The organism is Nocardia otitidiscaviarum, assembly GCF_007362295.1.
GTDB classification, from domain to species: Bacteria; Actinomycetota; Actinomycetes; order Mycobacteriales; family Mycobacteriaceae; genus Nocardia; species Nocardia otitidiscaviarum.
This window is the reverse complement of the sequence record NZ_CP041695.1, coordinates 6,183,244-6,240,914: the sequence shown is the minus strand read 5'-3', so window position 1 is coordinate 6,240,914 and position 57,671 is coordinate 6,183,244. Positions and strand designations below refer to the sequence as shown.

49 protein-coding genes and 2 pseudogenes (2 of these 51 only partly in view) are annotated in these 57,671 nt (G+C 70.2%); 20 read left to right on the top strand and 31 right to left on the bottom strand.

Translation table 11 applies throughout. From position 1 onward, the window contains the following. Positions 1 to 736 carry the 3' portion of a salicylate synthase gene (locus tag FOH10_RS27925; RefSeq protein WP_039809351.1) on the top strand. It extends 620 nt beyond the left edge of the window, so the window shows 736 of its 1,356 coding nt (coding positions 621-1,356); its start codon lies off the left edge, out of view; its stop codon occupies positions 734 to 736. Positions 737 to 1,180: 444 nt separating this feature from the next. Here FOH10_RS27925 and FOH10_RS27920 read toward each other — a convergent pair whose 3' ends face one another. Beyond that, positions 1,181 to 2,800, bottom strand: coding sequence for a (2,3-dihydroxybenzoyl)adenylate synthase (locus FOH10_RS27920; RefSeq protein ID WP_143982931.1), 1,620 nt, complete (start codon positions 2,798 to 2,800; stop codon positions 1,181 to 1,183). Positions 2,801 to 2,947: 147 nt separating this feature from the next. Between FOH10_RS27920 and FOH10_RS36390 the strand changes: the two are divergent. Together FOH10_RS36390 and FOH10_RS35895 are read left to right on the top strand one after the other, a co-directional pair. Then, positions 2,948 to 3,136: pseudogene (locus FOH10_RS36390) on the top strand (phosphopantetheine-binding protein); the annotation flags it as partial. Between the two features lie 714 nt (positions 3,137 to 3,850). Next, positions 3,851 to 7,666, top strand: a complete 3,816-nt coding sequence (locus FOH10_RS35895) for a non-ribosomal peptide synthetase (protein ID WP_483406964.1) — start codon at positions 3,851 to 3,853, stop codon at positions 7,664 to 7,666. Positions 7,667 to 7,726: 60 nt separating this feature from the next. On the opposite strand, the gene FOH10_RS27900 is transcribed toward FOH10_RS35895, so the two are convergent. Both FOH10_RS27900 and FOH10_RS35035 read right to left on the bottom strand, forming a co-directional pair. After that, positions 7,727 to 8,386: a disulfide bond formation protein B gene (locus FOH10_RS27900; RefSeq protein WP_051036815.1), complete on the bottom strand. Its 660-nt coding sequence runs from the start codon at positions 8,384 to 8,386 to the stop codon at positions 7,727 to 7,729. Beyond that, complete coding sequence (locus tag FOH10_RS35035; RefSeq protein ID WP_158453185.1) at positions 8,380 to 8,544, bottom strand: DUF5993 family protein; 165 nt, start codon at positions 8,542 to 8,544, stop codon at positions 8,380 to 8,382. The genes FOH10_RS27900 and FOH10_RS35035 overlap by 7 nt, the downstream gene beginning before the upstream one ends. 158 nt (positions 8,545 to 8,702) lie before the next feature. Between FOH10_RS35035 and FOH10_RS27895 the strand changes: the two genes are divergently transcribed. The 3 genes from FOH10_RS27895 (at position 8,703) to FOH10_RS27885 (ending at position 12,492) form a co-directional block, all read left to right on the top strand. Next, positions 8,703 to 9,584, top strand: a complete 882-nt coding sequence (locus FOH10_RS27895; protein ID WP_143982930.1) for an oxidoreductase — start codon at positions 8,703 to 8,705, stop codon at positions 9,582 to 9,584. A gap of 156 nt (positions 9,585 to 9,740) precedes the next feature. After that, positions 9,741 to 11,051: an FAD-binding oxidoreductase gene (locus FOH10_RS27890; RefSeq protein WP_143982929.1), complete on the top strand. Its 1,311-nt coding sequence runs from the start codon at positions 9,741 to 9,743 to the stop codon at positions 11,049 to 11,051. Between the two features lie 352 nt (positions 11,052 to 11,403). Next, entirely contained in the window at positions 11,404 to 12,492 is a 1,089-nt protein-coding gene (locus FOH10_RS27885) for a 3-deoxy-7-phosphoheptulonate synthase (protein WP_143982928.1), read from the top strand. 60 nt (positions 12,493 to 12,552) lie between these two features. On the opposite strand, the gene FOH10_RS27880 is transcribed toward FOH10_RS27885, so the two are convergent. The 4 genes from FOH10_RS27880 to FOH10_RS27865 all read right to left on the bottom strand — a co-directional run bounded on the left by FOH10_RS27880 (position 12,553) and on the right by FOH10_RS27865 (position 15,558). Further along, entirely contained in the window at positions 12,553 to 13,086 is a 534-nt protein-coding gene (locus tag FOH10_RS27880; RefSeq protein WP_143982927.1) for a class I SAM-dependent methyltransferase, read from the bottom strand. 169 nt (positions 13,087 to 13,255) lie between these two features. Beyond that, a complete protein-coding gene (locus FOH10_RS27875) occupies positions 13,256 to 13,480 on the bottom strand; it encodes a ribbon-helix-helix domain-containing protein (protein ID WP_143982926.1) in 225 nt (74 codons plus the stop codon). Between the two features lie 54 nt (positions 13,481 to 13,534). Further along, positions 13,535 to 14,860 carry a hypothetical protein gene (locus FOH10_RS36340; protein ID WP_143982925.1) on the bottom strand — a complete coding sequence of 442 codons (1,326 nt, stop codon included), beginning with the start codon at positions 14,858 to 14,860 and terminating at the stop codon, positions 13,535 to 13,537. A gap of 110 nt (positions 14,861 to 14,970) precedes the next feature. After that, positions 14,971 to 15,558 (bottom strand): GNAT family N-acetyltransferase, encoded by a 588-nt coding sequence (locus tag FOH10_RS27865; RefSeq protein WP_143982924.1) that lies wholly within the window; start codon positions 15,556 to 15,558, stop codon positions 14,971 to 14,973. 28 nt (positions 15,559 to 15,586) lie between these two features. On the opposite strand from FOH10_RS27865, the gene sigJ reads away from it, so the two are divergent. Next, positions 15,587 to 16,513 carry an RNA polymerase sigma factor SigJ gene (gene sigJ / locus FOH10_RS27860; protein WP_143982923.1) on the top strand — a complete coding sequence of 309 codons (927 nt, stop codon included), beginning with the start codon at positions 15,587 to 15,589 and terminating at the stop codon, positions 16,511 to 16,513. A 145-nt stretch (positions 16,514 to 16,658) separates the two neighbouring features. Here the strand turns inward: sigJ and FOH10_RS27855 are convergent, their stop codons facing one another. Further along, positions 16,659 to 16,925, bottom strand: a complete 267-nt coding sequence (locus FOH10_RS27855; RefSeq protein WP_039809360.1) for a hypothetical protein — start codon at positions 16,923 to 16,925, stop codon at positions 16,659 to 16,661. Positions 16,926 to 17,099: 174 nt separating this feature from the next. Here FOH10_RS27855 and FOH10_RS27850 point away from each other — a divergent pair, with 174 nt between their 5' ends. After that, entirely contained in the window at positions 17,100 to 18,275 is a 1,176-nt protein-coding gene (locus tag FOH10_RS27850) for a pyridoxal phosphate-dependent aminotransferase (RefSeq protein WP_143982922.1), read from the top strand. Positions 18,276 to 18,388: 113 nt separating this feature from the next. Here FOH10_RS27850 and FOH10_RS27845 read toward each other — a convergent pair whose 3' ends face one another. The 5 genes from FOH10_RS27845 to FOH10_RS27825 form a co-directional block, all read right to left on the bottom strand. Then, positions 18,389 to 19,033 (bottom strand): LysE family translocator, encoded by a 645-nt coding sequence (locus FOH10_RS27845; protein ID WP_143982921.1) that lies wholly within the window; start codon positions 19,031 to 19,033, stop codon positions 18,389 to 18,391. A 67-nt stretch (positions 19,034 to 19,100) separates the two neighbouring features. Continuing rightward, the gene (locus FOH10_RS27840) at positions 19,101 to 20,510 is read right to left on the bottom strand and encodes a M1 family metallopeptidase (RefSeq protein ID WP_342355910.1); all 1,410 of its coding nucleotides are present in this window, start codon (positions 20,508 to 20,510) and stop codon (positions 19,101 to 19,103) included. A 55-nt stretch (positions 20,511 to 20,565) separates the two neighbouring features. Beyond that, the gene (locus tag FOH10_RS27835; protein WP_029930910.1) at positions 20,566 to 21,204 is read right to left on the bottom strand and encodes a LysE family translocator; all 639 of its coding nucleotides are present in this window, start codon (positions 21,202 to 21,204) and stop codon (positions 20,566 to 20,568) included. A 44-nt stretch (positions 21,205 to 21,248) separates the two neighbouring features. Further along, the gene (locus FOH10_RS27830) at positions 21,249 to 21,923 is read right to left on the bottom strand and encodes a DUF3239 domain-containing protein (protein WP_186000612.1); all 675 of its coding nucleotides are present in this window, start codon (positions 21,921 to 21,923) and stop codon (positions 21,249 to 21,251) included. Positions 21,924 to 21,966: 43 nt separating this feature from the next. Beyond that, complete coding sequence (locus tag FOH10_RS27825) at positions 21,967 to 23,625, bottom strand: DNA repair helicase XPB (protein WP_143982919.1); 1,659 nt, start codon at positions 23,623 to 23,625, stop codon at positions 21,967 to 21,969. 245 nt (positions 23,626 to 23,870) lie between these two features. Here FOH10_RS27825 and FOH10_RS27820 point away from each other — a divergent pair, with 245 nt between their 5' ends. Together FOH10_RS27820 and FOH10_RS27815 are read left to right on the top strand one after the other, a co-directional pair. After that, positions 23,871 to 25,478, top strand: coding sequence for an endoglycoceramidase I (locus tag FOH10_RS27820; protein ID WP_143982918.1), 1,608 nt, complete (start codon positions 23,871 to 23,873; stop codon positions 25,476 to 25,478). Between the two features lie 322 nt (positions 25,479 to 25,800). Further along, positions 25,801 to 26,316 carry an LppU/SCO3897 family protein gene (locus FOH10_RS27815; RefSeq protein ID WP_029930914.1) on the top strand — a complete coding sequence of 172 codons (516 nt, stop codon included), beginning with the start codon at positions 25,801 to 25,803 and terminating at the stop codon, positions 26,314 to 26,316. Between the two features lie 92 nt (positions 26,317 to 26,408). Here FOH10_RS27815 and FOH10_RS27810 read toward each other — a convergent pair whose 3' ends face one another. The 4 genes from FOH10_RS27810 to FOH10_RS27795 all read right to left on the bottom strand — a co-directional run bounded on the left by FOH10_RS27810 (position 26,409) and on the right by FOH10_RS27795 (position 30,918). Then, positions 26,409 to 28,682: a helicase-associated domain-containing protein gene (locus FOH10_RS27810; protein ID WP_244962127.1), complete on the bottom strand. Its 2,274-nt coding sequence runs from the start codon at positions 28,680 to 28,682 to the stop codon at positions 26,409 to 26,411. Positions 28,683 to 29,249: 567 nt separating this feature from the next. After that, positions 29,250 to 29,438, bottom strand: a complete 189-nt coding sequence (locus tag FOH10_RS27805) for a hypothetical protein (protein ID WP_029930916.1) — start codon at positions 29,436 to 29,438, stop codon at positions 29,250 to 29,252. Positions 29,439 to 29,642: 204 nt separating this feature from the next. Next, complete coding sequence (locus FOH10_RS27800; protein WP_143982917.1) at positions 29,643 to 30,266, bottom strand: transglycosylase family protein; 624 nt, start codon at positions 30,264 to 30,266, stop codon at positions 29,643 to 29,645. Positions 30,267 to 30,687: 421 nt separating this feature from the next. Continuing rightward, positions 30,688 to 30,918 carry a hypothetical protein gene (locus tag FOH10_RS27795; protein ID WP_029930918.1) on the bottom strand — a complete coding sequence of 77 codons (231 nt, stop codon included), beginning with the start codon at positions 30,916 to 30,918 and terminating at the stop codon, positions 30,688 to 30,690. 179 nt (positions 30,919 to 31,097) lie between these two features. On the opposite strand from FOH10_RS27795, the gene FOH10_RS27790 reads away from it, so the two are divergent. Continuing rightward, positions 31,098 to 31,517, top strand: a complete 420-nt coding sequence (locus tag FOH10_RS27790; RefSeq protein ID WP_029930919.1) for a cold-shock protein — start codon at positions 31,098 to 31,100, stop codon at positions 31,515 to 31,517. A gap of 77 nt (positions 31,518 to 31,594) precedes the next feature. On the opposite strand, the gene FOH10_RS27785 is transcribed toward FOH10_RS27790, so the two are convergent. The 3 genes from FOH10_RS27785 to FOH10_RS27775 all read right to left on the bottom strand — a co-directional run bounded on the left by FOH10_RS27785 (position 31,595) and on the right by FOH10_RS27775 (position 34,968). Further along, positions 31,595 to 32,170, bottom strand: coding sequence for a DUF2771 domain-containing protein (locus FOH10_RS27785; protein WP_143982916.1), 576 nt, complete (start codon positions 32,168 to 32,170; stop codon positions 31,595 to 31,597). A 16-nt stretch (positions 32,171 to 32,186) separates the two neighbouring features. Then, entirely contained in the window at positions 32,187 to 34,064 is a 1,878-nt protein-coding gene (locus FOH10_RS27780; RefSeq protein ID WP_425326105.1) for an MFS transporter, read from the bottom strand. Between the two features lie 88 nt (positions 34,065 to 34,152). Next, on the bottom strand, positions 34,153 to 34,968 hold the full coding sequence (locus FOH10_RS27775) for a glutaminyl-peptide cyclotransferase (protein ID WP_143982914.1): 816 nt from the start codon (positions 34,966 to 34,968) through the stop codon (positions 34,153 to 34,155). A gap of 47 nt (positions 34,969 to 35,015) precedes the next feature. Between FOH10_RS27775 and FOH10_RS36155 the strand changes: the two are divergent. Next, positions 35,016 to 35,810, top strand: a pseudogene (locus FOH10_RS36155) (DUF3027 domain-containing protein); the annotation flags it as partial. Between the two features lie 936 nt (positions 35,811 to 36,746). Beyond that, positions 36,747 to 39,824 carry a sacsin N-terminal ATP-binding-like domain-containing protein gene (locus tag FOH10_RS27765; RefSeq protein WP_244961403.1) on the top strand — a complete coding sequence of 1,026 codons (3,078 nt, stop codon included), beginning with the start codon at positions 36,747 to 36,749 and terminating at the stop codon, positions 39,822 to 39,824. 87 nt (positions 39,825 to 39,911) lie between these two features. On the opposite strand, the gene FOH10_RS27760 is transcribed toward FOH10_RS27765, so the two are convergent. Further along, positions 39,912 to 40,526 (bottom strand): TetR/AcrR family transcriptional regulator, encoded by a 615-nt coding sequence (locus FOH10_RS27760; protein WP_228807462.1) that lies wholly within the window; start codon positions 40,524 to 40,526, stop codon positions 39,912 to 39,914. A 128-nt stretch (positions 40,527 to 40,654) separates the two neighbouring features. Between FOH10_RS27760 and FOH10_RS27755 the strand changes: the two genes are divergently transcribed. Next, positions 40,655 to 42,694, top strand: coding sequence for a neutral/alkaline ceramidase (locus FOH10_RS27755; RefSeq protein WP_143982913.1), 2,040 nt, complete (start codon positions 40,655 to 40,657; stop codon positions 42,692 to 42,694). Between the two features lie 33 nt (positions 42,695 to 42,727). Here the strand turns inward: FOH10_RS27755 and FOH10_RS27750 are convergent, their stop codons facing one another. Then, complete coding sequence (locus FOH10_RS27750; protein ID WP_029930927.1) at positions 42,728 to 42,967, bottom strand: DUF2530 domain-containing protein; 240 nt, start codon at positions 42,965 to 42,967, stop codon at positions 42,728 to 42,730. A 450-nt stretch (positions 42,968 to 43,417) separates the two neighbouring features. Here FOH10_RS27750 and FOH10_RS27745 point away from each other — a divergent pair, with 450 nt between their 5' ends. Next, positions 43,418 to 43,855, top strand: coding sequence for an Rv0880 family HTH-type transcriptional regulator (locus tag FOH10_RS27745; protein ID WP_029930928.1), 438 nt, complete (start codon positions 43,418 to 43,420; stop codon positions 43,853 to 43,855). Between the two features lie 6 nt (positions 43,856 to 43,861). On the opposite strand, the gene FOH10_RS27740 is transcribed toward FOH10_RS27745, so the two are convergent. The 5 genes from FOH10_RS27740 to pdxH all read right to left on the bottom strand — a co-directional run bounded on the left by FOH10_RS27740 (position 43,862) and on the right by pdxH (position 49,504). Further along, positions 43,862 to 44,218 (bottom strand): YccF domain-containing protein, encoded by a 357-nt coding sequence (locus FOH10_RS27740; RefSeq protein ID WP_228807614.1) that lies wholly within the window; start codon positions 44,216 to 44,218, stop codon positions 43,862 to 43,864. 198 nt (positions 44,219 to 44,416) lie between these two features. Beyond that, positions 44,417 to 45,625 carry a GNAT family N-acetyltransferase gene (locus FOH10_RS27735; RefSeq protein ID WP_143982912.1) on the bottom strand — a complete coding sequence of 403 codons (1,209 nt, stop codon included), beginning with the start codon at positions 45,623 to 45,625 and terminating at the stop codon, positions 44,417 to 44,419. Between the two features lie 246 nt (positions 45,626 to 45,871). After that, the gene (locus FOH10_RS27730) at positions 45,872 to 47,185 is read right to left on the bottom strand and encodes a citrate synthase (RefSeq protein WP_143982911.1); all 1,314 of its coding nucleotides are present in this window, start codon (positions 47,183 to 47,185) and stop codon (positions 45,872 to 45,874) included. 195 nt (positions 47,186 to 47,380) lie between these two features. Then, positions 47,381 to 48,670 carry an MFS transporter gene (locus FOH10_RS27725; RefSeq protein WP_143982910.1) on the bottom strand — a complete coding sequence of 430 codons (1,290 nt, stop codon included), beginning with the start codon at positions 48,668 to 48,670 and terminating at the stop codon, positions 47,381 to 47,383. 108 nt (positions 48,671 to 48,778) lie between these two features. Then, on the bottom strand, positions 48,779 to 49,504 hold the full coding sequence (pdxH, locus tag FOH10_RS27720; RefSeq protein ID WP_186000611.1) for a pyridoxamine 5'-phosphate oxidase: 726 nt from the start codon (positions 49,502 to 49,504) through the stop codon (positions 48,779 to 48,781). A 100-nt stretch (positions 49,505 to 49,604) separates the two neighbouring features. Here pdxH and FOH10_RS27715 point away from each other — a divergent pair, with 100 nt between their 5' ends. Beyond that, positions 49,605 to 50,747 (top strand): citrate synthase 2, encoded by a 1,143-nt coding sequence (locus FOH10_RS27715; protein WP_029930934.1) that lies wholly within the window; start codon positions 49,605 to 49,607, stop codon positions 50,745 to 50,747. A 113-nt stretch (positions 50,748 to 50,860) separates the two neighbouring features. Here the strand turns inward: FOH10_RS27715 and FOH10_RS27710 are convergent, their stop codons facing one another. After that, positions 50,861 to 51,556 carry an RDD family protein gene (locus FOH10_RS27710; protein ID WP_143982909.1) on the bottom strand — a complete coding sequence of 232 codons (696 nt, stop codon included), beginning with the start codon at positions 51,554 to 51,556 and terminating at the stop codon, positions 50,861 to 50,863. 423 nt (positions 51,557 to 51,979) lie between these two features. Between FOH10_RS27710 and FOH10_RS27705 the strand changes: the two genes are divergently transcribed. Next, positions 51,980 to 52,327: a DoxX family protein gene (locus FOH10_RS27705; RefSeq protein WP_143982908.1), complete on the top strand. Its 348-nt coding sequence runs from the start codon at positions 51,980 to 51,982 to the stop codon at positions 52,325 to 52,327. 79 nt (positions 52,328 to 52,406) lie between these two features. Here FOH10_RS27705 and FOH10_RS27700 read toward each other — a convergent pair whose 3' ends face one another. Then, positions 52,407 to 53,108: a hypothetical protein gene (locus FOH10_RS27700; protein ID WP_244961402.1), complete on the bottom strand. Its 702-nt coding sequence runs from the start codon at positions 53,106 to 53,108 to the stop codon at positions 52,407 to 52,409. A gap of 134 nt (positions 53,109 to 53,242) precedes the next feature. On the opposite strand from FOH10_RS27700, the gene serC reads away from it, so the two are divergent. The 3 genes from serC (at position 53,243) to FOH10_RS27685 (ending at position 57,058) form a co-directional block, all read left to right on the top strand. After that, entirely contained in the window at positions 53,243 to 54,367 is a 1,125-nt protein-coding gene (serC, locus tag FOH10_RS27695) for a phosphoserine transaminase (protein ID WP_029930938.1), read from the top strand. A gap of 216 nt (positions 54,368 to 54,583) precedes the next feature. Then, the gene (sepH, locus tag FOH10_RS27690; RefSeq protein WP_143982907.1) at positions 54,584 to 55,591 is read left to right on the top strand and encodes a septation protein SepH; all 1,008 of its coding nucleotides are present in this window, start codon (positions 54,584 to 54,586) and stop codon (positions 55,589 to 55,591) included. Between the two features lie 690 nt (positions 55,592 to 56,281). Next, entirely contained in the window at positions 56,282 to 57,058 is a 777-nt protein-coding gene (locus tag FOH10_RS27685; protein ID WP_029930940.1) for a DUF6928 family protein, read from the top strand. A gap of 168 nt (positions 57,059 to 57,226) precedes the next feature. Here FOH10_RS27685 and FOH10_RS27680 read toward each other — a convergent pair whose 3' ends face one another. After that, positions 57,227 to 57,523: a DUF2537 domain-containing protein gene (locus FOH10_RS27680; RefSeq protein WP_029930941.1), complete on the bottom strand. Its 297-nt coding sequence runs from the start codon at positions 57,521 to 57,523 to the stop codon at positions 57,227 to 57,229. Next, positions 57,520 to 57,671 carry the final stretch of a TrmH family RNA methyltransferase gene (locus FOH10_RS27675; protein ID WP_143982906.1) on the bottom strand. It continues 652 nt past the right edge of the window, so the window shows 152 of its 804 coding nt (coding positions 653-804); the start codon falls outside the window, past its right edge — the gene reads right to left on this strand; its stop codon occupies positions 57,520 to 57,522. The genes FOH10_RS27680 and FOH10_RS27675 overlap by 4 nt, the downstream gene beginning before the upstream one ends.

Below are 57,671 nucleotides of genomic sequence, written 5' to 3'. Positions count from 1 at the left end.
GTCGCGGAAGGTGGAGCTGCCCTTCGCCGTCGACATTCCGTCCACCTACCGGCTGGGCCGGGCCAACAACACCCCGGCGCGATCCTTCCTGCTGCGCTTGGGTGCGCTGGAGGCCGCCGGGTTCAGCCCGGAGCTGGTCGCCGCGGTGGACGGCGATCGGGTGGTCACCACCGAACCACTCGCCGGGACACGCGCTTTCGGCCGCGGCGCGGAGGCCGACACCGCCGCGCGCGCCGATCTGCTCAGCGATCCCAAGGAGATCGTCGAGCACGCGCTGTCGGTGCAGACCTCCTTCGCCGAGATCGCGACCGTGGCCGAACCCGACACCACCGTCGTCGCCGACTACATGGCGGTGCGCGAGCGCGGCAGCGTGCAGCATCTGGCCTCCACCGTGCGCGGCACCCTGGCCGCCGACCGCAGCCCGTGGGACGCGCTGGAGGTGCTGTTCCCGTCGGTGACCGCCTCCGGTATCCCGAAGGCGGGCGGCGTGGACGCGGTCTTCCGCCTGGACCACGATGAGCGCGGCTTGTATTCGGGTGCTGTGGTGACGGTCTCGCCCGACGGCGCGCTGGAGGCCACCCTGGTGCTGCGCGCGGTCTACCAGACCGGTGAGGGCGCGTGGCTGCGCGCCGGTGCGGGTGTGGTGGGCCAGTCGCGGCCGGAGCGCGAATTCGAGGAGACCTGCGAGAAATTGGGCAGCGTCGCTCCGTATGTGGTGCGCGCGCAACAGCACTGAGGCCCTGCGACCTCGGCCGAACGCCCGGACCGGACTCCTCGACCGGACTCCTCGGCACGACAGTGCGGCGCGCTAACGCGGCCGAACACCTTCGCGCGGAGATCGAATCGTCCCCTCGCGGACAGCCGGTCTCCGGTGGACCGTGTGGCCCCCGGCTCCGGCAGGGGCCACACGCGTTTCGGGCGCAGTGCCACGGTGTTCCGCGAGCTCGCGCCCATCCCTTCGAACGCCGACGAGTACGGCAGCGGGTGCGCGCGCACGGGAAAGCGTTCGAGGCCGGTGCACCGGTGGCCTGCGCGCGCCCGGGTTGACGCGCCGCACGGGCAGCTCGGACACGGGTGGCAGCTTGCACACGGGTCCGGGTCGTGGCCGCCACACCGGTTGCGCGCCACAGGGACTGGGTGCGCCAGGTGCCGGCGGCCTGCCGGGCGGGCAGCCGTGGGCTCAGTCCGCCGCGCGCAGCGCCTTCTTGTCGATCTTGCCGACCGCCGTGATGGGCAGGGTGTCGGCCTGGCGCAGCACATCGGGCAGCTTGTAGGTGGCCAGGCCGCGGTCGGTGAGGAAGCGCTTGATCTCGGCGAGGCTGGGCAGCTCGCCCTCGACCACCAGGACGGCGCAGACCTTTTCGCCGAGGGCGGCGTCGGGCAGGCCGACGGCGGCGGCGTGCCGCACGGAGGGATGTGCGAGCAGGTGCTCCTCGAGTTCGTCGCAGGACACGTTCTCCCCGCCGCGGTTGATCACGTCCTTGATGCGCCCGGAGACGATGAGATGCCCGCTGGGCAGGCGGCGCACCAGATCGCCGCTGCGGTAGAAGCCGTCCGGGGTGAACGAGCGCGCATTGTGTTCCGGCGCACGGTAATAGCCGCGCAGGGTGTAGGGCCCGCGGGTGAGCAGCTCACCCTCCTCGCCCTCGGGCACGTCATTGCCCTCCCCGTCCACGATGCGCAGTTCGTCGTGCGGGGACAGCGGGCGGCCCTGGGTGGTGCAGACGATCTCGTCGGAGTCGTCCAGCCGGGTGTAGTTGAGCAGGCCCTCCGCCATGCCGAACACCTGCTGGAGTCGCGCGCCGAGGGCGGGGGCGACCTCGCGCGCATTGACCTCCGCCAGGCGCGCGCCGCCGACCTGGAGCAGGCGCAGCGAAGAGAGGTCGGCCTCCTCCCAGTCGGTGGCCGCGCACCACAGCTGCGCCAGCGGCGGCACCACGGCGGTCACGGTGACCCGATGCCGTTCGATGGCGGCGAAAGCGCTCTCCGGGCTGGGGTCGGTGACGAAGGCGAGCGCGCCGCCGGTGGCCACGGTGCCCAGGATGCCGGGGCAGGCCAGTGGGAAGTTGTGCGCGGCGGGCAGCGTCGCGAGATAGACGTCCTCGGGTCCGAGTTCGCACACCGCGGCGCTGGCCGTGGCGTTGTAGGCGTAGTCGTCGTGGGTGCGTGCGATGAGCTTGGGCAGCCCGGTGGTGCCGCCGGAGACCAGCATCAGCGCGATATCGGCGGCGTCGATCTCGGGCAGCGAATCGCCTTCGCCGGAAATGGAATTCAGATCGGTGAAGGTGCCCGGATCGCCGAGCACCAGCACGTGGCGCAGGGTCGGAACGGCGGCGGCGACCTCGGTGGCGAGCACGCGGTAGTCGAAATCGCCCAGCCGGTCGGCGATCAGGTAGGCGACCGCGCCCGAGAGCCGGGTGAGGTGCTCGATCTCGGCGCGGCGGTGCGCGGGCAGGGTGAGCACCGGAATGATCCCGGCGCGCAGCAGGCCGAAGAGGATGCGCGGGAAGTCGGGGACGTTGGGCAGCTGCACCACCACGCGGTCGCCGGGGCGCAGGCCGAGCTTCAGGAAACCGTGGGCGGTGCGGTCGGCGGCGGCGTCGAGTTCGGCGTAGGTCAGGGTGGCGTCGTCGGATAGCAGGGCCGGGCGGTCGGGCCGGGTGCGGGCCGTTTCGCGCAGCAGGCGGTCGAGCGGGCGGCCGGTCCAGTAGCCCGCGCGACGGTATTCGGCGGCGAGGTCGGCGGGGAAGGGAACGAAGCCGTCGCGGTGGTCCTGGGCGGCTGGGGCTGGGATTGTCACGTCGTGCCTCTTACTCACGCTATGGGGGTCTTGGTCACGCTACCGAATGGCGCTACATAGGTTAGGCAACCCTATCTCAATGGGTTAGGCTGCTCGTGAAGGAGTCCGGGCGAATCCCGGCGGCACGGCACGAGGAGTGACAGCGGCATGGAGTCAGCGCAGAGCGGCAGCGACGCGACCGGCGCGGCGATCGGCAAGGACGAGATCCGCACCGCCATAGCCACCCACCTCGGCCTCGATCCCGCCGATATCGCCGACGGCGACGACCTCATCCAACTCGGCCTCGACTCCATCCGCACCATGAAGCTCGCGGGCGGCTGGCGCAAACGCGGCATCGCCGTGAACTTCGCCCAACTCGCCGCCGAACCGACCGTCGCCGACTGGTACCGCCTGCTCGGCGGCGACCCGGCCGCGCCGGAACCGGACGCTGGCGCGGGCGCACGTCGCGCCTCCACCGAAATCGCCGGTGCGGCGGCCGATGGTGCCGCAGCGGCGGTGAACCATGCCGACAGCGCGGCGGGCCGATACGGCGCGGCCGCCCATGGTGCGAACGGCGTCGCGGGCGATGCCGATGCTCAGTCGGACGGTGGCGCGAAGGACGGTGCCGCGAGTGGGCGCGCGTCGGCGCGTGGGACCGTGACCGCAGCGGGTGGGTCCGAGCCCGCGGCGGTGCCCGACCCCGCGGCGGCGGGTGGGTCCGGTGCTGTCGCGAGTGGTGCGGACGGTGCCGGTACCCGGCCGGACCGCGCTGCCGTTCGGCCGCAAGGGCGCTCGGGCGCACCGGTCGGTGCGGATGGCGCGGCTGGCGGTGCGGATCGTGCGGCTGGCGGTGCGGATCGTGCGGCTGGCGGTGCGGATGGCGCGGCTGGCGGTGCGGATGGCGCGGCTGGCGGTGCGGATCGTGCGGCTGGCGGTGCGGATGGCGCGGCTGGCGGTGCGGATGGCGCGGCTGGCGGTGCGAATCGTGCGGCTGGCGGTGCGAATCGTGCGGCTGGCGGTGCGGAGCGCGCGGCTGGCGGTGCGGATGGCGCGGCTGGCGATGCGGACGCTGTGGTCGGCGGTGCCTACAGCACCGGCGGCGGCGAGTCCTTGGGAGCGCTGGTGGCGGACGCGGACGAGGCGGGTGAAACGGTGCGCGCGGCGCGACCCTCGGCCGCGGGTTCTTCGCCGACGGCCGAGACGGTCGACGGCGCCGTGCGTCCCGACGACGGTTCCCCGTTTCCGCTCGCGCCCATGCAGCACGCCTACTGGATCGGGCGGTCCGAGGGGCAGCAGTTGGGGGCGGTCGCGGCGCATCTGTATGTCGAATTCGACGGTGGGGATGTCGATCCCGAGCGTCTGGAGCGGGCGGCCGAGCTGCTGGTGGCGCGGCATCCCATGCTGCGCACGCGGTTCCTGCCCGACGGCACGCAGCAGACCATGGAGCGTCCGGGGCGGCCGGTGTGGAGCGTGACCGATCTGCGGGATCGGGACGCCGCCGAGGTCGAGCGGGTGCTGGAGTCGCTGCGGGAGCGTAAGACCCACCAGCTCATGGCGGTGGAGGACGGGCAGGTCATCGATATCGCCCTCACCCTGCTGCCGGGCGGCCGCACCCGCCTGCACCTCGATGTGGACATGCTCGCCGCCGACGCCATGAGCTACCGCATCCTGGTCGGCGATCTGGCGCGGCTCTACCACGGCGAGGAGCTGCCGCCGCAGACCTACACCTTCCGCGAGTACCTGGCGGGCCAGGCCGCGCCGGGACCGGACCACGCACGCGACCGCGACTGGTGGCAGCGCCGCCTGCCGGAGCTGCCCGGTGCACCGGAACTTCCCCGCGCCTCGGAGCTGGCCCACGCGACGGCACCCGCGCCAGACACGGCCGTCGCCGACGCGGGCAACTCGGCCGAGATGCGGACCGTGCGCTTCCACCGCTGGCTGTCCCCGACCGCGAAGGCGCGCATGTTCGCGGCCGCGCACAGCCGGGGCATCACCCCCGCCATGGCCTTGGCGTCGGTATTCGCCGAGACCATCGGCGGCTGGTCGGCGCAGCGGCGGTTCCTGCTGAATCTGCCGCTGTTCCACCGGGAGCCGGTGCATCCGCAGGTCGATGGTGTGGTGGGCGACTTCACCTCCTCGGTGCTGCTGGAGGTCGATGTGACCGAACCGGCCACCGTCACCGAGCGCGCCCAGGCCCTGCAGCGCGAATTGCACGCCGCCGGTGCGCATTCGGCCTATTCGGGGCTGGAGGTGCTGCGCGATCTGGGCCGCCTGCGCGGTGAGCCGGTACTCGCCCCGATCGTCTACACCAGCGCCATCAATCTCGGTGAACTCTTCGCCGAGCACGTCACCGACACCTTCGGCGACCCGGCCTGGATCATCTCCCAGGGCCCGCAGGTGTTGCTGGACGCCCAGGTCACCGAGGTTCGCGGCGGCCTCCTGCTGAACTGGGACGTCCGCGCCTCCGCCTTCCCCGCGGGCATGGTCGAGGCCATGTTCGCCCGCTACATCGACGCCATCCTCCGCCTGGCGGGCATCACCGACAGCTCCGAGGCCAGCGAAATCATCGGCGGGGCGGGGACATCGGCGCGAGCGGCCACCGGCGCAGCCGTGGGCGCGACGGAAGCCGCCGGGGCACCGTCGCGGGCTGGCGCGGATCTGGCCGCTCAGGTCGGCGCGATGGAGGAGGCCGTGGCTGCCGCGCTGTCGGCGACGCGGCCGGTGGACAACACCGAGACCGGCTGGGATGCCGAGGCAACGGTGCGGATTCCGCTGGAGCAGGCCGTCGTCCGGTCGCGGGTGAACGCCACTTCGGGACCGGTGAGCGGGCGGACGCTGCATGCCGGACTGTTCCAGCACGCGGCCGTGAATCCCGACGCGCCCGCCGTGATCTGGGAGACCGACGCCGAACCAGGGAGCGGCGCAACCGAATTCGCCGAGACGGTGGCCGGGCGGGGATTCGATCCCGCCGCCGGTACGGTGGCCGCACAGGCGGGTGCTCGCCGTGGCGTCGCCGGGAGCGAGCAGGAGCAGGCTCACATCCAAGGTGAGCGTGCGGCGCGGACCGACGGTGGTCCCGACGGCCAGGATGATGTGCGGGCCGACGATCGCGCCCACGGTGAGCGTGCGGCGCGGGCGCACACGCTCACCTACGGGGAGCTCGCCGCGCAGGCGCTCGCGGTGGCGGGTGCGCTGCGGGCGGCCGGGGTGCGGCCCGGGGATGCGGTGGCCGTGCAGCTGCCGAAGGGGCCGGATCAGATCGTCGCCACCGCCGGTGTGCTGGCGGCCGGTGGCGTGTATGTGCCGATCGGCTTCGATCAGCCCGCCGCGCGCCGGGCGGAGATCATCCGCACCGGTGCCGTGGTGGCCGCGCTGACCGCCGGGGCCGAGGTGCCGGAGGTGCGCACACTGGCGCTCGCCGGTGCCCGGGTGTTCGCCGAACCGCTTGCCGAGCCGGTGTTCCCGGATCCGGAGGCCATCGCCTACGTGCTGTTCACCTCCGGCTCCACCGGCAAGCCCAAGGGCGTCGAGGTGCCGCACCGCGCGGCCATGAACACCATCGACGATCTCGACGACCGCTTCGACATCGGCCCCGCGGACCGCGCACTGGCCCTGTCCGCCTTGGAGTTCGACCTGTCGGTGTACGACATCTTCGGTCTCTTCGCCGTCGGCGGCGCGGTGCTGGCCGTGGACGAGTCCCAGCGCGCCGAACCGGCCCGCTGGCTGGAACTCGTCGAGCGCCACCGGGTTTCGGTGCTCAACTGCGTGCCCAGCCTGCTCGACATGCTGCTCTCCGCGGCGTCCGGTCGTCGCTTGGACAGCCTGCGCATGGTCATCCTGGGCGGTGACTGGGTGGACGTGGCGCTGCCGGGCCGCTTGCGGCAGGTCGCGCCGGACTGCCGCTTCGCCGGTCTGGGCGGGGCGACCGAGACCGCCATCCACTCCACCATCTGCGAGGTGGTCGACGCCCGCGTTCCCGCGGAATGGTCGGCGGTGCCCTACGGCACGCCGCTGCGGAACGTGCGCTGCCGCGTGGTCGGCCCGGCCGGCCACGACTGCCCGGATTGGGTGACCGGGGAACTGTGGATCGGCGGCGACGGGGTGGCGGCCGGTTACCGCAACGACCCCGACCGCACCGCCGACCGCTTCGTCACCCACGAGGGCCTGCGCTGGTACCGCACCGGCGATCTGGCGCGCTACCTGCCCGACGGCACCCTGGAATTCCTGGGCCGCGCCGACCACCAGGTCAAGATTCGCGGTTACCGGGTGGAGTTGGGCGAGGTGGAGAGCGCGCTGCGCGCCCTGCCCGGCGTGCGCCATGCCATCGCCGCGGTGATCGGTTCGGCCGCACCGAAACTGGCCGCCGTGGTGGTCGGGGTCGAGGGCGCGGAGCTGCGGGTGGAGACGCTGCTGGCGCAGGCGGCGGACCTGTTGCCCGCCTACATGATTCCCACGCGCGTCGAACTGCTGGCGGAGCTGCCGTTCACGGCCAACGGCAAACCGGACCGCAAGGCGATCGCCACGCTGCTGGCCGCCGGTGAGCGGGTGAGCGAATTCGTCGCCCCGCGTACGGATCTGGAGCGTGCCCTGGCCGATATCGTCGCCGCCGTGCTCGGCCGGGATCGCGTCGGTGCGACCGACGACTTCTTCGCCCTCGGTGGTGATTCGGTGCTCGCCACCGCGGTGGTCGCGCGGGTGCGGGAATGGCTGGATTCCCCCGACACCGTGGTGGCCGACTTCTTCGCCGCCCGCACCGTCGCCGGACTGGCGCAGCGGCTACTGGAGCGTGAGCAGCGCACCGCCAACCCAGGCCGCCTGGCCACGGTGGCGGCGATGTACCTGGAGGTCGCCGCCCTGTCCGACGAAGAGGTACTGGCACAGCGCTGAGTTCCCGATATCCGCCGCCCCGCACCGGAACCGGTGCGGGGCAGCGGCATTCGGAGCGGCCTACTCGATGACCGGGCAGGTTCCGTCGATGACCCCGATGTCGTGGAAGAACTGGTAGCACGACGGATTGTCGGGCAGGAACCAGTGCAGGCCCTCCAGCAGGAACACCGCCACCAGGTTGATCACGATGACCAGCCCGCAGAACCACAGCGCGAGCCTGCCGATGCGCGCGGCGACGCCGCCGGTGGGAATCGTCTCGCCCGCGGTCGCGTGGGCGAAGGACAGCACCACGCCGATGGTGGCGATGGCGGCGACGAACAGGATCAACGCCCACACGTACAGGTGCAGTCCGAGTACCGTGCCGCCGTAACCCGGATCGCCCGGCAGGATGTGCAGCATGGTCTGCCGCCAGGCCGCGAAGCCGCCGCCGAAACAGCCGACGATGGCCAGCCCCCAGCCGGTCATGTAGTCGCGCCGGGTGATGGTTCCGCGCAACCCCTTGGCCACGATGTAGGCGCCGCCCAGCGCGGCGAGGGTCATGAAGTTGCGCTGCACCATGCACAGCGGGCACGGATAGTCCCAGGTGCCGAACTGCACGGCCAGGCCGCCGCACACCACACCCGTCCAGCCGACCACGAAGACGACCGCGAGCCAGTACTGCACCCGGCCGAGCCGGGTGTGCTCGGTGGTGCCGGTGCCGAGCGTCGTGGGCGTCACCATGTCAGCCCCAGACCGAGTCCGCTGGTGATGTGGTGCTTCAACAGGAGGCCGGTCGCCAGGAACGCGATCCACCAGGCCGCCAGCACCAGGCGGCGGGATCGCTGTTGACAGATCATGACCAATACGACCAGCAAACCGGCCCAGAGGATCGTGTCCATGTGCCGGACGCTACTGCTCCACCTGCTGGGATCCGATCGATCGGCGCTCTGACACGCCGCGCGATCCGCGGTGTGATCGCCGTTCGGCGAATGGACGGCATCCGAGTGCGTTCGCCGACACTCCGCGCCGACGCGCCCACCCACCTAGACTCGTGCGGGTGAGTGGTTGGGACATCGGCGACATCCCCGATCTGACCGGGCGGACCTACATCGTCACCGGCGCGAACAGCGGCCTGGGCGCCGCGACCACGCGGGCGCTGACGGGCGCGGGCGCACGGGTGATCATGGCCTGCCGCAACGAGGTCAAGGCACATGCCGTCGCCGCCGAGATGGGGGAGCGCGCGCAGGTGCGCCGCCTCGATCTCGCCGACCTGGCCTCGGTGCGCGATTTCGTCGACGGCATCGAATCCGCCGATGTGCTGATCAACAATGCCGGGATCATGGCGGTGCCGCTGCGTCGCACCGCCGACGGCTTCGAAATGCAGATCGGCACCAACCATCTCGGCCACTTCGCGCTCACCGGGCTGCTGCTGGACAAGATCCGCGAGCGAGTGGTCACCGTCTCCAGCGGCGCGCATGCCATCGGGCGCATCGACCTGGCGGATCTGAACTGGGAGCGCCGCCGCTACCAGCGCTGGGCCGCCTACGGGCAGTCCAAGCTGGCCAACCTCATGTTCGCCTACGAGCTGCAACGCCGGCTCGCCGCCGCCGGCTCCCCGAAGCTGTCGCTGGCCGCCCACCCCGGTTACGCCGCGACGGAACTTCAGTCGCACACCGAATCCTTCCAGGACTTCATGATGTCCGTCGGCAATCGGCTGTTCGCGCAGAGCGCCGAGATGGGTGCGCTGCCGACGCTGTACGCCGCCACCGCCGAGGTGGAACCGGGCGCGTTCTACGGCCCCGGTGGTCTGCGCGGCCTGCGTGGTCATCCGGTGCGCTCCGGATCGTCGTCGGCCTCCCGCGACGAGATGACCGCCCGTCGCCTCTGGGAGCTGTCCGAACAGCTCACCAAGGTCACCTACCCGTTCGGGCGGAAGTAGCGAGCGGATCGACTTCGACGGGCCGTGTCCACCGGGACGCGGCCCGAGTCGTGTGATCACCGCCACTCGAAGTCACACTTCCCGAGCCGGTTCCGTCATCCCTGTGAACGCGAAAAGCGGCGGAAGACATCCTGTGGTGGAAAGTGGGTAGTGGCAATGACTTTCGAGAATCTGCGGCAGTCGGTCCGGGGCGAGGTGCTGTTGCCCGGTGACGCCGACTTCGACACGGCGGCCCAGCCGTGGAACCTCGCCGTCACCCAGCGGGTGGGTGCGGTGGTCACCGTCGCCGACGCCGACGACATCGCCGCGGCGCTGGCCGCGGCGCGTGCCGCGGGGGTGCCGGTGGTGACCCAGCCGACCGGGCACGGCGCGACCGGCGATATCGACGGGGCCGTCCTGGTGCGCACCGGCCGCTTCGACGGTATCGAGATCGACGCCGAGGCGCGCATCGCCCGGGTCGGATCGGGGGCGCGGTGGGGCGCGATCCAGAAAGCCGCTGCCGCGCACGGCCTCACGGGGCTGGCGGGCAGCAATCCGGTGGTGGGCGTGACCGGGTACACGCTGGGCGGCGGCGCGGGCTGGTTCGCCCGCAGGTACGGCTGGGCCTCGGATGCGGTGCGCGCCTTCGAGATCGTCGCCGCCGACGGTCGCCCGGCCCGGGTCACCGCGGACAGCGATCCGGAACTGTTCTGGGCACTGCGCGGGGGCGGCGGCGATTTCGCGGTGGTGACCGGAATCGAATTCGAGCTGTTCCCCATGCCTTCGGTGTACGGCGGCCGGGTGCTGTTCCCGGCCGAGCGCGCCGAGCAGGTGTGGGAGACCTTCCAGGAGCTCACCGCCGACGCCCCCGCCGAACTGTCGGTGTGGTTCCAGCGGGTGCAGATCCCGAACTCGCCGGAGCTGGTCGGCCTGGACCTCGCCTATCTGGGCGCGGTCGAGCAGGGGCGGGAGCTGGTGGCCGCCATCGACCGGCTGGGCGGTGCCGTGTCCGACAACCGTGGACCGCTCTCGGTGGACCGCATCGGGGAGATCACCGCCGAGCCCACCGACCCCAGCCCGGCGCTCTCGCATGCCGAACTGCTCACCGATCTCGGTGCCGAGGTCACCAAGATCCTGGTGCGCGAACCGGTGGCGCCGCTGCTGAACATCCAGGTGCGCCACCTCGGCGGTGCGCTCGCCACCGCGAATCCGGCCGGGGGAGCCCGGGGCCCGGTAGCCGAGCCGTACCTGCTCTACCTGCTGGGGCTGGGCCTGCCGCAGCTGCGTGCGGCCGTGTCGGAGAAGCTGCGTGCGGTGGTGGACGCGCTCGGCGAGCACGCGCCCGGCCGCAAGCCCTACACCTTCCTCGGCGCGGCCGACACCGCGGCGGCGGCCTTCGACGACGCCGCCCTGGCGCGGCTGCGGGCGGTCAAGCGGGAACGTGATCCGCACGGTGTGATCCGTGCCAATTTCCCGGTGCTCGGTTGATCCGGATCATCGTTTCGGCCCGGTGCGGAACTGTTCCGCACCGGGCCGTTTCACGTTCGCGCGGCGTTCGCGGACGCTCGCTAGGCTGGTTCGGACAATGGAACGTCATCCCGAATAGTGAGATGCTTATCGTGAATGTGTCAGCGGCCACACGCATTTTCCGTGGCTTCTGGTACTGTCGCCGCCATGCAGCGCGTGTATTTCTGGTTTAGCCAGCCGGCCCCGGGTGGGCCGAGCGGCGTGAACCTGCGCTGACCTCCTCCCACCCCGAGCCGGATGAACACAGACCGGCTCCGAGGGAATCTCATCGCGAATCTCCGTGGGTCGGCCTGAGAAAAGGAACCCACGAATCATGACTCTCGCCGCCGCCATCGACTCCAGGCATGCCGATCTGGACGATCAGCGCACCCTCAGCGTGAGCCCCCTTCGCTCGCCCGCCGACATCCGTCGCACCCACCCCATCGACGACGCGCTCGCCGATACCGTGCGTGCGGGCCGCAAGGCCACCGTCGACGTGCTCAATGGCGTCGACGACCGCCTGATGGTCATCGTCGGCCCGTGTTCGGTGCACGATCCCGACGCCGCCCTCGACTACGCACGCCGGTTGGCGGCCAAGGCCGCCGAACTCGGGGACCGGCTGCACATCGTGATGCGCGTCTACTTCGAGAAGCCGCGCACCACCCTGGGCTGGAAGGGCCTGATCAACGACCCGCACCTGGACGGCACCTTCGACATCAACACCGGGCTGGATCTGGGCCGTCGCCTGCTGGTCGACATCACCGCGCTCGGGCTCCCGGTGGCCTGCGAATTCCTCGACCCCATCACTCCGCAGTACATCGCCGACCTGGTCGCCTACGGCGCGATCGGCGCGCGCACCGCGGCCAGCCAGGTGCACCGCCAGCTCTCCAGCGCGCTGTCCATGCCGGTCGGCATCAAGAACGGCACCGACGGCGACGTGCAGGTGGCCGTGGACGGTGTGCGGGCCGCCGCCGCCAGCCACGTATTCCCCGGCACCGATCTGGAGGGGCGTTCGGCGCTCATCCGCACCGCGGGCAACCCGGACTGCCACGTGATCCTGCGCGGCGGCAGCAACGGCACCAACTACGACGCGGCCTCCGTGGCCGAGGCATGCCTGCGCCTGGAGAAGTCGTCGCTGCCGCAGCGCGTGGTGATCGACGCCAGCCACGGCAACAGCAACAAGGACCACAACCGGCAGGTCGACGTGGTCACCGATATCGCCGCGCGCATCGCGGCGGGGGAGACCAGCACGGTCGGCGTCATGATGGAGAGCTTCCTGCTCGCCGGTCGCCAGGACCTCACCCTCGGCCGCGCCGACGACCTGGCCTACGGACAGTCCATCACCGACGCCTGCCTGGACTGGGACACCACCGCCGCGCAGCTCGACCGGCTGGCCGAGGCCGTCGCCGCACGACGCGGCTGAGTTGTTGCAGCCGCACGGAGTGGCGGAGTTGTTGCAGCCGCACGACACGGCTGAATTCGCTCACGCCGGGGTGGCGACAATACCGAGGAGATCGCCTGAGGCGCGGGTTCGGACCTCGAAACCCGCGCCCCTCAGGTGCTCGGACAGCTTGCCCGGCAACGGTTTCGGGCTGCGCGAGGTGCCCGCTCCGGGTTCGCCGTAGCCGTACACCAGGTACAGGGCACCGCCCGGGTTCAGCAGCTCACGGATGAGGGTGAGCTCCGGGGTCGGATCCCGGGTCCAGAAGAGATTCACGTTGACCGCGAGCACCTTGTCGAAACCGGTGTCGCCGTCCCGGACATCCTCGGGGCGCAGTTCCTCCAAGGCCAGGTGAAGTAGCCGCACCCGGCCCGCATCGACCAGTGCGGCATGCTTTTTCCTGGATCGTGCGATGGCGGTGGCGGACCGGTCGATGGCGACGACCTGCCCCGTCGTCAACGGCTCCGCCAGATAGGCGACCGACGCGCTCGAACCCGCGCCCACCTCCAGAATCCGGTCGCTCGCGCGGATGCCCATCGTCTCGACAACCCATTCGAACCGCGCCGTGCCCGCCATATCCGCAATCTACGCCCGAGCCCGCGATCCGCGCCCCGGGTTCACGCCAGCGCAGGCCACAACATGGCCGATCCCGCCAGCAGATCGATGAGTCCGCGGAATTCCGACCACTGCCGCGGTACCGCCGTGCGCACGTAGGGTGCGGACGCAAACCGGAGACAGCCGTCGATCACTTGGCCCACCAGCGTGTTCGCGACCCATCTCCCGCCGCCGTCCGCGATCGGCCGCTGTGGGAAACCGGCAGTGGGGCATCGTGTTTAGGCCCGGTCGATGCTTCCAGGAGCATGGTGATGCCCCGGCGGATGAGCTCGGCTTTGCTGAGCCCGGTGGCTGCGGCCTCGGCGTCGAGCCACAGTGCGAGGTCGTCCGGCGGGTGCACGGTGGTCTTCACCATGCCGAATATGGTGCCAGCCGGATTGGCGGTGGTCCGATCGAGGTTGCGATGAACTCAGTGCGGCGACAGACGGGCGCGGGCCTTCTCCGCCCAGCGTTCGACGTGGTCGAGGTGGCGTTGGGCCTTGTTCAGGGCCTCCTGGGCGGTGCGGTTGGCGGCTACGGTGAAGCGGCGTTCGGATTCGGCGTGCGAGAGGTCGGCGCGCAGGGCGGCGATGCGGTCCTCGACGGCGGTGAGGTCGGCGGCGACGCGGTCACGGTCGGCCTGGGCGGAATCGCGGGCGGCGTGGGCGGATTCGAGCGCCGCGAGGGCATCGGCGGCCTCCTGCCGGGCGGCGGCCAGCGCCTCCTCCTCGGCCGCCCTACGCCGCTCCTCGCGCGCCCGTGCCGCACTGCCGGACTTCCCACTGCCGGACTTCCCGCCGTCGGACTTCGCGCCGCCGGGTTTCGCGGTGGCGGGCTTCCCGCCGCCGGGTTCCGCGCGGCCGGGCTTCCCGCCGTCGGGTTCCGCGCTGCCGGGTTTCGCGCTGCCGGGTTTCGCGCCGTCGGGCTTCGCGCTGTCGGATGTCGCGGTGCTGTCGGACGTTCCTGTGTCGCCGGATATCGCGGTGCTGTCGGACTCGGCCGTGCCGCCGGACCTCGCGGCGCGACCGGGTCCGCGCGCGCGGTCGGGTCTGTTGTCACCGCCGGAATCTCCTGCCGCACCGCCCGTATCGGCTCCGGCGGAACGCCTGCCGTCGGCGGTCGTGCTGCCGGACTTTCCGGTTCCCTTCGCCCGGTCGCGTGGTGACGCTGCGCCCGTCGTCGGGTGCGCCGGGTCATCGGCGGCATGTGCACGAGTCGCGCCCGCGCGAGTGGAAGTGCCGGTGGCGGAGGGGGATTCGTGGGTGGGGACGGCGGAGAGGGTGGCGGGGCCGAAGCCCTCGTAGCTGGTGGCGGTGGTGAGGGTGCCGGTGCGGACCGCTGCCGCGACGTCGGGGTCGGCGAGGGCGGCGTGCAGGGTCTGGCCGATCTCGCGGAGGGTCGCCTCGCTCAACTTCTGGTCGTGGGTGGCCGCCAGTTCGCCCGCCTTCCGGGTCAGCGCGTTCACCACCTGCTGGCGCTGGGTGGTGAGCGCCCGCAACGCCTCGCCCGACAGTTTCCGCTGCGCCTCCCGCAGCGCGTCCCCGAGCGCCAGCAGCGCCGTCACCTCGTCCGTCGCCTCCCGGGCCAGCACATTCACCGCCCACGCCGCCACCGTCGGCCGCCGCAGCTTGCCGATGGCCCCGGCCAGCGCGCGATCCCCGTCCTCGCGCGCCCGCCGCACCCGCTCGTCGCGCGCCGCGACGAACTCCGCCGGGGCGAGGCCGTACAGCTCGCCCGCAACCTCCTCGAGCGTCATGCCCCCCAGCCTACGAGCGCACGCCCGACATTTCGGCCACCGCCGAGCGTCCGAAGTTCCTCGGCGCCGCCCGCGAACACACGCGACGTCCGCTCACACCAGGCGAGGGTTCAGCGGCGGTCGAATTCGGCGGGCCAGGCCGGAGCCGGGCCGGGTGGGTCGGTGGCGAGGCGGCCCGCGATCCAGATATCGCGGCGGATGCCGCGCTGCACCATGCCGCCGCGCAGGATGCCCTCGTAGCGGAAGCCGGTGCGGCGGACCACGGCGGCGGAGGGGTGGTTGCCCACCATGGCGCGCCATTCGAGGCGGCCGTAGCCGAAGGGTGAGGGGGCGAAGGCGGCGGTGCACGCCAGATCCACGGCCTGGGTCATGAGGCCGCGACCGCGGACCGCGGGGCAGAGCCAGTAGCCGATCTCGGCGGTCTCGTCCTGCGGGCGGATGGTGGGGTGCAGGCCGATCATGCCCACCACCGGCCCGTCCGCCGCCGTCCGCACCGCCCAGGTGGGGCTGCGCGCGGCCCATCCGGGAATCACGATGTCGGTCACGAAGCCCTCGGCGTGTTCGCGCAGGTAGGGCACCGGCATGGTGGTCCATTCCCCGATGGACGGCTCCTGACAGCAGGTGGTGATGGCGTCGATGTCGTACACCGTGGGCGGCGTGAGCCAGACCGTTCCGTTCGACAGGGTGCTCGGGTCCATCGCCTCATGCTGGCATAGGATCACCACGGTGGTTGCCGCACTGCTCGCCGATTTGTTCGAATCCCATCGATCGCACCTGCTCGCGGTGGCCTATCGGCTGACCGGCAGCGTCACCGACGCCGAGGACGCGGTGCAGGAGAGCTGGCTGCGCCTGGCCACCACGCCCCAGTACGAGATCGAGGATCTGCGCGCCTGGCTCACCACCGTGGTCAGCCGCATCTGCCTGGATCGCCTGCGCAGCGCCGCGGTGCGTCGGGAAACCTATGTGGGACAGTGGCTTCCGGAGCCGGTGGTGACCGCACCGAACCCCTCCAGCACCCCCGATCCGCTGGCCGCGGTGGTCCGCAAGCAGGACGCCCGCTTCGCGGCGATGATCGTGCTGGACAACCTCACTCCGCCGCAGCGCGTGGCTTTCGTTCTGCACGACGCTTTTTCGGTGCCGTTCGACGAGATCGCCGATATCCTGGACATTTCCACCGACGCCGCCCGGCAGCTCGCCGCGCGGGCGCGCAAGGCCGCTGCGCGCAGCCCGGAGCCGGTTCCCGATCCCGAGCACGAGGCCGTCGTGCAGCGGCTCATCGAGGCCATGTACTCCGGCGACCTGGACCGGGTGGTGGCGGTGTTGCATCCGGACGCCCGCACCATCGGCGACGCGGGCGGCACCACCGCCACCGCCATCAATGTGGTCACCGGTGCGGACAAAGTCGCCCGGCTGTTCCTGGGACTGCGCCGCAAGCTCGGATTCGACGATCCCGCCGCCTTCGCCAGCGGTATGTTCGAGCCGGTGCTCGTCAACGGTCAGCTGGGCGTGCTGGTGCACGAGCGGGAACCGGGGGAGAACCATCCGGGCAATCCGCGCCGGGTGTACGGCTTCACGGTGGCGGACGGAAAGATCTGGGGTATCTACGATCTCGCGAATCCGGCCAAGCTGTCCGGCATTCGCCTGTCGCGCTGAAGCATTCGGCGAACCGGCATTCGGCGAACCGGCATCCGGCGAACCGAGGACAGCGCGACGGCGCGGTCGCGATTGCGCGCGACCGCGCCGTCCACATCCGAGTGGGCGGCACACCCCCGACGGTCCTGCCGCACACCGGATTCGGTCAGTTCGGCGGTGTCTGCACCGCGGAACCGCTCTCGCATTCCATGCCGCCGGACAGGCTCACCGATCCGGTGGGTGTGCAGTTGCCGATCCCGGATCCGGTCCCGGAGCCGGAGTTCCCGCCGGAGCCGGAGGGTGGGAAGCTCGATCCGGTGCTCCAGTCCGGGGTGGTCGACCCGGTGGCCCAGCCGATGAGCTGGTTGGCGATGTGGTGGGCATGATCGACGACCGCGACGGGTTGTAACAGCAGGTCGATGAAGGAGGCCATGTGCGCCCCTTTCGTTGATCCACCGGCGAGGGTGGGTGTGAGATGGAACACGGGGAGGCTAGCCGCCATTGGGTCAATGCACAATCACGCTGGTAGACAAGCTATTTCAAAAGTGAAACATAGGCATTCGCTATCGCTTCGCAACCATTTCGCCCGGTGGGCTACTCTCCGGACATGCCCTACGTTCCCACCGTCGAACGCCTCCGCCCCTTCGGAGCCACCATCTTCGCCGAGATGACCGAACTCGCCGTCCGCCACGGCGCGATCAACCTCGGTCAGGGGTTCCCGGACAGCGACGGTCCCGCCGGCATGCTCGAGGTGGCGCGGCAGTGCATCGCCGACGGTCTGAACCAGTACCCGCCGGGCCGCGGCATGCCCGTGCTGCGCCGAGCCATCGCCGCCGATCGCGCCCGCCGCTACGGCACCGCCTACGACCCCGACAGTCAGGTGCTGGTCACCGTCGGCGCCACCGAGGCCATCGCGGCCACCATCCTCGGCCTGGTGGAGCCGGGGCGCGAGGTGGTGCTCATCGAGCCGTACTACGACTCCTACGCCGCCGCGGTCGCCCTCGCCGGGGCCAAGCGCCGCACCGCTCGGCTGGTTCCCGACGGCGACGGCTTCGCGCTGGACCTGGACAGCCTGCGTGCCGCCATCACCCCCGAAACCCGCATGCTGCTGGTGAATTCGCCGCACAATCCCACCGGCACGGTGCTCGGCCGCGCGGACCTCACCGCCATCGCCGAACTCGCCGTCGAACACGACCTCATCGTCATGGCCGACGAGGCGTACGAGCATCTGGCCTTCGACGGGCACGAGCACATCAGCATCGCCACGCTGCCGGGCATGTTCGAGCGCACGGTCGTGATCTCCAGCGCCGCCAAGACGTTCAGCGTCACCGGCTGGAAGATCGGCTGGGCCTGCGCTCCCGCCCCGCTGCTGGACGGCGTGCTGGCCGCCAAGCAGTTCCTCACCTTCGTCGGCGGCGGGCCCTTCCAGCCCGCCGTCGCACACGCCATCGAGCACGAACAGCGGTGGGTAGCCGTCCTGCGGGATTCGCTGGCGGACAAGCGGCTTCGGCTCTCGGCCGCACTGGCCGAGGCCGGGTTCGCGGTGAAGCGCAGTGACGGAACATATTTCGTCTGCGCCGACATCACCCCGCTGGGCGCGGCCGACGCCCTGGCGTTCTGCCGTGAGCTGCCCGCACGCCTCGGGGTGGTCGCCGTGCCGGTGAGCGTATTCGCCGACGACCGCGCCGCCTGGAACCATCTGGTGCGCTTCGCCTTCTGCAAGCGGGACGAGACCCTGGAGGAGGGGGTGCGGCGGCTGCGCGCCGGTGTCCAGGTGGGCTGACCCGGTCGGCACGGTCGCCACGACTGGGTACGGTCAGCCGCCTGGGCTGCCCGCCGCGGCCTTGCCGGGTGGTGCGCGGTGTACGGCCTTGCCGGGTGGTGCGCGGCCTCGGCTCAGGCGGGCATCGGCCGCGCCCGGTCGGCGGCGAGCAGGGCGGCCATCGCCCCCAGCATGGTCCCGGTCACCCACCGCTGCACCCGTTGCCACAGCGGCCGTCCGCTCAGGAAGCCCGCGACCGCCCCCGCACCCAGCACGATGAGGCCGTTGACCGCCAGGGCGATGGCGATCTGCACCGCGCCCAGGCACAGGCTCTGCAACCACACCCGCCCGTGCTCGGGCGTCACGAACTGCGGGATCAGCGCCATGTACATGATCGCGATCTTGGGATTGAGCAGATTCGTCACCAATCCCATGGCGAACAGCCGCCGCGTCGGATCGGCGGGCAGCGCGTCGGGGGTGAACGCCGAGATGCCGCCGGGGCGCAGCACCTTCCAGGCCAGCCAGGCCAGATAGGCGGCCCCGGCGAACTTGATCGTCAGGTACAGGCCGGGCACCACCGCGAAGACCGCGGTGATTCCGGCCGTCGCCGCGCCCAGATAGCACGCGAAGCCGACCGCGACGCCCGCCAGCGAGACGAATCCGGCCCGGCGTCCCTGCGACACCGTGCGGGAGACGAGGTACATCATGTTCGGCCCCGGGGTGAGCACCAACCCCAGCGCCGCGGCCGCCACGCCCAGTATCGCCGTCGCCTCGATCATGCGGTCGATACTCCCCGGCCCGTGGGCCTGCTGTCGCGGGCCAGTCGGCAACCACTGGCCCGGCCGTTCACGACCGCAGCGTGCCCGGATACAGGTATTCGTCGGCGGGCGGTTCCTCGCGGTCCAGCCAGGCGGTGAAGAACCCGGTCAGATCGTGGCTCGTGCGGGACCGCACGAATTCGCGGAACTCCGGCATGGACGCGTTGCCGTAGGCGTGCCCGACCACGAAATCCCGGATGGCGGAGAAGAACACGTCGTCGCCGAGGCTGCGGCGCAGGGCGTGCAGGAAGAGCGGGCCGCGGTAGTAGACGGAGGTGAACTCGTATCCCACGCCCGGATCCTGGAGTTTGATCTGCCAGAACTTGGGATTGTCGTAGAACTCGGCCACGGTGTCGCGGTACTCCGCGTCGACGTCCCTGCCCTCCTTGCGCTCCGGCCACAGATAGTCGGCGGTGTAGCTGGCGAAGCATTCGTTCAGGCAGATGTCCGACCACTGCCGCACCGACATGGAATCGCCCCACCACTGGTGAGCGATCTCGTGCACCACGGTCTGCAGATCCGTCCACGGCGCGTAGATGGGCCGGGTTTGGGTTTCGAGCGAGAACTCCAGGTCGGTGTCGACGTAGATGCCGCCCGCCACATCGAAGGGGTAGGGCCCGTACAGTTCCTCGCCGAAGTCGAGAATCTCCGGCAGCCGCAGCTCGTTCTCCTTGGCGTCCAAGGCATCCGGTGCGAACGCGCTCAGCAGCGGGGTGCCGTCGGCGCGGCGCTGCTCCAGGAATTCGAAGCGGTCGATGGCGACGGTGGTGAGGTAGCCGATCACCGGATGCCGCGACTCCCACCGCGTGGTCCGGCGACCGTCGGTCACCGTATCGGTGGTCTTGGCGCCGTTGGACATGACCTCCCACTCCTGCGGCACCGTGGCGGTCAGCGTGAAAGTCGCCTTGTCCGTTGGTGTGTCGTTGAGCGGGTACCAGCTGGTGGCCGAATGCGGCTCGCCCGCGACGAAGGCCCCGCCGCTGGGTGAGACGTACCAGCCGGAGTTCTCGTCCGCGCCCACCGGCCCCGCGTAGTCGACCTCGACCGTGAACGGCAGGCCGGGCAGCAGCGGCAGCAGCGGGGTGACGACGAGTTCGTGTTCGTCGGTGCGGTCGAACCGGGCGGGCAGATCGTTCACCGTCACCGTCGCCACCTCCGGACCGGCGTAGTCCAGATTGAAGGTGCGCAGCGCCTGGGTGGCCCTGGCGTGCACCCGGGCCGCACCGGTCAGGTGCCGGGTGGGCGGGTCGTAGTCGATCGCGACGTCGTAATGGGTGGCGTCGTAGCCGCCGTTGCCGTCCAACGGGTAGTAGGGATCACCGAGCCCGGGCGCACCCGCCAACGGATCGACCGGCTGTGCCTGCGCGGGAGCGGCCGAGGCGGCCGAGGCCAACGCGACACTCGCCACCGCGTACCGCCACCACCTGCGAGAAGTCACCGAGCCGCCCCTTTCCGGCATCCCTTGCCGATCAGCCGATGCTAACCGCCGCGTGTCAATGGCTGGTGCCCGACACCGCCACGCTCGCACCCAGCCCGAAGATCATGACGCCGCCCGCGCCGCCGACCGCCTCCAGCCGCTTGGGCGAGCGGGCGAACCAGCTGCGCGCCGTCCCGGCGAGCAGCGCCCACGCGCTGTCCGAGACCAGGGCGATGAGCAGGAAGGCCAGGCCCAGAATCAGCATTTGCAGCGGTATCGCCCCGCTCGCCGGATCGACGAACTGCGGCAGCACCGCCGAGAAGAAGATGATGGCCTTGGGATTGCTGACCCCGACGAGGAACGCCTGGCGCAGCATCTTGTTCCGATGCGCCGGCTCCACGTCGGCCCGCAGCGCTTCCCGCAGTGACTTGCGATCGCGGATGGCCTGGATGCCGAGGTACATCAGGTAGAGCGCGCCGACGACCTTCACGATGGTCAGCGCGACCGCGGACGCGGCGACCAGGGCGCCCAGCCCGGCGGCGACGCACAGGAGGACCAGCAGCACCCCGACCGAATGGCCGAGCACCGACAGCAGGGCCGCCCGCCGTCCGTTGGCGAGGGCGCGTCCGATGACGAAAAGTACACCGGGACCGGGGATTACGATCAGAACGGTGGCCGCGACGAGAAAGGCCAGCAGATTTGCGGCAGGGATCATCGACCCAGTCTATGCGCGTGCACCTATCTCCGGCCCACGGAATATCAGGTCCCGCGTAGTTCGTCCGGCAGCTGCTGTGGATCGATGAGCAGTCGTTTGGCGTCGACCCGGCGCACCTTGGCGGCCAGGTCCAGATTGTCGGTGAGCAGTTGCCATTCCACCTCGTGGATGGTGGTGCGGGCGCGCTCGATGATAGTGAGATCCCGGGTGCCCCAGGCGATGGGCATCATGGTCACCGCATGCCACAGCTCGCCCACGGAGGCGGGGGCACGGTCGATGCGCACGGTCACCGAGGGCACCCGCTCCCCGGCGCGGATCCGGTGGCCGGGCAGGCTGCGGACCGTGCGGGTGACCAACGCGTAGCGCGGGCCGTCGGCGGTGGGCTTGGCCAGATCCACCAGGGCCAGCAGGGTGGTGCCCTTGGCGGTGCTCTCCGAGACGACCGCGGGGACGAGCGCGCCGGTGGCGTAGAGCTTGTCGATGCGGGCGCGATGCGGGGTCCACAGTCCCACGAACAGCGCGGTCGCCGCGCCCAGGGCGAAGGCGACGGCGAGCAGGTAGGACCACGGGTGGTCGAGCCAGATGAGGTAGCCGGTCCCCACGCCGAGCACGACCGACGCGGCGATGGCGAGCACCCGAATCCGCCGCAGGTAGGCGGCGACCTCGTTGACCGTACGGGCATGCTCACGATCGACCGTGAATTCGAAGCGCCGTCGCACGTCGGTTCCCTCCCGCCCTTTTATGGAGGCTGCCGCTCCATTTTTATCCTATCGCCGGACCCAGTAGGTCGTCCGCATCCGTGATGCGATAGGCGTACCCTTGCTCGGCCAGGAAACGCTGTCGGTGCGCCGCGTATTCGGCGTCCAGGGTGTCCCGGGAGACCACGGAGTAGAAGTGCGCCTGGCCGCCGTCCTGTTTCGGTCGCAGCAGGCGGCCCAGCCGTTGCGCCTCCTCCTGCCGTGAGCCGAAGGTGCCCGAAACCTGCACCGCCACCGACGCTTCCGGGAGGTCGATGGAGAAATTGGCGACCTTCGAGACCACCAGCACCGGGATCTCGCCCTGCCGGAACGACTCGAACAGGGCCTCCCGCTCCTTGGTGCGGGTGGAGCCCTGGATCACGGGTGCGTTCAGATGTTCGCCCAGTTCCTCGAGCTGATCCAGATAGGCCCCGATGACCAGGCTCGGCGCGTCGCGATGCTGCGCCAGAATCGATTCCACCACGGCGAGTTTGGTGCGGGCGGTGGAGCACAGCTTGTAGCGCTCCTCGGGTTCGGCGGTGGCGTAGGCCATGCGCTCGGCGTCGGTGAGCGTCACCCGCACCTCGACGCAGTCGGCGGGGGCGATCCAGCCCTGCGCCTCGATGTCCTTCCACGGCGCGTCGTAGCGCTTGGGGCCGATGAGGGAGAAGACGTCGCCCTCGCGGCCGTCCTCGCGCACCAGGGTCGCCGTCAGGCCCAGTCGTCGCCGCGACTGCAGATCGGCGGTCATGCGGAAGACGGGCGCGGGCAGCAGGTGCACCTCGTCGTAGATCACCAGGCCCCAGTCCCGGCTGTCGAAGAGTTCGAGGTGCCGGTACTCGCCCTTGGTCTTGCGGGTGATCACCTGATAGGTGGCGATGGTGACCGGGCGGATCTCCTTGCGCTCGCCGGAGTACTCGCCGATCTCGTCCTCGGTGAGCGAGGTGCGGGCCAGCAGTTCGCGCCGCCACTGTCGCCCGGCCACGGTATTGGTGACCAGGATCAGGGTGGTCGCCTTGGCCTTGGCCATGGCCGCCGCGCCCACCATGGTCTTGCCCGCACCGCAGGGCAGCACCACCACGCCGGAACCGCCCGCCCAGAAGGAGTCGGCGGCCATCTCCTGGTAGTCGCGCAGGTGCCAGCCGCCGGATTCGAAGTCGAGGTCGATGGGGTGCGCCTCGCCGTCCACGTACCCGGCCAGATCCTCGGCGGGCCAGCCGATCTTCAGCAGTGCCTGCTTGATGTGGCCGCGTTCGGAGGAGTGCACGATCACGGTGTCGTCATCGAGGCGGGCGCCGAGCATGGGCGCGATCTTCTTGTGCCGCAGCACTTCTTCCAGCACCGCGCGATCCAGCGACACCAGCGTGAGCCCGTGCGCCGGATGCTTCACCAGTTGCAGCCGTCCGTAGCGGGCCATGGTGTCGACGATGTCCACCAGCAGCGGCTGCGGCACCGCGTACCGCGAATAGGTGACGAGCGCGTCCACCACCTGCTCGGCGTCGTGTCCGGCCGCTCGCGCGTTCCACAGCGCCAGCGGTGTGATCCGATAGGTGTGCACATGCTCGGGCGCGCGTTCGAGCTCGGCGAACGGCGCGATCGCCTGCCGCGCCGCGTCGGCCGACTCGTGGTCGACCTCCAGCAGCAGCGTCTTGTCGCTCTGCACGATCAATGGACCGTCGGTCATGCCACCTCCTGGATCGGGCCCGCCCACCCGGGCCGTCGACCATTCTTCCCGAAGCCGCCGACACCGCGCCGGGCCCCGGGTGCGTGTTCTTTCCCGGTGGTGGGTCGGTGCTGTGAGAATCGCGGTGTGACCGGGTGAGGTTCATTCGTCGGAAAGCCCGCAAGACCCCAGTTTCGATGGCTAAGATCACACCCCAATTGGACGTGCGTCCAGCTAATGGGAGTCGACGGACAGCGGGTGATTCGATGCGCGGGGTCGGAGCGGGGGACGACGCGGGCGGACGGCGACGGCGCGGGCGCTGGGTGGCCGGCCTCGCCGCGACGGTGGTCGGGGCGGCGCTGCTGGTGGCGGTACCGGGGGCGGCAGCGCCGACCGCCTTGCCGGATATTCACGTCGAGGACGGTCGGTTCGTCGACGAGGCGGGGCGCACCGTGCTGCTGCACGGCGTCAACAATGTGGACAAGGACGCCCCCTACATCGAACTCGGGGACGGCTTCACCCTGACCGCCGAGGACGCGGAACTACTCGCCCGGCACGGATTCAACGTGGTCCGGCTCGGCGTCGCCTTCGACGGCCTCATGCCCACCCGGGGCGTCGTCGACACCGCGTACCTGGACCGGGTCGCCGCGGTGGTGGACCTCCTCGCCGCGCGCGGAATCTACACGCTGATCGACAATCACCAGGACGGGCTGTCGAAGATCTGGGGCGGCAACGGCTTTCCCGAATGGTCGCTGCGCTCCCGGCCCGGCGCGCTGGAGCCGAATCCGGGCTTCCCGCTCTACTATCTGATGCCCAGTATGAATCGCGGCTGGGATGAGGTGTGGCACAACGACAATGGGGTGCTGGACCAGCTCGGCGTCGCACTCGGCGCGCTGGCCGCGCGGTTGGCGGAGCGGCCGGGCATGCTCGGGATCGAGCTCATGAACGAGCCGTGGCCGGGTTCGGCCTTCCTGTCCTGCTTCCCCGACGGCTGTCCCGGCTTCGACGCCGTCTACCAGGCGGCCATGCAGCGGCTGACCGATGCGGTGCGTGCCCGCGCCGCCGATCTGATGATCTTCTGGGAACCCAATGTGACCTGGAACGAGACCATGCCCACCAATCTGGGGAGGAATCCGCCCATCACCGCGCCCGATATCGGCTTCGCGCCGCACGACTACTGCATTCCCAGCCAGTTGGCCATCTATCTGGGGCTGCCCGCGGGCCTGCGGGCACTGTGCGGGGTGCAGCAGGACAAGACCTGGGGCAATATCGACGCCTTCACCCGCCGTACCGGGATACCCACGCTGGTGACCGAGTTCGGCGACGGTGACGCCACCGTGCTGCGCAATACGCTGGTGCGCGCCGACGAGCGCTTCATCGGCTGGATGTACTGGCACTACGCCTCCCGCTTCGGGGCGGGCGGTCCGCGCCCCGATCCCTTCCACGGCGAGCTCGGCCGCGAGCTCGTGCGCACCTACCCCCGTGCCACCGCGGGCGTGCCCGGACGGATGGTCTTCGATCCCGCCGACGGCGACTTCGCCTACCGCTACACCCCGCGCCCCGCCGCCGGGCCGACCGAGATCTACGTATCGGACCTGCACTATCCGGACGGGTACCGGGTGCGGGTGGAGGGCGGCACGGTCACCTCGGCTCCGGGGGCGCGGGTGGTGACGGTGGTCGCCGACGCGAGTACGCCGGTCTCGGTGTACGTCAACCGGCCCGATTCGGCGGGTGAGACCGTCCCGGAGGGGCCGGTCGGCACCGGATCGGCGAGTAGTGGTTCGATCGAGTCCGGTTCCGCCGGAACGGGTTCGGGCGATTCAGGGTCGGCGGGGCCGGGCTCGGCGGCCACCGGCTCGGCGGGGTCGAGTTGAGGCTTCGTCGCCCCGGAAACCCGGGGCGCGCCGGTCTGTAACGGGACGGCTATCCGGCACGACACAAGGGCGCGAGACCCATAGCTGGTCATGTGCCCAGATAATTGAGAGGGAACACTTGTGAACTACTTCAGCCTGCAGTTGCTCAACAACTTCCTACCCATGATCCTCAACCTGTCGCTGCTGGGCATGCGTGGCGGTGGGATGTACTACTACTGATTCGCCGCTCCATCGCGGGACTGATGCGGTCGCCGGTCGCCTGCGGGTAACCTCAGGCCGTTCACGGCGGCCGTGAACGGTTCGGTGAGAAAGGTTTTCGCAGGTGAAGTTCGCACCAACGAGGCTTATCGCGCGCCTCGTGCTGGCTCTCGTGGCGGTCGCCGCGCTGGCCGGATGCTCGATGTTCCAAGAGGCCAGCAAGTCCGACACCGCGAAGGCGCAGGTCGGCGACTGCATCAATGTCATCTCCGGGTCCGCGGTCGACTCCGAGACGGAGCCGGTCGACTGCTCCTCCGAGAAGGCCGTCTACAAGGTCATGGACGTCCATGACACCAAGACCGAGTGCAAGGAGGAGTACACCTCCTACGAGGAGACCCTGAACGGCGGCACCACCGCGTTCCTGTGCCTGGCCCCCAACTTCAAGGAGGGCGCCTGCTACAACGAGAGCCCCACCACCGGATACAAGAGCGTGGACTGCTCCGCTCCGGAGGCGTCGTTCAAGGTGACCAAGCGCATCGACGGACAGACCGACGAGTTCCTCTGTGATACCGCGGCCATCGGCTACCGCATCGTCCCGGATCCCAAGATGACCTTCTGCCTGGGCAGCCCGCAGAGCTGACCGGGGACCGGATCGGCCCGTCGCACCTCGGGTGCGGCGGGCCGATCCGACCGGAGTCATCGCGGCCGGTGCCGACCGGGAGCCATCGCGGTTCAGTCGACCAGGGCCACCGAGGCGATCCGGTGCAGCGTGAAGGTGCGCACCGTGCCGGTCACCGTGTCCAGGGCGTCGAGTTGGCCGCCGCCCACCTTGACCGGCTCCACCACCCGCTGCGTGGCCACGCCCTGGGCGTCCACGTAGCCGATGTGCACCGGACGGTGGACCCGGGCGGCCAATTGCAGCAGGGCGAGGGTGGCGGCGGTGCTGGTGCGGGTGCCGTCCGAACGCACCGCCTGACCCGAACGCGCCTGTGCCGCAAGCTCTCCCGCGCGCAGCTCGCCCACCAGCGAGCGCAGTTGCTCCGGGCTCGGTGGGTTCGGACGGTACACCGGCCGCGCATTCGGGCGCGAGGCGACGCGAACGCCGCGCGGCCGCAGATCCACCACGGCCCCGGAGGAATCCTCACCGGCCGGGCTGAAACCCGCCGCACGCAACTGCTCCAGCACCTCGCCCAGCGGCGCCTGGGAGATCGCCACCGTGGGCGCGACGGCTCGCAGCGCCAGCTGTCCGGCCACCGGGGCGGCCAGCACCTCGGCCAGCAGCGCCGGATCCTCGCTGCGCACGAAGGATTGCGCCATCCCGACCCGCAGCCGGCCGTGGCGGCGCGCCACATCGTCGATGAGGTAGGTCAGCGACTGCGGAACCGGGGTGCGCGAGTGCGTGGTGAACAGATTGTGGAGTTCCGCGGCGGTGGCTCCGGCGTCCAGGGCGCGCCGCACGGACGTGTCGCTGATGCGGTACACCGTTGCGGCACCGGCGGATTCCACCTCGGCGACCAGGGCGATGCGGTCCTGGAGTTCGGGTGTGAGCGGTCCGGGCGCGATGACCGTCAGATCCGCCTGCACCAGGACGTGGTCCACCGGTTCCGGCAGCGCCGCCGCCATCGCGGCCTCGGCATCGGCGGGTCCGGATTCGTTGCCGTGCAGCAGGGCTCGACCCGCGGAGGTGAGCGCGCCGTGCGCCACCAGTCCCAGCGCCTGTGCCTCGGCCAGGGTGCTCGCCACCGCGTCGGTGCGGAAGTGCCGCCGCCAGCGCGGCTGCCGCCAGGCCAGCACCCGGCTCAGCTCCGCCGCCGACACCGCTGTGCCGGAAGGGAATCCGCCCAACAGGTCGAGGATGGCGCGGCGATCGCGAACGGCGTGCAGGGTACGCAGCTCGGCCGACAGCGCGGCCAGAGGTTTGTCATTGGCGTCGCGCAGGCCGATCATCCACGGGAAGCGGTCCAGCTCCAGCCAGGCGCGGGCGAGCACCACCCAGCGCTTGGCGGGTGCGGCGGCGGCCCAGGCGTCGGCGGTGGTGGTGGGGGCCCAGTAGTCGTCGGCCTCGGTGTCCGGTGCGGGTTCGGGAATGCCGCGGTCCACCAGACGGGCCGCGGTCAGCACCTCGGCGAGCAGTCCGAGGCGAGACTCGTCGATACCGGTCTGCTTGGCGATGCGCCGGATCTCGCGCACCCCGAGCCCGCCCGAGCGCAGCACGGGAGCCGGTGTGCGGCCCAGGGATTCCAGCAGTGTGGCGCTGTGGCGCAGCAGTTCGCCGACCTCACCGGCGGCGGCCGCGTTCACGTCGGCGGCGGTGAGTTTGGTGGTCGCGGGCTGCGGCGGGGTGAGCGCGTGCGGATCGGTGGTGGGTTCGCGCCGCAGCACCTGGCCGACCATGGGCGGCAGTTCGACGGTCTCCGCGTCGATCCAGTTCAGCAGTCGGCGCGCCAGCAGTCGCTGTACCGGGCGATCGGCGGGCGTGCCCGGCGCGGCATCGCGGGTGCGGCCGCGCGGGCCGGTGGTGGCGAGCTTGTCCAGCAGAGCGCGTTCCTGGGCGGTGAGTTCGCCCAGCGCGGAGTCGATCTCGTTCGCGGTGAGGGCGTCGGGTATCTCCGTGGTGCTGCCCAGCGGCCACGGCAGCGCCTCCTGGGCGGACGGGGTGAGCCGCAGCGCCTTGTCCGAGCCCCAGACCAGGGCTCGCGCCCGCAGCCGGTCCACGGCGGCGTTGATCGGCTTCTTGCCCACCCGATCGCCCAACAGCTCGTGCAGGCGCGTTCTGGGTATGGCGACGGGCGCACGGGCGTCGGCGGCTCCGTGCACCGCCAGGGTCTCGATCACCGCGAAATCGAGCGTGTCCAGTTCGTCGGTGGCCCGCAGCACGGAGGCCCGTTGTTCGGTCCGCGCCGCCAGTACGGCCATCGAACCGGGCAGCGGCACAGCCAGATCCGGCCGCAGCTGCAACAGCTGAACCAACTCGTCGTCCGATCGGGCTGCCAGCCACTCCGTCAGCGAGGCGGCCTCGGCGGCGGCCTTGCGGCCCTTCGCGCCGGTCGCCCTGCCGCGCCCAGCGGCCTTCGTCCCCGACGTGGCGGCTCCGGACCGCCGGTCGGCCTCACCCGCACCCACGGCCGCCGGGCCGCTCCCGGAGGAATCGACGACAGGCGCGCTTGCTGCGGCCGTGGTGGCGGGCGCGTCCGCACCGGGTGGGGTACTCGCACCACTCGTGGCGCTTTCGGATGCCGAACCCGGATCATCCGCGTCGTCCACGACGTTGGATTCGGCCGCCGCTCCGCTCGCCGCTGTGGTCGGCGCGCTGTCGCCCACCGGTGGTGCCGAGCGCGGATCACCGGCCGCATCCGGTGAGGCGCCGCCGGACGGTGCGGAAGCCGGTGCGCCGTCGGCGAACTCGGTGTGGTCGGGGCCGCTATCGGTCACGGCGGACCAGCGGGGCGCGGTGGCAGGACGACCGGCCGGTATGCGTCGGGGGGCACGTTTCGATGGCCGTCGCGCCGAATCCGTGGTGCGACGGCCACCGCGCGACGTGTCGCGCCACGAACCGCATGGGGTGAAGCGTCGTCAGCGGTTGATGACCGTGTGCGGGTGCACGTACGGCAGCTGATCGACCGGAAGCGGAAACTCGGTGTCCTCGCCGTAGGGGGAGAGGTTGCCGGAACGAGTCGACGACAGTTCGGTCACGGCATGCTCACCGCTCGGCACTTCCGGCCAGCCATTGTCGACATACGGTTTCTTCGATTTGTTCACCACGGGCTCATTCTGGCATGGGGAGGGTGGGGCCGCCTGCCCCGGCACCCGGATATTCCGACGGGGACGGCGCTTTTCCGGCAAACGGGGGTGCGGTGGCACGGGTCGCCCGGCTCCCGGGGATGTCGGGCGTGTGCTCGGCACAGCGAAGCCCCGCATCGATCGATGCGGGGCCCGGCCGTACGCGACAGGGATTCGCGACAGGGATTACTGCGGAAGCAGGTTCTTGTTGGCCTCGAAGAAGTCCACCACCGCGGGATCGAGCTTGACGCCACCGTTCTTGGCCGCGTCGACGAAGGCACGAGCCTCCTGCGGGATGTCGATGCCGTTCTGCTGCGCGACCTCGAAGGCGCGGTCGACGGCCTGGAAGACCTGCTGGCTGCTGTCGGCGGCCTGGGTCTGCGGCGCGGCGCCGGGGTTCCAGCGCGGGGTCTCCTCGGCCGGGGCGCTGCGCGGCGTCGGAGCGCTGCTCAGGCCGAGGCTGGAGGAGCAGGAGGGCCAGGCGCCCCAGCCCTGGGTCGCGAGCACGCGCTCGGCGACGACGATCTGCTCTTCGCGGCTGGCCTGGTAGGCGTTGGGGGCGAATTCGCCGCCGCCGTGGGCGCGCCACGTGCTGGGCGAGAACTGCAGGCCGCCGTGGTACCCGTTGCCGGTGTTGATCGACCAGTTGCCGCCTGCTTCACACTGTGCGAGGCGATCCCAATCGGAGTCGGGAGCCGCGCTGGCGTTGCCCGCCAGGGCCACTCCGGCGCCGCTGATCATGGCGCCGGTGACGGCGACCTTGGCGACGGTGCGGCCGGTGTTGGTCGGCTTGCGATGGCGTCCACTCATGTTCGGGTCGTTTCCTCTCGTACGCTCCTGCGAGGCCGACTACCGGGGGCGAACTGAGAGGTCGTCCGTCCCGGCGCGCTGGTGCGCGCTGTTCCTCGCCCTCACCCCTGGTTCCGTGTGGGGGTCCGTACCCGCGGGGTGAGGTTCGGTGCGGCGGGCCGGTGGCGCCGGGCTGACCCGGCTAGCGAGAGACACTACGACTACCGCCGCGAAAAATCACTATTTGGTAACCGGCGGGTCTGATCGAGTGGCGATCCGGCACAAGGGCTTCCGCAGACCCGTCTGTGCTGGTGGTCACGGCGTGTCTGGCCCGAGAGGCTCCTGTCACCGCGCCGTTATCGGCTCGTTATGTGATGAAGATCACATGTGTAGCCGAGTAACGGAATGGGCAATCCGCGTGTCCGCGGGTACCCCCGGCGGGTTACCGCGCGCGCCGACCGGACCACAGCGCGAACACCACTCCGCACAGAAAACCGAGCGGTGCGCACATGGCGAGGAGATAGAGCCAGAGCCCCGGCTCCGAATCGGCGAGAATCGCCCAGCCGAAAATGCCGATGATCGCCAGCAATCCAATGGCGAACAGGACGATCGCGGTACGCAGCAGCCAGGTCCCGGACCTGCGCGGGGTCGAGTTCGAGGAGGTGTCGGACACCTCGAGACCATAAAACTGATGTGCTCGGGCTATTCACACCGGGGTAGACTCGAAGCATTCGCGTCCCTCATACCTGTGTGGGGCGCGTTCTTTCGCAAGTGGATAGGTTGCGGACGTCTGGTCCGACAACGAGTTGTGCCCGGGAGGCCGGGCATCCGAACAACGAACGGGTGAGCGCAGTGCCGACCGGCAAGGTGAAGTGGTACGACGTCGAAAAGGGCTTCGGCTTCCTTTCCCAGGATGAGGGTGAGGACGTCTATGTCCGGTCGTCCGCATTGCCGGAGGGCGTGGAGGCCCTCAAGCCCGGTCAGCGGGTGGAATTCGGCATGGCGGCGGGTCGACGCGGTCCCCAGGCCCTGAGCCTCAAGCTGCTGGAGACCCCGTCCGTGCGCGGCCAGGGGCGCGGTGAGCGCCGCAATGCCGAACCCGCCGCTCCGCGAAAGACTCCCGACGAACTGCACGGTCTCGTCGAGGACATGATCAAGCTGCTGGAGATGAAGGTGCAGCCCGACCTCCAGCGCGGCCGCTACCCCGATCGCAAGATGGCCCAGCGCATCGCCGAGGTCGTGCGCGGGGTCGCCCGCGAACTCGATCACTGACCGCCCGAAACGACGGGCCCCGATGAGCATTCGCTCACCGGGGCCCGATTACGTTGGCGGACAGTTTGTCCGGGCGGTCAGTCCGCGGTGCGGATGGACCAGGCGGCGTGCGGGATATAGCCCTCTTCACCGGTGGTGGTGTCGCGGGCCAGGATCGGCAGCTGCACCTCCACGCCGAGCAGCGGCAGTCGCTCGGCGGACGGAATGGTGATGGCGACCGTGCCCTCGTCGAAATCGCGGTGCGAGATCCGCTGCGGCATGATCGCTCCGTCGGGCAATTCGTAATAGGCCACCGCCACCCAGGGGCTGCGCGCGATCGACTGGGGCAGCGACAGCTGGAGCGGATACCCGCCCGGCACCTCCAGATCGGCGAATTCGCCGGTGCGGCAGTCGGAGTCCGCGGGACAGTCCAGGGCGACGGGCAACTGCGTCTCGCCGTCCTTGGGCAGCACCAGGCAGTCCGCCATCTGCACGGAGCAGTACATGAAGGGCTCGACCGTCACGGTCCTGCCGTGCGCGTAGGCGGTGATGGCGGGCTTCGGCTCGTCGGCGTTGCGCACCGCGAGCGCCACCACCGTCGCGACGGCGGCCACGAATACGAGCAGCGCCGCTGCGACGAGGGCGAGGATCGTGCGGGCGTTCGGTTTGCTCACCGTTGCTTCCTGTCCGTCATGTGGCGGGTTCCCCCGCGCCGTGTGTGCGGGAGGTCTCCTGTTTCGCGTGCTGAGGTCGGTTGCCGCCCAAACCGGGCAGCAGCGAATGACCACGGTAGCTGACCACGGTCTGTACCAGACCGAGCGCCATGATCGCCGTGACCACCAGGAAACCCTTCCAGTACTCGGTCGGCAGCAGCACACCCGCCGCGCCGCCCAGCACCCACGACAGTTGCAGCACCGTCTCCGAACGGCCGAAACCGGAGGCGATGGACTCCGGCGGCAGATCGTCCTGGATGGAGGCGTCCAGCGACACCTTGGCCAGCGCGCTCGCCCCCGCCGCCACCAGCGCGGCCACCGCCGCGCCGATCAGATTGCCCAGGATCGCCGCCAGCACCGTGACCGCCACACAGGCGATGGTGCAGCTGAGCACGATGAGCGACGGGCGGCCCAGTTTCATGCGCGCCCCGGTGGCATTGCCGGTGAAATTGCCGACGGCGGCCGCCGCACCGACCACACCGAGCATGGCGGCCTGCTGCACCGGCCGATGTTCGGTCGCCTTGGCGACGAACGCCACGTAGAACGTCAGGAACCCGGTCAGGATGCGGATGGTGCCATTGCCCCAGAGCCCGGTCACCACCGCCCGGCCCAGCGGCTGCCGCCGCTTGCTCGGCTGGATCTTCGCCGCCTGACTCGGATCGAGCACCTCGGTGCGGGCGTCGCCGCCGTGATAGCCGAGGGTCGCGGGCACCTCGCCCTCGGTGACCTCCACCCACGACGGAATCCGCAGGCTCAGATAGCACCCCGCGCCCGCCAGCACCGCCGCGAACACCAGCGCCCCCGGCGTGTGCAGCACCGAGGCGATCAGACCGGTGACACCGCCCGCCACCAGCGTGCCGCCCACCAGGCCGAAGACGGTGAGCCGGGAGTTGGTGCGCACCAGGTCGATTCCCGGCGGCAGCACCCTGGGTGTGACCGCCGATTTCAGCACCGAGAACGACTTGCTGAGGATCATCATGCACAGCGCCAGCGGATACAGCGCCCAGGTGTCGTAATTGAAGATCAACAACACCGCCACCACGACGCGTATCGCGAACGAACTCGCCAGCGCGATCCGGCGACCCCGTTGCAGCCGGTCCAGCATGGGCCCGATGAGCGGAGCGATCACCGCGAACGGTGCGATCGTGATCAGCAGGTACAGCGCCACTTTCGTCTTGGACTCGGCGGTGGCGCTGGCGAAGAACAGCGTATTCGCCAGTGCCACCGCGATGGCGGCGTCGGTGGCGAAATTGGCCATGGTGGCGTAGACGAGCGCGGTGAGTCCGGACTCCTCCGCGCCGTCGGCCTTGGCCGCGCGCTGGAAGGTCGCGAAGCCGCGATTGGTGAGCTCGATGCCGCGCCGCGCGGCGACCCGGGTGACGGTCAGCTTGCGCGGTGGCTTCTGTAGGCCCGGACTGGTGATCGCACGGGTGCGTTCCGGATGGTCCGGATCGGTGGCGGCGAACCGGGCGGTCGGCGGCAGGTCGCCGGAATCGGGCGCGGTGGGCTCCGAGGCTCCGCTCGTGGGCAGTGCCCCGGCCCCGGACGGCGTCCGCCGGGCGGAACTCTGCCGGGCGGAACTCTGCGTGGGCGCCATGCCGCCGCCCGGTTCGCCGGGGGAGCGGGTGCCGCCGCGCGGTTCGTCCGGCGGCACGGGGACACCGCGCCGCGTCGCCCGCGACCGGTCGGCCCGGCGCGCCAGGAATTCCGGCAGGTCCGGATCATCCGGCGGCGGTGTGCGCGCGGGTGTGTTCGGCGGCGGATAGCGGTCGTACCCGGGGTGCCGATCGATGAGCGGGTACTCCTCGTCCCTCCACCGCCCGGACTCGGCGTCAGGGTCACGAGGAGATGTCACGGCACCAATTCTTGCAGTGTCCACCGACGGCGTCGCGGGCCGCCGCACCCGGACGTGCCCACCAGCGCGAATGCGATGGGCGGGACCGTCACTCCGGGACGAAGCGAACCTCGAAGGACGTGGGCCACTTCTTGCCGGTGAGCAGGAAGCGGTCGGTGCCGGGGATGTGCGCGATGCCGTTGAGCACATCGCTGGACGGCGTGCGGGCCGAGCGCGGCAGCAGCCCGGACGCGTCGATGACGGCGAGCACGGTGCCGGTCTCGGGGTCGATGCGCAGGATGGTGTCGGTGGGCCAGGCGTTGGCGTAGACGGAACCGTCCGGCGCGCAGTCGAGTTCGTTGAGCCGCGTATCGCCGCGGCTGGCGAGGGTGACCTCGCCGACGGGGGCGAAGGTCTCCGGATCGCGGAAGGTCAGGGTGGCGGTGCCATTGCTCATGACGATGCGGTCGCCGCGCGTGCACAGGCCCCAGCCCTCACCCTCGTAGTCGGTGCGGCGCAGTTCGGTCAGGGTCTGAGCGTCGCGGGCGATGGCGACGCCCTCGGTGTAGGTGAGCTGCCACAGCACATCACCGGCCCGCGTGATGCCCTCCCCGAACAGCGGTGCCGGCAGGTCGGCGCGGGCGTGTTCGGCGCCGGTGGCCAGGTCGCTGGTGCGGACCAGGGATTCACCGGGCAGGCCGGTGCTCTCGTACAGCACGCCGTCGCGGATCTCGAGGCCCTGGGTGAACAGGGCCGGATCGTGCGGGCGCGTGGCCACCACCTCGGCGCGCAGCCGCGGCGCGTCGTCCGGTTCCGCCGCGCCGCACGCGGCGGCGGCTCCGAACAGCGCCGTCGCCGCCAGAAACACGGCGATGCGCCGTCCGAACAGGCCAGTCACCACCGGTGCACGGTGTTTGCGCTCCATACGGCAAAATGTAGGACGTGAGCGCTGTTCCTGTTTCGGAGTCCGGTGTGCGGCCGATCCTGGCGGAGGCGGTCGAGCAGGCCCGTCGCGCGCTCGTGGAGCTGGAACCGACCGGTGTCGGTGTCCATCTCGGCGTGTCGGCGGAGGACGAGTCCTCGGCCACCCATCACTTCGAGGCCACCCTGCCCGGCTACCGCGGCTGGCAGTGGGCGGTCGTGGTGGCCGCGCCGCCGGAGGCCGACCACGCGACCGTGAGCGAGTCCGCACTGCTGCCCGGGCCCGACGCCCTGGTGGCTCCCGACTTCATTCCGTGGGATCAGCGCATCCGCCCCGGCGATCTGGCCCCCGGCGATCTGCTGGCCCCGCCCGCCGACGATCCGCGCCTGGTCCCCGGCTATCTCGCCACCGGCGATCCGGTCGTCGACGACGTCGCCCTGGAGTTCGGACTCGGCCGCAGCCAGGTGCTGTCCCGCGAAGGCCGCGAGGAAGCCGCCGACCGCTGGTATTCCGAATTCGGTCCCGACACCGATATGGCCCGCGCCGCCCCCTCCACCTGTGGCCTCTGCGGCTTCTACGTCCCGCTCGCCGGTTCCCTGCGCGCCGCCTTCGGCGTCTGCGCCAACGCCATGGGCGCCGACGGCCACGTGGTCCACGTCGACTACGGCTGCGGCGCCCACTCCGACACCGTCCTCCCCACCGGCTCCGGCTCCCCCCTCTACGAGGCCTACGACGACGCCGCCGTCGAGGTGATCCCCGCCGCCGACCTGCGACGGCCGGAGGAGGCGAACACACCCGCCAGCGCACCGGAATCGACCGAGGCCCCGACGGACGCCGGCCAGGATGCCGAGCAGGCGGCCATCATCGAGGAAACGGCGGCCGACGACGGCACCCCTGCCGCCGCTGATGGCGCCAACGCCACCGCCGCGCCGACGCCGGACCGTGCGGATGCCCCCACGGCGTCGGCCGAGGCTGTCGTGACCGGCGAGTCCGTTGCGGAGCGCGAGAGCACCACCGAATCGACGGGGATGGTCGGCGAGCGCGTCGAGTCGACCGGCGCGGCCGTGGAGTCGGCCGCGCCCGCCGACCCCTCCGCAGGGTCGACCGCGGCGGGCGCATCCGCGACCGGTTCCGTTGCGGCGGAGACCGATTCCGCGAGTGGTCTCGCTTCCGGAAACCCGAGTGGATCCGCCGAGGCGACCGCGAATACCGCCGAAACGAGCGCGGGTACCGAGTCGGCTGACGCGGCCGGGGAGTCGGCCGATCTCGCCGACGCCGCGGCGCGGGCGACCGTGGCGGGTGTTGCGGAGTCGAGTGCGGCTGTGGTCGATACGACCGGTGCTGCGGATTCCGGAGCGGCGGGTGCCGTGGCCGAGGCGGAGGTGACTCCCGTCGGGATGGTCGCCGCCGCGGCTGACGCGGACGCGACCGACGTGGTCGAGTTCCACGGGGCCGCCGAGGCGGTCGCACCCGTCGAGGTGCCGGGTGGGGAGTTCGGTGCGCCGGTGGCCTACTCGTCGGATCCGGCGGTCGCCGCGGCGTCCGGGGCGGGGGTGGTGGACTCCGGTGAGGCCACGCTGTTCGATCTGTACGACCCGGATGCCGGGCCCTACGACGATGCCTGGGGCGTCACCGCGGTGAACGTGGAGCCGCAGGGCGGCGAATCCGCGCCGGGATCGAACTGAGTCCGCGGCGGGATCGTCCCCGCCGCGTCTTCGAGCGATTCGACTCCCGTATCGCTACGCACCGCCGTGGAAGGGGTGTTCGGATTGGTTAGCGGGGTGGCGGATCCGTTCGGGACCGCGGCATTGCGCGAGGGTGTGCTCGCCGCTTGGCGCGGCTCGCCCACCCGTCTGCGGGAGGACGCGGCCACCGAGGCGGATCTGGTGCGGGCGGGCTACCGCGACCGGGTGCTCACCGAATTGGCCCAGAACGCCGCCGACGCCGCGGCCAAGGCCGGGGTGGCGGGTCGTATCGCGGTGTGGCTGAGCGACGGCCGCCTGCACATCGCGAATACCGGTGTGCCCCTGGATGTCTCGGGCGTGCACGCGCTGACCGCCCTGCGCGCCTCCGCCAAGACCGGCGCGGACACCGCGGTGGGCCGCTTCGGCGTCGGTTTCACCGCGGTGCTGAGCATCGCCGACGAGATCGAGTTCCGCTCGACCGGCGGCTCGGTGCGGTTCTCCCGCGCGGACACCCGGCAGGCGTTGCGCGAAAGCGGCATTCGCATCCCCGATACCGAGCACCCGTTCGAGCCACCCGCGTTGCGCCTGGCCTGGCCGACCGAACACACCCCAGCACCGGATTTCGACACCGAGATCATCCTCACCCCACGCGCCGATGTGGACATCCCCGCCCTGCTGGCGAGCATGCGGGCCGAAGCCCTCGACCTGCTGCTGGAACTGCCCGCCCTGCTCAGCATTCGGATCGAGTCCGACGAATACACCAGCACGGTGACCGACCTGCCCGCCCCGGCGCCCGTGAGTCGCGGTGGCGATGGCAACGGCCTGGCGCGCGCACACGTCGTACTCGACGATGTGGAGCACGCGGACGGATACGGTGTCCCGGTCGACCGGGCCGCGCGCGCGAATGCGTTCCAACCCGCCGTCCCGGAGAAGACCGCGCATTCGGCAGTGCACGGCGGCGCGGGATCCGACCGGGCTGTCGGCGGCCTACAGGAGGTGCGGATCACCGGTCCGCGCGGGGAGGTGCGCCGCTGGTGGCAGTTTCGGACCGGCCGGGCCCGGTGGTTGCTTCCGCTGCGGGACGGTCGTCCGGTCGCCGCCGCACCCGATGTGTTGCGGGCGCCGACCCGTTCGGACGAGGAACTCTCCCTGCCGGCGCTGCTGATCGCCGACATTCCCATGCAACCGGATCGCCGCCGCTTGCTCCCCGGCGCGCGCATTGCCGAGTTGGCCTCCGGTTACGCGGATTTCGCGCGTGCTCTGCCCGCCCGTGACCGGCTGCTCCTGGTTCCCACGCCCGGCTTCGCCCGTAGTGAGGCCGATGGTCTGCTGCGCGAGGCGCTGGTCGCGGAACTGGGTGAGCAGCCGTGGCTCCCGGTCCTCCACGCCGAACCGGAGGATGAACCCGTCCCTGCCGCGGCGGACCTCGCAGTGGTGGCCGTCGAGCGGCCCCGGCGGGCGAGCGTATTCATCGGGGTGACCGATGAATTGGCGGGTTTGCTCGCCGAAATCGTTGGTCCGCTGGTGGTTCCGGAGTTGTCCGGCCGGTCGACCGCCGATGCGCTGTCGGTGCTGGATGTGCACCGGATCGGGTTGGCGCGGATCGCGGAGCTGTCGGGGAGTGTGGAACGCGCACCGCAGTGGTGGTATTCGCTCTACGACGCGCTGGAGCCGTTCGTCGGCGATCCGCTGGCGGTGGAGGAGTTGGGTGCGCTGGCGGTGCCGCTGGCGGACGGTCGGATGGTGACCGGGCCGCGCACCGTGGTGCTCGACGACCACCTGGAGTCCGCGGTACCGGTGCACTGGGCGCGCCTGGTGCATCCGGAGGCGGCGCATCCGCTGCTCGGGCGGCTCGGTGCGCGCCCAGCGGGTCCCGAGGAGCTGCTGCGTGATCCGGCGCTGCACGCCCAGCTCGAGCACGATCCCGCCGATCCGGACACGGTGGAGGCGGTGTTGAGCCTGGCCGCGCACGCCAATCCCGGCGCGGGCATCGTCGAACCCGGTTCCGGAGCAACGGATCCGGTCCGAGGTGAGCTGGCCGCCCCGGTCCCCGGACTGCTGCCCACCTGGCTCGGCCTGCTCGAAATCCCGGACGACACCGGCGATCTCGTCCCCGCCGACGAATTGCTGCTTCCGGATGCCCCGCTGGCGCGGGTCCTGGTCGAGGATTCGCCCTTCGGCACCGTCGCCGACGACCTGGTGCGCCGCTACGGCCCGACCGCCCTGCGGGCGGTCGGCGTGGGCTGGGGTTTCACCGTGGTGGCGGAATCGGATCCGACCGGCCCCGACCATCATCTCGACGACGAGGAGACCTGGTGGGAGACCCTCGCCGAGGATCCGCCGGAGCTGCTCGCCGTCCGCGATCTGGATCTGGTCGATCCGGAGCAGTGGCCGCGGGCCCTGCGGCTGCTGCTCGCCGACCCCGCCACGCGGCCGCTGCTCGCCGACCGCGACGGCTATACGGCGTGGTGGCTGCGGACGCACGCGCGCATCGGCGGCACCGCGCTGGGCCTGTTCCGCCACCCGGCCGACCCGGTCTTCGCGGGCCTGCTGCCGGTGCTGTCCATGGGCACCGAGACCGACGCGGCCGACATCGACGCGCTGCGCGCCGTGCTCGCCGATCCGGAGATCATCACTCCGGAGCTGGCCGCCGAACTCCTCGCGGCTCTCGCGGACCCGTCGAGACATCCGACCGCGGAGGCGATTTCACGAACCCATGAGCGGCTGGCCGCGGCCACCGCCGCGGGCCGCCTGGACCTGGACGATCTGGTCCTGCCCGAGCGGGTGCGCGCCCTCTCCGGGGCGGTCATCGACGCCGCCGACGCCCTGGTGCTGGATCTGCCCTGGTACGGCCTGGCACTCCCGCCGGACCGGCTGGTGGTCGGCGATATCGACTCGGCCTCGCGGCTGGCGGCGCTGCTGGACCTGCCGCTGGCCTCGCAGGCCGTCACCGCGCGCGTCGAGGGCACCGGCCGCCGCACCACCTGGTCGGCCGAACCGCTCGGCGTGCTGTGGCGCATGCAGAGCGGACAACCCACCCCCGCAGGCGATCTCGTCGTCCACGACGAACTGCGGGTGCGGCTGTCCGGTGCGTACGAGGCGACCGTCACGGTGCCGTGGTGGCGTGACGGCGCGGACACCCACGTCGTATCGCAGCCGCGTCCGGCGCACTAGCGAAGTCCGGCAATCGGGCGTAACGGGTCGGCGGCCGTTCGAGCGCGGGTGCGGCCGTCCGGTATCGGCGGCCCGTCCGGCGTCGGGCTATTCGCTGAACTGCACCACCGTCTGCGCCAGCAGGTCCATCTGCTCGCGCACCGCCGCGCTGTCGTTGTCCACCAGCCAGCGCAGCACGATCCCGTCGATGGCGGCGAGCATGAAGCGGCTGATGACGCCGACGGGGGCGGACCAGCGGGTGCCCGTCGCCTCGCGGGCGTGTTCGATGATGTCGGCGACCGTGGAATCGTTGAACGCGTACTGTTCGCGGGCGATGGCGAGTTTCGCCGGTGTCTGTTCGCTTTCGCGGAGGGCGTAGGTGGTGGTCTCGTAGGTGAGCAGTTGCCGTTCCGGGGTGGCTTCCACGTTCTGCCACATGAGTTCCAGGCCGGCGCGTATCAATTTTTGAAGTGATTCTTTTCCACTTCCGACGTCCTGCCATACCGTTTCGTTGGCATCGACGGAATCGCGCAATTCCATCGAGAGCGCTTTGACCAACTCGGTCATGAGCGCGTCCTTGTTTTCGAAACAGTAATGCACCACACCGAGCGAAACACCGGCTGCCTGAGCTACATCGCGCGTGGTAACTCCTGCCACGCCCTTTTTTTCGGCAAGGCCGATGGCCGCCTCGATAAGGTGGGCCCGTCGTTCTTCGACGCTCAATCGGGAGGACACTCCAGGGAGTTAAGCCTTCAAGAGCCGCGCAGTCAATTCGCGCGTCGGGAAAGTCTCCACTGGACGTGTGTCCAGTTCTGTGGTTCGCTGCGAGTTGGTACGAAGGGAGTCGCCGAATGGTGGTGTCGCGCAGGACTGTTCTGGCTGGTGCGGCGGCGGGATCCGCCGCGCTCACGGCCGCCGCCACGATCGCGCTGCCGGGCGGGTCGGCACACGCGACTCCCGGCGGCGACTACCTGATCGGTGTGGGCATTTCCGACATCACCGGCCCGGCGGCCGAATGCGGCATGATGGGTTACTCCCAGCTGGAACAGACCACCGCCGGAATCCACCTGCGGCCCAGGGCCCGCGCCTTCATCATCGGCAGCGGTGACCAGCGGATCGTGTACGTGGTCGCCGACAACGCCATGATCTTCCAGTCCGTGCACCGCGGCGTCCTCGACGAACTCGCCCGGCGCTTCGGCGACCGCTACACCGAGCAGAACGTCCTGCTCACCGCCACGCACTCGCACGCGGTGTGCGGCGGCGCCAGCCACGACTACGCCTACAACCTCTCGATTCTCGGCTTCCAGCGGCAGGTGTACGACGCCGAGGTGAACGGAATCGTGGAGGCCGTCGTCGCCGCGGACGCCGACCTCGGACCCGGCAGCCTCGAACTCGGACGCGGGGAATTGCACGACGCCAGTGTCAATCGCTCGCGAATCGCCTTCGATCGCAATCCCGAAGCCGACAAACGGTATTTTCCGAATGCCATCGATCCGGCCGTCACCGTCCTCTCCCTGCGCAAGGGTGGTCGACAGGTCGGCGTCATCACCTGGTTCGCCACCCACAACACCTCCATGAGCAACACGAATCGGCTCATCAGCGGTGACAACAAGGGTTACGCGTCCTTCGCGTTCGAACACGGCGAGCGCGGCGTCCGGTACCTCGACGGCGGAGTCGATTTCCTCGCCGCTTTCCCCCAGACCAATAGCGGCGACATGTCGCCCAATCTGAACCTGCGCCCGACCTCCGGCCCCACCGAGGACGAGTTCGAGAACACCCGAATCATCGGCGAGCGTCAATACCGCGCCGGAAAGGCCGCACTCGCCACGGCGCGCACGATGCGCGGGCCGGTGGACGCCATGCTCTGCTATATCGACCTGTCCGACATCGCGGTGGACGGCCGCTACACCCAGAACGGGCAGCCCCGGCACACCGCACCCGCCTGTGCGGGCGTCTCGCTCATCGCGGGCAGCATCGAGGACGGGCCCGGACTGCCGGGCGTGCCGATTCCCGAAGGCGTGCGCAATCCGTTCGTGGACGCGCTCGGCGGCGCGAACATGCCGGTGCCGGACTGGCTCACCGACGCACAGGCGCCGAAGGCGATCGTCGCGCCGCTGGGCCTGCTGCCGCCGGTGCCGTGGGTGCCGAGCGTGGTGCCGATCCAGATCGTGCGCATCGGCGAGCTCTATCTCGCCTGCGGCGGAGCGGAATTCACCATCGTCTCCGGGCTGCGTATCCGCCGCACCGTCGCCGCGGCGCTCGGGGTGCCGCTGGAACAGGTGCTCATGCAGGGGTACGCCAACGCCTACCACCAGTACGTGACCACCCCGGAGGAGTACGACGCCCAGCAGTACGAGGGCGGCTCGACGCTCTACGGTCGCTACACGCTGCCCGCGTACCAGCAGGAATTTGACCGGCTGGCAACGGCTTTCGCCGACCGGCAGCGGGTGCCGCGCGGCCCCGCGCCGCGCGACGTCTCGGCCATGCAGCCCAGCTTCGTGCCCGCCCCCGGCCCGGACGCCACCCCGCCCGGCCTGGATTTCGGTGCGGCACTGCTACAACCGGCCGCCGCCTACACCCGCGGTGAACAGGCTCAGGTCGAATTCGTCTCGGCCCACCCCAAACACAACCCCCGCCGCAACGGCACCTTCCTGGAAGTGCAGCGCCACACCGGCGGCGAGTGGACCCGCGTCGCCAACGAGGGGGAATGGGCGGTGAAGTACCACTGGTCCCGCCGCGGCCCCGACATCTCGACGGCCCGCTTCACCTGGGACATCCCCGCCGACGCCACCCCCGGCCGCTACCGCTTCCAGCACTTCGCCGACCACCTCGCCCCCGACGGCACCCTGCACCCCTTCACCGGCCTCAGCGCGGAATTCGACATCCGCTGACCAGGACGGGTCCGTTCCGGGCCGCCGCTCGCCTCAGAGCCCGACCTGAGCCCCCTTGTCCCCCCGTCGCGCCCCGCGCCGCTGAATGGCGAAGATCGTGTAGCCGAGCAGGCCCACCGCCAGCCCCATGAGGCACACCGGCCGCGCCTCGTGCCACCGGTCGCCACTGGCGAACACCACCAGCGTGGCGACCAACCAGGCGATACTGCCGATCGCCAGCACCGGCCGCGGATCGGTGAAGCGCGGCGGAATCTCCGGTACGGGTCGAGTCACCCCACCAGCCTAGAGCGCCCCGCCCGGCCATGAGCGGATCCCGCCCGGCGACGCAGCGATCCGGCCCGGCCGCGCGTGCGCTCGCCCACGCAGGGATCCCGCTCGACCACGTGCGCATCCCACCTGGCCGCGTGCGGTGCGCGTGCTGCCCCTGCCCAGCTACGCGCTGTCACTTTGCCGCCGGAAATTCGCGGTGTGGCCCGGATGGGACAGGGATTGTTCGGGCTGGGTCGAATGTCGGGTTGTGGCGGATTCGGGACGCCGGGGGCGGGCGGCTGGATGGCGGGTTTCGGCCGTTGTCGGGGTGTTCGCCTGCTGTGGTGGGGCATGATCGGTAGGTGGGCGGCCGGGCGATGGGACGGTGGCCGAGTCCGGCGTGCGGTGCGAACGTGCGCGGTCCGGGGCCGAACAGCCGCCCCCGACGCGGCTGGTCCCGTATCGTTTGCCTCTGTGACAACGCCTTCCGATATTCGAGCGCTCGCTGGTGACCTCTCACTGGCGGTGGTGCGCTTGACGCGACATCTGCGGGGTAGGCGAGCCGATGCCCAGATTTCGCTGACCCAGCTCTCGGCGCTCGCCACCCTGAACCGGGAAGGCGCCATGACCCCCGGCACACTGGCCGCCAAGGAGCGGGTGCAGCCGCCGTCCATGACCCGGGTGATCGCATCGCTCACCGAAATGGATCTGGTGGAGCGCAATCCGCACCCGACCGACGGGCGGCAAATCATCGTGTCGCTGTCGGATGCCGGGCGGGCGCTCATCGCCGATGAGACCAGCGCGCGCGAGGCGTGGATGACCGAACAGCTCAGCGGACTCAGCCCGGAGCAGCTGAAGGTGCTCGAGGAGGCCGTCACGATCATGAAGCAGATCGTCGACGAGTCGGAGTAGCGCGCGTCAGGCCCGCACCGGCTGGGACCCGAAAGGCTGGTCGCTGGAGACGATTTCGCGCCCCAGTGGGAACAGCGAGACCGGAACGAGCTTCAGGTTCGCCCAGGCGAACGGGATGCCGATGATGGTGATCGCCAGCGCGATACTGGTGAAGATGTGGCCCAGCGCCAGCCACCAGCCCGCGACGATGAACCACACCACATTGCCGAGCATGGACGGCACGCCCGCCCCCGGCTTCTCCACGGCTTCCCGCCCGAACGGCCACAGCACGAACGAGGCGAGCCGGAACGACGCGATACCCCACGGAATGGTGATGATCAGGATGCAGCAGATCAACCCCGCGACGATGTAGCCGACCGCCATCCAGAACCCGACCAACACCAGCCACAGTACGTTCAACAGCAGTCTGAGCACGCTCACCTTCCCCAGCATGCCAGCACCCCCGAACCTCCGCCACCGCCCGTGACCGGCACGTGATCGGCCGGATTCGCCAGCGGGCATCGCCTGTCGCGGCCCGCCGCCACGCGGGACACCCCGCGTGGACCTCCGGCCGGAACGGGATCAGAAGAACCAGCCGAGCTCCGGGTCGCGGTCGGTCGCGAAGGCTTCGTCGACGGCCCGCAGGTGGGCGGGGTCCTTGACCTGGATTCGGTTGGCGGCGGCCAGAACTCGGGCGCGGTGGCCGCCGAGGTAGAGGCTGGACAGTTCCGCGGTGCCGAGTTCCAGGTCGGCGGAGCGGGTGGTCGGCTCGCATTCGGCAATGCCGTCGCGCACCCGGAGGGCGAAGGTGCCGCCCGCGTCACGGAACGGATCGTGCACGGCCACAACCACATCCAGGTCGCACCGGTAGGTGCGCGCGGTCAGGGCGGCGGGCACGTCCATGATCCGGACCCACAGATGATCGCGCCGACCGGTGACCTGCACGAGGCGCGGATCGGTGAGCAGGTAGGGGAGCGGATCGTTGTCGGCCAGATCGCACACCACCCGGTCCACCAGATCCAGTCCGAGCAGCACCCGCCACAGCGCCGCGTGCGCCTCCGCGGTGACGGCCCGGAACTCCCAGACGGTCGCGACCGACTCCTTCTCACCCCATTCCCGGCGGTAGAGCACATAGCCGTCCGGATGCAGCAGCGCGTACAGCGTCGACGCGCCGCCGCGATAGCGCGGCGGGTCGGCGAAACAGAGCCGCCAGGCGGGGTCTGGGCGTTCCTGCGCGCCGGGCACCAGCCGCCGCCAGCGGTCGTACACGTCGCGGATGCGGGCCTGGGTCGCCTCGTCCACGGGCGCGATCTCGACGCCGCCGGGATCCAGTGTGGTGGGCCGGAATTGGACCCTATGCCGGTCGATGCTGATGAAATCGCGCTCGATGGCGGTGCCGTAGCCGAACCGGCCGTAGATGGTGCCCTCGCTCGCGGTGAACATCGTGAGCGGCAACCCCTCCGCCTCGGTGCGCGCGTGCTGCTCGGTGTAGAGCGCGCGCAGGATGCCGCGCCGCCGGTGCGTCGGAGCCACCGCCACCGCGGAGATGCCGGAGGCCGCCACGGTCCGCTCCCCGGGCACGGTGACGGTCATCGGCCGGTCCACGGCATGACCGACGATGCGGTCGCCGTCCATGGCGAGCAGGGCGCGCTCGGCGGTGAACAGATCGGGGATGATGTCGAGTTCGGCCTGGTCGTAGCGCTGGCCGAAGCCGGTCTCCAGCAGGTTCACGACCGCGGGCCAGTCGTCGCGGGTGGACGAGCGGATGGTGATGCCATTCGTCGATGCCATGACCGGACGATCGCACGCGGGCGTGGGGATCCGCACCTGAATTTCCCTCCGGGTGCGAACGGAGTCCACCTGCCGCCCCCGCCGCGGCAGGTGGGCTCCGCTCTACGAAGGAGCATGCGCGCTCGCGCTAGTCGGGTTCTAATGATCCGCTTGCGTTCGAGCCGCGGGTGGATGTGCGGGGAGGTGCTGTGGCCATACGCGCGAAACCCGCCCTCCGGGTGGAAGGCGGGTTTCGGGGACGCCTGGTCAGCGGCCGGTGATGTCCTGGTAGTCGCGCTCGCCGTAGCCGGTGTAGATCTGGCGGGGGCGGCCGATCTTCAGGGGCTCGCTGTGCATTTCACGCCAGTGGGCGATCCAGCCGGGCAGGCGGCCCATGGCGAACAGCACGGTGAACATGCGGGTGGGGAAGCCCATGGCCCGGTAGATGACGCCGGTGTAGAAGTCGACGTTCGGGTACAGGCGACGCTCGATGAAGTAGTCGTCGGTGAGCGCGGCTTCCTCGAGCGCCTTGGCGATGTCGAGCAGCTGGTCGTCGCCGCCGATCTTGGACAGGATCGAGTCGGCGGCCTTCTTGACCAGGGTCGCGCGCGGGTCGTAGTTGCGGTAGACGCGGTGCCCGAAGCCCATGAGCTTCACGCCGTCTTCCTTGTTCTTGACCTTGCGGACGAACTCCTTGACGTCACCGCCGGCGGCCTTGATGTCGTCCAGCATCTCCAGCACGGCCTGGTTGGCGCCGCCGTGCAGCGGACCCCAGAGCGCGTTGATGCCGCCGGAGACGGAGGTGAACAGGTTGGCGTCGGAGGAGCCGACCAGGCGCACGGTGGAGGTGGAGCAGTTCTGCTCGTGGTCCGCGTGCAGGATGAGCAGCATGTCCAGGGCCGCGGCGACCTCGGGGTCCACCTCGTACGGCTCGGCCGGGAAGCCGAAGGTCATCCGCAGGAAGTTCTCGACCAGCGACAGCGAGTTGTCCGGGTACAGGAACGGCTGGCCGACCGACTTCTTGTAGGCGTAGGCCGCGATGGTGGGCAGCTTGGCCAGCAGGCGGATGGTGGACAGCTCGACCTGCTCGGGATCGCGCGGGTCCAGGGAGTCCTGGTAGTACGCCGACAGCGCGTTGACCGCCGACGACAGCACCGGCATCGGGTGCGCGTTGCGCGGGAAGCCGTCGAAGAACCGCTTCAGGTCCTCGTGCAGCAGGGTGTGGCGGCGGATGCGGTCGGTGAAGTCGTCCAGCTGCGACTGGGTCGGCAGCTCGCCGTAGATGAGCAGGTAGCTCACCTCGATGAAGGTGGACTTCCCCGCGAGCTGCTCGATCGGGTAACCGCGGTAGCGGAGGATGCCCGCCTCACCGTCGATGTAGGTGATCGCCGACTTGGTCGACGCGGTGTTCATGAAGCCGGGGTCGAAGGTGGTGTACCCGGTGCTGGCGAGCAGCTTGCCCAGGTCGATCCCGTCATTGCCCTCGGTCGCACTGGCGACGGTCATCGGGTACTCGCCACCGGGGTAGGACAGCACCGGCTTGGCGTCGTCGTCGACGTTGATGATGTTCTCAGCGGGCACGGAAGGATCCCTCTCAGGCTTGTAACCGTCGGCATCGGTGCGGTCGGCACACGGTGCGCTTACCCTCAACGCTAGTCGCTGTCCGGAAGGCCCGACTAATGAGGGTCACCCTTGACTACCTCACAGTCACTTCGTCACGAGGTGAGGTTCGGTGCGGTCATGTGGTATCGGCATGGACCGCTCCCGCGACCGAGATCATCCGTTTCGGGCCGGTAGGTCGGCATGTGTGCGGCTGACCCGGTAGCGCACGAAGATCGGGAAGGCGATCACCGAGATCACCATGCCGATCACCACGAGCAGACCGCCGCCCGCCGCGGCTACAGCGGTACCCACCGCGGCCGCCGCGAAACCATGGGCAACATCACCGATTCGCGGTCCGCCCGCCACCACCACGATGAACACGCCCTGCAGGCGGCCGCGCATCTCGTCGGTGGCGACCTGCTGGAGCATGGTGGTGCGCAAAGCGGCGGAGAACATGTCGACCGCGCCGCCGAAGGCCAGGCAGGTCAAGGCGATCCACAGCCCGACCGTCATGCCGAGGCCGTGTCCGGTCGCGCCCACCGCGACGCCGAAGCCGACCATGGCCAACCCCCACAGCACGATCAGCCAGATCACGGCCAGTCCTTGCCGGCGGATGCGCGACAGCCAGCCGGAGAACACGCCGCCGAGCACCGCGCCCACCGACATGGCCGCGAAGAGCAGGCCCAAAGCCGTTCCGCCCGAGGGGGAGTCGCCGAAGCTGTGCTGCGCGATCTCCGGGAACAGCGCGCGCGGCATCCCGAAGACCATGGCGACGATATCGACGGCGAAGGAGGCCAGCAGCACCTTCTGGGTGGCGAGGTAGCCGAAACCGTCCAGCACCTCCCGGATTCCGGCGCGGCGGGTCTCGCCGACGGGAGGGATGGGCGGCAGCTTCCACACCGCCCACACGGTGGCGAGCAGGGCGACGGCATCCAGCAGATACAGCATGGCCAGCCCGGTGACCGGAATGAGCATGCCCGCCGACACCGGCCCGGCGATGGCCCCGAACTGCATGACCGTCATGGACAGCGAATTCGCCGCGGGCAGTTGCTCGCCGGGCAGCAGTCGCGGATAGATGGCGGCGCGGGCGGGCTGGTTCACCGCGAAGAACGCCTGCTGCGCGGCGAACAGTCCGAGGATCAGCCATGGATTGGTGTTCCCGGCGGCGGCCTGCGCCCAGAACGCCAGGGCGGTGAGGCCGGTGCCGGTGCTGGTGATGAGCAGCAGGGTGCGGCGGTCCATGGCGTCGGCGAGCGCGCCGCCCCACAGACCGAACCCGATGAGCGGGACGAGGCCGAAGAGGCCGGCGAGGCCGACGTAGGACGAACTCTGCGTGATGTCGTAGAGCTGCTTGGGGACCGCCACGACGGACAGCTGCGCGCCGATGACGGTGACGATGCCGGTGGTCCAGAGTCGACGGAAATCCGGATTCCGCAGCGGGGTGACGTCGGCGAGCAGCTTCACCGCCAGGAGATTAATGGGATGAATTGATCGGCGGCAGCGGATTTCCGGTGATTCATCCCACGATTTCACCCCTTGCGACCGGTCGAATGCCGGTATCCGCCACGTGGCTCAGGGCTGAAGGCGTTCCACCTTCATGGCCGCGACATCGGTGCTGCCCGGCTCCAGCGTGACCCGAATCCGGTTGTGCATGCGGCTGCGCCGCCCCTGCCAGAACTCCACCGTCTCCGGCCGAATCTGGAACCCGCCCCAGAACGGCGGCACCGGAATGTCGTCAACCCCGGTGAACCGCTCGGTCGTCTCTGCCATCCGCCGATCCAGCTCCGCCCGCGAACCGATGACCCGCGACTGCTCCGACGCCCACGCCCCCAGCCGCGACCCGCGCGGACGCGACCGCCAGTACACCTCGGTGACCTCCGGCGACACCCGGTGCACCGGCCCGCGCACCGTCACCTGTCGGCTCATGGCGGGCCACACCAGGGTGGCCGAGGCGTACGGCGTCGCGGTGAGCGCCAGCCCCTTGAGCGACTCGAAGTTCGTGTAGAAGGTCACACCCTCCGGCGAGAGCCCCTTACAGAGCACGGTGCGCGTCGCGGGTTTCGGTCCGCTCGGGGTCAGCTCCACGGTCGCCAGCACCATGGCGTTCGGATCGACCAGCCCGGCGTGGGTGGCCTCCTCGATCCAGGTGCGCAGCAACGGTTCCCAGCCGTCGGCCAGCCAGCTCTCGTCCAGGTCGGTTTCGCGGCCCGGATGATTGTCGCCGGCGTCCACGCCGTACTCCACGCGCATGGCCGCGATATCCAGCGCGGACGTGACGGATTTCTCCAGGTCGGTCATGGGCCAGACGTTACTCCAGGGTAATGGTGGCGTTAAGGTCTAACTGATCGGCGAGGCCGCCCATCGATCGGGCGGCCCGGTTTGCAAGGAGAGTCACAACATGACTGCCAGCGCTGCGGTTCCCAGTTCAGCAGTTCCGTCCGACTTCGTGAGCGGTCTCGAGGGCGTGGTGGCGTTCACCACCGATATCGCCGAGCCCGACAAGGACGGAGGTGCGCTGCGATACCGCGGCGTCGACATCGAGGACCTGGTCACCAACCGGGTCACCTTCGGTGATGTGTGGGCGCTGCTCGTGGACGGTGAATTCGGTCGCGGCCTGCCGCCCGCCGAACCCTTCCCGCTGCCCGTGCACACCGGCGACGTGCGCGTCGACGTGCAGGCCGGACTCGCCATGCTGGCCCCGATCTGGGGCTATCAGCCGCTGCTCGACATCGACAACGAGGAAGCCCGCGAGAACCTCGCCCGCGCCTCGGTGATGGCACTGTCCTACGTGGCGCAGTCGGCGCGCGGCATCTACCAGCCCGCGGTGCCGCAGAAGCAGATCGACGAGTGCACCACGGTCACCGAGCGGTTCATGACCCGCTGGAAGGGCGACCCGGACCCCAAGCACACCGAGGCCATCGACGCCTACTGGGTCTCGGCCGCCGAGCACGGCATGAACGCCTCCACCTTCACCGCCCGCGTCATCGCCTCCACCGGCGCGGATGTCGCGGCCTCGCTGTCCGGTGCCATCGGGGCCATGTCCGGCCCGCTGCACGGCGGCGCGCCCGCGCGCGTGCTGCCCATGATCGAGGAGGTGGAGAAGACCGGCGACGCCCGCGCTCTGGTCAAGGGCATCCTCGACCGCAAGGAGAAGCTCATGGGCTTCGGGCACCGCGTGTACCGCGCCGAGGACCCCCGCGCCCGCGTGCTGCGCGCCACCGCCGAGCGGCTGGGCGCCCCGCGCTACGAGGTGGCGGCCGCGCTGGAGCAGGCCGCGCTGGCCGAACTGCGCGAGCGCCGCCCCGACCGCGCCATCGAGACCAATGTGGAGTTCTGGGCCGCGGTCATCCTCGACTTCGCCGAGGTGCCCGCGCACATGATGCCCGCCATGTTCACCTGCGGCCGCACCGCGGGCTGGTGCGCGCACATCATGGAGCAGAAGAAGCTGGGCAAGCTGGTGCGCCCCGCCGCCATCTACACCGGCCCCGCGCCGCGCAAGCCGGAGACCGTGGCGGGCTGGGAGAACGTGATCCGCAAGTAGGGCTCGAGCCTCTCGGCGGTTCTTCGAAGACAGGAAAGCGGCTCGCAACCGAAAGGTTGCGAGCCGCGGTCGTTTCCGGGCGGATCCCCCGGCCTACCGGATCGGCAAGGGGATCAACCCTTCACCACGACCGTTTTCATGATCTTGTCAGCGAAGGTCTGGCGCTTCTCGTCCCACAGCGGCCACAGCCAGCCGATGTAGCAGGCGAAGGAATCCGCCGCGTGGCAGATCTTCCGGATGAATGCCGTGCCGAAGCCGATCGGCTGACCGGTGGTCTCCCCGACCAGACGGATGCCGAGCATCTTCTTACCGGGCGTTTGTCCGGTGGTGCCCTCCTTGTAGACCAGGAACACCAGACCGGCGATGCCGACCACGAAGGCCAGCAGCATGAACATGACGCCGACGCCGCTCAGGCCGCCGCCGGTGCACCGGCCGGTGGTGGTGGAACAGGTGATGCTCTCGGTACCGGCGACGCTCGCGATGACGTACAGCAGCGAGGCGGGCAGGCCGAAGATCAGGCCGTCGACGATGTAGGCGCCCGCACGGGAACCCCAGTCGGCGAGCGGAGCCTGCGGACCGTACGGCGCGTAGCCGCCGGGTGCGCCCGGCGCCGGGTAGCCGGGTTGCGGTGCGCCGTAACCGGGTTGGGGAGCGGCGTGCGCGGGCTGCTGTGGGTAGCCGGGGTTGGACTGAGCGTACTGCGGCTGCTGCGGGTAGCCCGGGTTGGACTGCCCGTACTGCGGCTGCTGTGGGTAGGGCTGCTGCCCGTAGCCGGGCTGTTGCGGGTACGGGTTGTTCGGGTAACTCATTCTTTTCCTTGCGGGGTTGGATATTTCGGCACGGACGGTAGCCGATCCGGTGCCCGCTGTGTGCCGGGCGGGCCGTTCGGGGTCCGGGCTCGCTACAGTCTGGTGCACTTCGGCTCTCGCGGCGCGCCGAGTTGGCGACATCCGCCGCGAGCGACCGAGATCCCAGGCCGCGGGGTCGCCGCGACCGAAGATCGATATTGGGATGCGCGTAGGAGGATCGACGGTGGCGCTCGAGATGAGAACATCATGTGAGCGGTGTCACATCACAGGATCGAACCACGAGGGCATCGCCTGGATCTACGCCCGCTCCCGGACTTTCGCAGCCGTGTCACACATCGAGGTCCCGCGCCGTCGACCTGATGAACAACCAGCTCGGCGCTAACCGCGGGCTATGCGAAAGCTGTTGAGGGAGAGTGTATTCCAATGAACACCGGATATGTCGTCGGTGCCGTCGCGACCGCGCTGTGGGTCGGGTTCTCGGCCTTCTCGTTGCTGCGGCGCGTCTCGTGGGTGGTCGATCCGCTGGTGCGGTACGGGGTGCCGCAGTCCTGGTGGACGCCACTGGGGCTGGCCAAGGCGGCGGGTTCGATCGGCCTCGTGGTCGGGCTGTTCGTGCCGGTCATCGGCGTGTTGGCGGCGGTCGGGCTGATCCTGTACTTCCTCGGCGCGGTGGTCACCGTGCTGCGGGCCGGGTCGTACGGCACGGTCGTGTTCCCGGTGCTGTATCTGGTGCCGGTCGCGATCACCCTCGGGCTGGGTATCGCGGCCTGAGCTCAACGGGACGTAAATTCTCGACCCGGCCGATTCGACGACGCCGAATCGGCCGGGTTTCGATGTGTCTCGGGTGCGTTCAGAGTGCGCGCGAGGCCGCCCAGTCGACCGCCACCGATTCACCGCGATCGACGGTGAAGAAGGCGACCTCCAGCTGCCGTCCCAGATCGACGAGTTCGATGGCCGACAGCGGCACCGCGGCCACCACCCGTACCAGCCATGGCGACGGCTCGTCCCAGGCGTGTAACTCCAGATCGAGGCGCAGCACCGGATCGTCGCGGCCCGCGTAGTCGGCGGCCACCGGTGCGGCGGCGAGGACGGTGGCCCGGGCCCGGCGGCCGTCGCTCAGGATCTTGGCGATATTCGTGCGGGTGGCCTCCTCCGGCGGCGGGGCGTACAGCACAACCCGGTCGTGGTCGCCCGGATCGACCCGGCAGGACACCACATCGCCCGGCTGCATCCATTCCAGATCGGATGCGCCGACCCGTTGCCGCACCCGCGTCTCGTACGGATGCCGATCCTCGAGCTGGACCCGGATCCAGAATTCGTGCTCCGGCTCCGAGCGGCGCGCCCGCACGCTCAGTACGGTCGCGGTTCCCGCGACGCCGCGCAGCAGCAGCTCGCGGCGGGCGGCATCGGACATGCCCGCATCCCGCCGGGGTAGCCCGCCCGAGCCGAATTGCGAGGACAGCCGGGTGAACAGGCCCGGACGCCGCCGGGGGCGGCCGGAATCGGCCGCGGTGGCGGCGGTCTCCGAGCTGTCGTGTGCGGCCGTGTTCATAGCCGTGAACCATAACCGCAGTGTGTTCGGGGACACAGCGATACCCGCCGGTTGCCGACAGTGTCCGAGCCGATGGTGTTGCAGCGCCTACCCACTCGCGGATGCGGCCTCCGTCACGCTCTACCCTTGTCGCCATGACCTCTGCGTTCCCGACCATCCCCGACGAACTCAAGCCGGCCGACGGTCGGTTCGGCTGTGGCCCCTCCAAGGTCCGTCCCGAGCAGCTGCGGTCCCTGGTGGACACCGGCGCCTCGGTCTTCGGCACCTCCCACCGGCAGAAGCCGGTGAAGGACGTGGTGGCGCGCGTGCGCACCGGTCTGCGCGAATTGTTCTCCCTGCCCGAGGGTTACGAGGTCGTGCTCGGCAACGGCGGCACCACCGCCTTCTGGGATGCCGCCGCCTTCGGCCTGATCCGGGAGAAGTCGCTGCACCTGAGCAATGGCGAGTTCTCCTCGAAGTTCGCCGCCGTCGCCAAGGGCAACCCCTTCATCGGCGATCCGATCGTGATCAAGTCCGAGCCGGGCAGCGCTCCCGAGCCGACCTCCGATCCGTCGGTCGACCTCATCGGCTGGGCGCACAACGAGACCTCCACCGGCGTGGCCATCCCGGTCTCGCGTCCCGCGGGCTCGGAGAACGCCCTGATCGCCATCGACGCCACCTCCGGTGCGGGCGGTCTGCCGGTGAACATCACCGATGCCGACGTGTACTACTTCGCGCCGCAGAAGTGCTTCGCCGCCGACGGCGGGCTGTGGATCGCGCTGATGAGCCCCAAGGCGCTGGAGCGGGTGGAGGAGATCAAGAACTCGGGTCGCTGGACCCCGGATTTCCTGTCGCTGCCCATCGCCATCGACAACAGCACCAAGGACCAGACCTACAACACCCCGGCGCTGGCCACCCTGCTGCTGTTCGCGAATCAGATCGAATGGCTCAATGGGAACGGCGGTCTCGATTGGGCCGTGAAGCGCACCGCCGACTCCTCGTCGCGGCTGTACTCGTGGGCCGAATCCAGCTCGTACGCCACCCCGTTCGTGTCGGATCCGGCGCTGCGTTCGCAGGTCGTCGGCACCATCGACTTCGCCGATTCGGTGGATGCGGCCCAGGTCGCGAAGGTGCTGCGCGCCAATGGCATCGTCGACACCGAGCCGTACCGCAAGCTGGGCCGCAACCAGTTGCGCGTCGGCATGTTCCCGGCCATCGACCCCGAGGACGTCTCGCAGCTGACCCGGGCCATCGACTGGGTCGTAGAAAAGCTCGCCTGAGCAGTAAAAATGTGGGCGGTTCGCGGATCTTGAATCCGCGAGCCGTACCGAACGCTCTGTGACAGAATCGTTCACAGTAATGCGGCGCGGGAGTCTGTGAGCAGATTTCCGCGCCCGCGTGTCTTGACCCACGAATCTCGGAAGTGCACTACTGTTCCAGTATATGGGCGGTGTCGCGAGCCTGGCTGTGATCGAAGCAGCGATAAGGAGGTAACGGTGCGTGAACTTCGAGTGATCGGATTGACGCCCGATTCCACGCACATCGTGTGCATCGATACCGAAACCGGCCAGAAGTACCGGCTCGCCGCCGACGACAAACTGCGTGCCGCGGCGCGCGGAGACCTTGCCCGATTCGGCCAGATCGAGATCGAAACGGAAGCCACGATGCGTCCTCGCGATATCCAGGCCCGTATCCGAGCGGGTGCTTCGGTCGAACAGGTCACCGAAGAGTCCGGCATGCCCGCCAGCCGGGTGGAGCGTTTCGCCTACCCGGTCCTGCTGGAGCGGCAGCGGGCAGCCGAATTGGCGCAGAAGGCGCATCCGGTGCGCAATGACGGTCCGTCGGTGGAAACCCTCATCGAGATCGTGTCGGCGGCCTTCGCCGAGCGCGGCCACAATGTCGAGGTCGCCGAATGGGATGCCTGGAAGGACGAGAAGGGCTACTGGGTCGCGCAATTGCAGTGGCAGGCGGGGCGTTCGGTCATCGCCGCGCATTGGCGCTACCAGCCCGACGCGCACGGTGGCTCGGTGGTGCCGCTGGACGATCCGGCCTCCGATCTGATCGATCCGGATTTCGGCCGTGCCCTGCGCGGTCTGGCCACCATCCTGCCGGATCAGAACGAACCGGTCGCCGAGCCCGCGCCCGCCCCGGCCCCCGCGGCGCGCGAACGCGTGGAGTTCGAAGCGCCCGCCGCGCCCCGAGTCTCCGACCAGCAGAGCCTGGACGGCTTCTACGAGCAGCGTCCGGCGGTGGGGGACGGCACCGTTCCGGCCGCCGCCCCGGCCGCTCCCGTCGCACCCACTCCGGCTCCGGCCGCGCCGGCCGCGCCGAAGGAACCGGCCGCCCCGGCGCCTTCGGCTCCGGCCGCCGAGGCCAAGCCCGCCGAACCGGCGGCCGCGCAGCCCGCGCCCAAGCAGAAGCCGAACCGCGCCAAGCGCGGCGGCAAGGCTCCCATGCCGTCGTGGGAGGACGTGCTCCTAGGCGTGCGCAGCTCGGGCCACTGAGCCCGCGCCGCGACCCTCGCTCGCCCGCGCCGCAACCGCTCGCCCGCGCCGCGTCTTCGCCCGCCCGTGCGCGTCGCGTTCAGGCGGGTGCCGAGTTCACGTGGGCGTCTCGTAACGACCGTGCACCCGGCGATCGGCCGCTGTGCGCCGCATACCGTCGTCGCGAACGGGCGGCCACCTCGCCCCGCGGTCATTGCTGGACTGGCGTTCTCGCCCGGCTTGTGTCGTGGTGGGCTGATCAGTGCTCGCCAAGCTTGCGTTGTGGTGGGCGGATCACTGCGTATCCGGGCTGCGTCGTGGCGGACCGATCGGTGCCTGCCCGGCGAGTGTGCTCGTATCGGCAGCTGCAAGTTTGCTCATACTCCGATCGCGTGGCTGCGCGATCACATGTGCCCGGGCGGCATTTCCGTGCTCCGCACCGTTGGCCAGTGTGACTACCTGCTGATTCACTGTGTCGGACCATACCGACCGATTCGTCTGATAGGGCTGACCGCGATCGCATCGCCCGGGTGTCCGCCGCGCCCGGAAAGTCCTTGCGCAACCACGCCATTTCGGGCCTGACAGGGGTAGATTTCTTGGTGATGGCAGTGATTGCCGAGTCGATCACACGCTGGCTGGGCATTCGACCATTTAATGTAGCTCGATAATAGCTACACTTGGGATGTAATGATCTCGGGAGGTGTCGCGCCTGTGCCGTCCACAGTCTCCTCGCTCTGGTACGTCGACGCCCCCGATCCGGTAGCCGTCCTGCGCGCCCACCCCGGCCCCGATCCCGATGCCGCCTTCGCCCTGGCCAAGCAGCTCAATCCGGATCGCGACGTGGTGCCCGCGGCCTCCGGCACCATGAAGGTCTGGGCCGGACCCGATCCCGGATCCGTCTATATCGGCTGCTATCCCGGCGTCACGGTGGTGTGCTCGACCCAGGCCGCCCTGGCCCGTCCGACCCGACTGCCGGAACTGCTGGTGCGCCCCTTGGCGTCCGAGCATACCTATCTCGTCTCCTACGACCTCGCCATGGGCTGGGGTGCGTTCGCATACTGGGAGCGGGGAGAATTCCGCCGCTCCTTCAGCGCCACCCGGGCGAACATCCTCGAGGACGAGGGTCTGCCCCGGGTCTGGGAGCGGCCGTACTGGGCCGGGGAGCATCCGATCCAGCTGCGCGCCGGGGAACTGCCCGACCCGCAGTTCCTGCCTTTCGACCCACCGGATTTCGCGGACGCCGCCAATGCCGAATGGCTCGGTTTCCGCTACCGCAACGGCGCGACCAGCGCCCCCGGCGTCGCCCCGGAGGACATTCCGACCCTCGCGGATATGCCGCTGGCACCGGAGGAGATCGAGGTCTGCGGTTTCTCCCTGTTCCCCAAGGGGCAGGCCCCCAAGCCCGAGGCTCCCGCCGAACCCGACCACGAACACAATGGGAAACGCGGGCTGTTCCACTGGTTGCGCGGCCGCGATCGCGTGAGCTGAGTGGCTATCGCCGCGGTGCGCGTGACCGGTCGCCTTCGCCGCGTGTGACAGCGCACGCCGCACACCGAGCAGTCGCGGCCACACGGATCAGCGCGGCCACAGGGATCAGCGCGGATACACGGATCAGCGCGGCCACACAGATCTGCGCGGCCACACGGATCAGCGCGGCTACACGCCGATCAGCAGTGCGATCCAGCCCAGCAGCACACCCGCGCCCAGCCCCGCGATCACCCACCGCGTGACCGGCGCGAACCGCCACCGCCACGCCGTGGGGAGCACTCCGCCCACCGCGACCAGATTCACCGCGATGGACAGCAGCGGATGCACCTGCGCCAGTGCCGCGCCGAAGGCGTACACGCCGCACGCGGTGAGCAACGCGACCATGACCACGACGGTCAGACCGGCCGCCCACGGGGTCGGCTCGGAGTACCCGTACCCGTAGGGTCCATCCGGCGGATAGGTCACTGTGTCCTGACTCTCTCGTAGAAGGCCATGGCGGCCGCGGTGGCCACATTAAGCGAATCGGTCCCCGGTGTCATGGGGATCCGCGCGCGGATGTCGCAGGCCCGCATGGTGTCCTCGGTCAGGCCGGGACCCTCGGCGCCGAGCAGCA

Bases quoted from the DNA above. Each gene is read 5' to 3' on its own strand.
- FOH10_RS27900 (WP_051036815.1), bottom strand. From the start codon at position 8,386: ATGGTGACGCCCACGACGCTCGGCACCGGCACCACCGAGCACACCCGG.
- FOH10_RS35035 (WP_158453185.1), bottom strand. From the start codon at position 8,544: ATGGACACGATCCTCTGGGCCGGTTTGCTGGTCGTATTGGTCATGATC.
- FOH10_RS27890 (WP_143982929.1), top strand. From the start codon at position 9,741: ATGACTTTCGAGAATCTGCGGCAGTCGGTCCGGGGCGAGGTGCTGTTG.
- FOH10_RS27885 (WP_143982928.1), top strand. From the start codon at position 11,404: ATGACTCTCGCCGCCGCCATCGACTCCAGGCATGCCGATCTGGACGAT.
- FOH10_RS27880 (WP_143982927.1), bottom strand. From the start codon at position 13,086: ATGGCGGGCACGGCGCGGTTCGAATGGGTTGTCGAGACGATGGGCATC.
- FOH10_RS27875 (WP_143982926.1), bottom strand. From the start codon at position 13,480: ATGGTGAAGACCACCGTGCACCCGCCGGACGACCTCGCACTGTGGCTC.
- FOH10_RS36340 (WP_143982925.1), bottom strand. From the start codon at position 14,860: ATGACGCTCGAGGAGGTTGCGGGCGAGCTGTACGGCCTCGCCCCGGCG.
- FOH10_RS27865 (WP_143982924.1), bottom strand. From the start codon at position 15,558: ATGGACCCGAGCACCCTGTCGAACGGAACGGTCTGGCTCACGCCGCCC.
- FOH10_RS27855 (WP_039809360.1), bottom strand. From the start codon at position 16,925: ATGGCCTCCTTCATCGACCTGCTGTTACAACCCGTCGCGGTCGTCGAT.
- FOH10_RS27850 (WP_143982922.1), top strand. From the start codon at position 17,100: ATGCCCTACGTTCCCACCGTCGAACGCCTCCGCCCCTTCGGAGCCACC.
- FOH10_RS27845 (WP_143982921.1), bottom strand. From the start codon at position 19,033: ATGATCGAGGCGACGGCGATACTGGGCGTGGCGGCCGCGGCGCTGGGG.
- FOH10_RS27835 (WP_029930910.1), bottom strand. From the start codon at position 21,204: ATGATCCCTGCCGCAAATCTGCTGGCCTTTCTCGTCGCGGCCACCGTT.
- FOH10_RS27825 (WP_143982919.1), bottom strand. From the start codon at position 23,625: ATGACCGACGGTCCATTGATCGTGCAGAGCGACAAGACGCTGCTGCTG.
- FOH10_RS27820 (WP_143982918.1), top strand. From the start codon at position 23,871: ATGCGCGGGGTCGGAGCGGGGGACGACGCGGGCGGACGGCGACGGCGC.
- FOH10_RS27800 (WP_143982917.1), bottom strand. From the start codon at position 30,266: ATGAGTGGACGCCATCGCAAGCCGACCAACACCGGCCGCACCGTCGCC.
- FOH10_RS27775 (WP_143982914.1), bottom strand. From the start codon at position 34,968: ATGGAGCGCAAACACCGTGCACCGGTGGTGACTGGCCTGTTCGGACGG.
- FOH10_RS27755 (WP_143982913.1), top strand. From the start codon at position 40,655: ATGGTGGTGTCGCGCAGGACTGTTCTGGCTGGTGCGGCGGCGGGATCC.
- FOH10_RS27740 (WP_228807614.1), bottom strand. From the start codon at position 44,218: ATGGCGGTCGGCTACATCGTCGCGGGGTTGATCTGCTGCATCCTGATC.
- FOH10_RS27735 (WP_143982912.1), bottom strand. From the start codon at position 45,625: ATGGCATCGACGAATGGCATCACCATCCGCTCGTCCACCCGCGACGAC.
- pdxH (WP_186000611.1), bottom strand. From the start codon at position 49,504: ATGACCGACCTGGAGAAATCCGTCACGTCCGCGCTGGATATCGCGGCC.
- FOH10_RS27715 (WP_029930934.1), top strand. From the start codon at position 49,605: ATGACTGCCAGCGCTGCGGTTCCCAGTTCAGCAGTTCCGTCCGACTTC.
- FOH10_RS27710 (WP_143982909.1), bottom strand. From the start codon at position 51,556: ATGAGTTACCCGAACAACCCGTACCCGCAACAGCCCGGCTACGGGCAG.
- FOH10_RS27705 (WP_143982908.1), top strand. From the start codon at position 51,980: ATGAACACCGGATATGTCGTCGGTGCCGTCGCGACCGCGCTGTGGGTC.
- FOH10_RS27700 (WP_244961402.1), bottom strand. From the start codon at position 53,108: ATGAACACGGCCGCACACGACAGCTCGGAGACCGCCGCCACCGCGGCC.
- serC (WP_029930938.1), top strand. From the start codon at position 53,243: ATGACCTCTGCGTTCCCGACCATCCCCGACGAACTCAAGCCGGCCGAC.